General features: G+C 68.7%; 59 protein-coding genes and 1 other RNA gene (1 of these 60 running past the window's edge). 37 read left to right on the top strand and 23 right to left on the bottom strand.

Annotation, left to right across the window (positions count from 1 at the left end):
* On the bottom strand, positions 1-774 hold the 5' portion of the coding sequence (locus ACFPJ1_RS00925) for a carbohydrate kinase family protein (protein ID WP_132295151.1). Its footprint begins 276 nt before the window's first position; the window shows 774 of its 1050 coding nt (coding positions 1-774); its start codon is at positions 772-774; its stop codon lies off the left edge, out of view.
* Positions 775-902: 128 nt separating this feature from the next.
* Here ACFPJ1_RS00925 and ACFPJ1_RS00920 point away from each other — a divergent pair, with 128 nt between their 5' ends.
* From ACFPJ1_RS00920 to ssrA, 8 genes are all read left to right on the top strand, one after another.
* On the top strand, positions 903-1289 hold the full coding sequence (locus ACFPJ1_RS00920) for a hypothetical protein (protein ID WP_380100773.1): 387 nt from the start codon (positions 903-905) through the stop codon (positions 1287-1289).
* Positions 1282-1446, top strand: coding sequence for a hypothetical protein (locus ACFPJ1_RS00915; protein WP_380100771.1), 165 nt, complete (start codon positions 1282-1284; stop codon positions 1444-1446). Before ACFPJ1_RS00920 ends, ACFPJ1_RS00915 begins: the two co-directional genes overlap by 8 nt.
* A gap of 274 nt (positions 1447-1720) precedes the next feature.
* Positions 1721-2410, top strand: a complete 690-nt coding sequence (gene ftsE, locus ACFPJ1_RS00910; protein ID WP_132187239.1) for a cell division ATP-binding protein FtsE — start codon at positions 1721-1723, stop codon at positions 2408-2410.
* A gap of 29 nt (positions 2411-2439) precedes the next feature.
* Positions 2440-3351, top strand: a complete 912-nt coding sequence (ftsX, locus tag ACFPJ1_RS00905; protein WP_380100770.1) for a permease-like cell division protein FtsX — start codon at positions 2440-2442, stop codon at positions 3349-3351.
* A 222-nt stretch (positions 3352-3573) separates the two neighbouring features.
* Positions 3574-4851, top strand: a complete 1278-nt coding sequence (locus tag ACFPJ1_RS00900) for a peptidoglycan DD-metalloendopeptidase family protein (protein WP_380100768.1) — start codon at positions 3574-3576, stop codon at positions 4849-4851.
* Between the two features lie 21 nt (positions 4852-4872).
* On the top strand, positions 4873-5343 hold the full coding sequence (gene smpB / locus ACFPJ1_RS00895; protein WP_380100767.1) for an SsrA-binding protein SmpB: 471 nt from the start codon (positions 4873-4875) through the stop codon (positions 5341-5343).
* Positions 5344-5413: 70 nt separating this feature from the next.
* On the top strand, positions 5414-5974 hold the full coding sequence (locus tag ACFPJ1_RS00890; RefSeq protein WP_380100766.1) for a DUF1707 and DUF4870 domain-containing protein: 561 nt from the start codon (positions 5414-5416) through the stop codon (positions 5972-5974).
* A 109-nt stretch (positions 5975-6083) separates the two neighbouring features.
* Positions 6084-6460: a transfer-messenger RNA gene (ssrA, locus tag ACFPJ1_RS00885) on the top strand.
* 71 nt (positions 6461-6531) lie between these two features.
* Here the strand turns inward: ssrA and ACFPJ1_RS00880 are convergent.
* The 5 genes from ACFPJ1_RS00880 to ACFPJ1_RS00860 all read right to left on the bottom strand — a co-directional run bounded on the left by ACFPJ1_RS00880 (position 6532) and on the right by ACFPJ1_RS00860 (position 11013).
* Positions 6532-7773 carry an RNA polymerase sigma factor gene (locus ACFPJ1_RS00880; protein ID WP_380100765.1) on the bottom strand — a complete coding sequence of 414 codons (1242 nt, stop codon included), beginning with the start codon at positions 7771-7773 and terminating at the stop codon, positions 6532-6534.
* 2 nt (positions 7774-7775) lie between these two features.
* On the bottom strand, positions 7776-8192 hold the full coding sequence (locus ACFPJ1_RS00875; protein ID WP_380100763.1) for a YciI family protein: 417 nt from the start codon (positions 8190-8192) through the stop codon (positions 7776-7778).
* 188 nt (positions 8193-8380) lie between these two features.
* Positions 8381-9559, bottom strand: coding sequence for an SGNH/GDSL hydrolase family protein (locus ACFPJ1_RS00870; protein ID WP_380100762.1), 1179 nt, complete (start codon positions 9557-9559; stop codon positions 8381-8383).
* A gap of 165 nt (positions 9560-9724) precedes the next feature.
* On the bottom strand, positions 9725-10429 hold the full coding sequence (locus tag ACFPJ1_RS00865) for an SRPBCC family protein (protein WP_380100761.1): 705 nt from the start codon (positions 10427-10429) through the stop codon (positions 9725-9727).
* Positions 10426-11013: a helix-turn-helix domain-containing protein gene (locus ACFPJ1_RS00860; protein WP_380100760.1), complete on the bottom strand. Its 588-nt coding sequence runs from the start codon at positions 11011-11013 to the stop codon at positions 10426-10428. Before ACFPJ1_RS00860 ends, ACFPJ1_RS00865 begins: the two co-directional genes overlap by 4 nt.
* A 144-nt stretch (positions 11014-11157) precedes the next feature.
* Here ACFPJ1_RS00860 and ACFPJ1_RS00855 point away from each other — a divergent pair, with 144 nt between their 5' ends.
* The 7 genes from ACFPJ1_RS00855 (at position 11158) to ACFPJ1_RS00825 (ending at position 18682) form a co-directional block, all read left to right on the top strand.
* Positions 11158-12075 (top strand): nucleotidyltransferase domain-containing protein, encoded by a 918-nt coding sequence (locus ACFPJ1_RS00855; RefSeq protein ID WP_380100759.1) that lies wholly within the window; start codon positions 11158-11160, stop codon positions 12073-12075.
* Positions 12065-12835: a nucleotidyltransferase domain-containing protein gene (locus ACFPJ1_RS00850; RefSeq protein WP_380100758.1), complete on the top strand. Its 771-nt coding sequence runs from the start codon at positions 12065-12067 to the stop codon at positions 12833-12835. The genes ACFPJ1_RS00855 and ACFPJ1_RS00850 overlap by 11 nt, the downstream gene beginning before the upstream one ends.
* Before the next feature lie 233 nt (positions 12836-13068).
* Complete coding sequence (locus ACFPJ1_RS00845; protein WP_380100757.1) at positions 13069-15195, top strand: alpha-galactosidase; 2127 nt, start codon at positions 13069-13071, stop codon at positions 15193-15195.
* A gap of 276 nt (positions 15196-15471) precedes the next feature.
* Complete coding sequence (locus tag ACFPJ1_RS00840; protein WP_380100756.1) at positions 15472-15984, top strand: DUF1707 SHOCT-like domain-containing protein; 513 nt, start codon at positions 15472-15474, stop codon at positions 15982-15984.
* Positions 15981-16394, top strand: coding sequence for a hypothetical protein (locus tag ACFPJ1_RS00835; protein WP_380100755.1), 414 nt, complete (start codon positions 15981-15983; stop codon positions 16392-16394). The genes ACFPJ1_RS00840 and ACFPJ1_RS00835 overlap by 4 nt, the downstream gene beginning before the upstream one ends.
* The gene (locus tag ACFPJ1_RS00830; protein WP_380100754.1) at positions 16387-17847 is read left to right on the top strand and encodes a multicopper oxidase family protein; all 1461 of its coding nucleotides are present in this window, start codon (positions 16387-16389) and stop codon (positions 17845-17847) included. The genes ACFPJ1_RS00835 and ACFPJ1_RS00830 overlap by 8 nt, the downstream gene beginning before the upstream one ends.
* 298 nt (positions 17848-18145) lie before the next feature.
* Positions 18146-18682 carry a hypothetical protein gene (locus ACFPJ1_RS00825; protein ID WP_380100753.1) on the top strand — a complete coding sequence of 179 codons (537 nt, stop codon included), beginning with the start codon at positions 18146-18148 and terminating at the stop codon, positions 18680-18682.
* Between the two features lie 14 nt (positions 18683-18696).
* On the opposite strand, the gene ACFPJ1_RS00820 is transcribed toward ACFPJ1_RS00825, so the two are convergent.
* Entirely contained in the window at positions 18697-18933 is a 237-nt protein-coding gene (locus ACFPJ1_RS00820) for a hypothetical protein (protein ID WP_380100752.1), read from the bottom strand.
* Between the two features lie 119 nt (positions 18934-19052).
* Here ACFPJ1_RS00820 and ACFPJ1_RS00815 point away from each other — a divergent pair, with 119 nt between their 5' ends.
* Complete coding sequence (locus ACFPJ1_RS00815) at positions 19053-19556, top strand: RDD family protein (protein WP_380100750.1); 504 nt, start codon at positions 19053-19055, stop codon at positions 19554-19556.
* Here the strand turns inward: ACFPJ1_RS00815 and ACFPJ1_RS00810 are convergent.
* The 7 genes from ACFPJ1_RS00810 to ACFPJ1_RS00780 all read right to left on the bottom strand — a co-directional run bounded on the left by ACFPJ1_RS00810 (position 19537) and on the right by ACFPJ1_RS00780 (position 25899).
* Positions 19537-20631: a sulfite oxidase gene (locus ACFPJ1_RS00810; RefSeq protein ID WP_380100749.1), complete on the bottom strand. Its 1095-nt coding sequence runs from the start codon at positions 20629-20631 to the stop codon at positions 19537-19539. The genes ACFPJ1_RS00815 and ACFPJ1_RS00810 overlap by 20 nt on opposite strands.
* A 77-nt stretch (positions 20632-20708) precedes the next feature.
* Positions 20709-21317: a response regulator transcription factor gene (locus ACFPJ1_RS00805; protein WP_380100748.1), complete on the bottom strand. Its 609-nt coding sequence runs from the start codon at positions 21315-21317 to the stop codon at positions 20709-20711.
* Positions 21314-22459, bottom strand: a complete 1146-nt coding sequence (locus ACFPJ1_RS00800) for a sensor histidine kinase (protein ID WP_380100747.1) — start codon at positions 22457-22459, stop codon at positions 21314-21316. The genes ACFPJ1_RS00805 and ACFPJ1_RS00800 overlap by 4 nt, the downstream gene beginning before the upstream one ends.
* Before the next feature lie 36 nt (positions 22460-22495).
* Complete coding sequence (locus tag ACFPJ1_RS00795) at positions 22496-23230, bottom strand: ABC transporter permease (protein WP_380100746.1); 735 nt, start codon at positions 23228-23230, stop codon at positions 22496-22498.
* The gene (locus ACFPJ1_RS00790; RefSeq protein ID WP_380100745.1) at positions 23227-24126 is read right to left on the bottom strand and encodes an ABC transporter ATP-binding protein; all 900 of its coding nucleotides are present in this window, start codon (positions 24124-24126) and stop codon (positions 23227-23229) included. Before ACFPJ1_RS00790 ends, ACFPJ1_RS00795 begins: the two co-directional genes overlap by 4 nt.
* 115 nt (positions 24127-24241) lie before the next feature.
* The gene (locus tag ACFPJ1_RS00785; protein WP_380100743.1) at positions 24242-25096 is read right to left on the bottom strand and encodes an EamA family transporter; all 855 of its coding nucleotides are present in this window, start codon (positions 25094-25096) and stop codon (positions 24242-24244) included.
* 164 nt (positions 25097-25260) lie between these two features.
* Positions 25261-25899, bottom strand: coding sequence for a TetR/AcrR family transcriptional regulator (locus ACFPJ1_RS00780; RefSeq protein WP_380100742.1), 639 nt, complete (start codon positions 25897-25899; stop codon positions 25261-25263).
* Positions 25900-25965: 66 nt separating this feature from the next.
* On the opposite strand from ACFPJ1_RS00780, the gene ACFPJ1_RS00775 reads away from it, so the two are divergent.
* The 3 genes from ACFPJ1_RS00775 to ACFPJ1_RS00765 all read left to right on the top strand — a co-directional run bounded on the left by ACFPJ1_RS00775 (position 25966) and on the right by ACFPJ1_RS00765 (position 29027).
* Entirely contained in the window at positions 25966-27447 is a 1482-nt protein-coding gene (locus ACFPJ1_RS00775; protein ID WP_380100741.1) for a flavin-containing monooxygenase, read from the top strand.
* A gap of 276 nt (positions 27448-27723) precedes the next feature.
* Positions 27724-28833, top strand: coding sequence for a hypothetical protein (locus ACFPJ1_RS00770; protein ID WP_380100740.1), 1110 nt, complete (start codon positions 27724-27726; stop codon positions 28831-28833).
* Positions 28830-29027 (top strand): hypothetical protein, encoded by a 198-nt coding sequence (locus ACFPJ1_RS00765; protein ID WP_380100739.1) that lies wholly within the window; start codon positions 28830-28832, stop codon positions 29025-29027. The genes ACFPJ1_RS00770 and ACFPJ1_RS00765 overlap by 4 nt, the downstream gene beginning before the upstream one ends.
* Here the strand turns inward: ACFPJ1_RS00765 and ACFPJ1_RS00760 are convergent.
* The 3 genes from ACFPJ1_RS00760 to ACFPJ1_RS00750 form a co-directional block, all read right to left on the bottom strand.
* Positions 28978-30093 carry a dienelactone hydrolase family protein gene (locus tag ACFPJ1_RS00760; protein WP_380100737.1) on the bottom strand — a complete coding sequence of 372 codons (1116 nt, stop codon included), beginning with the start codon at positions 30091-30093 and terminating at the stop codon, positions 28978-28980. The two genes, ACFPJ1_RS00765 and ACFPJ1_RS00760, sit on opposite strands and share 50 nt — an antisense overlap.
* A gap of 19 nt (positions 30094-30112) precedes the next feature.
* Entirely contained in the window at positions 30113-31630 is a 1518-nt protein-coding gene (locus tag ACFPJ1_RS00755) for a WD40 repeat domain-containing protein (RefSeq protein ID WP_380100736.1), read from the bottom strand.
* A 99-nt stretch (positions 31631-31729) separates the two neighbouring features.
* Positions 31730-32485: a MerR family transcriptional regulator gene (locus tag ACFPJ1_RS00750; RefSeq protein WP_380100735.1), complete on the bottom strand. Its 756-nt coding sequence runs from the start codon at positions 32483-32485 to the stop codon at positions 31730-31732.
* Positions 32486-32588: 103 nt separating this feature from the next.
* Between ACFPJ1_RS00750 and ACFPJ1_RS00745 the strand changes: the two genes are divergently transcribed.
* Together ACFPJ1_RS00745 and ACFPJ1_RS00740 are read left to right on the top strand one after the other, a co-directional pair.
* Positions 32589-34394 carry a hypothetical protein gene (locus ACFPJ1_RS00745; protein ID WP_380100734.1) on the top strand — a complete coding sequence of 602 codons (1806 nt, stop codon included), beginning with the start codon at positions 32589-32591 and terminating at the stop codon, positions 34392-34394.
* A gap of 70 nt (positions 34395-34464) precedes the next feature.
* On the top strand, positions 34465-35427 hold the full coding sequence (locus ACFPJ1_RS00740) for an alpha/beta fold hydrolase (protein ID WP_380100733.1): 963 nt from the start codon (positions 34465-34467) through the stop codon (positions 35425-35427).
* A 52-nt stretch (positions 35428-35479) separates the two neighbouring features.
* Here ACFPJ1_RS00740 and ACFPJ1_RS00735 read toward each other — a convergent pair whose 3' ends face one another.
* Positions 35480-35890: a DUF6855 family protein gene (locus ACFPJ1_RS00735; RefSeq protein WP_380100732.1), complete on the bottom strand. Its 411-nt coding sequence runs from the start codon at positions 35888-35890 to the stop codon at positions 35480-35482.
* Positions 35891-35977: 87 nt separating this feature from the next.
* Between ACFPJ1_RS00735 and ACFPJ1_RS00730 the strand changes: the two genes are divergently transcribed.
* The 6 genes from ACFPJ1_RS00730 to ACFPJ1_RS00705 all read left to right on the top strand — a co-directional run bounded on the left by ACFPJ1_RS00730 (position 35978) and on the right by ACFPJ1_RS00705 (position 42090).
* Positions 35978-36424 (top strand): ArsR/SmtB family transcription factor, encoded by a 447-nt coding sequence (locus ACFPJ1_RS00730; protein ID WP_380100731.1) that lies wholly within the window; start codon positions 35978-35980, stop codon positions 36422-36424.
* A complete protein-coding gene (locus ACFPJ1_RS00725) occupies positions 36421-36870 on the top strand; it encodes an SRPBCC domain-containing protein (RefSeq protein ID WP_380100730.1) in 450 nt (149 codons plus the stop codon). The genes ACFPJ1_RS00730 and ACFPJ1_RS00725 overlap by 4 nt, the downstream gene beginning before the upstream one ends.
* Positions 36871-36917: 47 nt before the next feature.
* A complete protein-coding gene (locus ACFPJ1_RS00720; protein ID WP_380100729.1) occupies positions 36918-38096 on the top strand; it encodes a CaiB/BaiF CoA transferase family protein in 1179 nt (392 codons plus the stop codon).
* Between the two features lie 262 nt (positions 38097-38358).
* On the top strand, positions 38359-39933 hold the full coding sequence (locus tag ACFPJ1_RS00715; protein WP_380100728.1) for a sugar ABC transporter ATP-binding protein: 1575 nt from the start codon (positions 38359-38361) through the stop codon (positions 39931-39933).
* A gap of 95 nt (positions 39934-40028) precedes the next feature.
* Entirely contained in the window at positions 40029-41057 is a 1029-nt protein-coding gene (locus ACFPJ1_RS00710; protein WP_380100727.1) for an ABC transporter permease, read from the top strand.
* 25 nt (positions 41058-41082) lie between these two features.
* A complete protein-coding gene (locus tag ACFPJ1_RS00705; RefSeq protein WP_380100726.1) occupies positions 41083-42090 on the top strand; it encodes a substrate-binding domain-containing protein in 1008 nt (335 codons plus the stop codon).
* 83 nt (positions 42091-42173) lie between these two features.
* Here the strand turns inward: ACFPJ1_RS00705 and ACFPJ1_RS00700 are convergent, their stop codons facing one another.
* Positions 42174-43169: a LacI family DNA-binding transcriptional regulator gene (locus ACFPJ1_RS00700; protein WP_380100725.1), complete on the bottom strand. Its 996-nt coding sequence runs from the start codon at positions 43167-43169 to the stop codon at positions 42174-42176.
* A gap of 119 nt (positions 43170-43288) precedes the next feature.
* On the opposite strand from ACFPJ1_RS00700, the gene ACFPJ1_RS00695 reads away from it, so the two are divergent.
* The 3 genes from ACFPJ1_RS00695 to ACFPJ1_RS00685 are packed head-to-tail and all read left to right on the top strand — an operon-like array spanning position 43289 to position 45680.
* Positions 43289-44719 (top strand): NAD-dependent malic enzyme, encoded by a 1431-nt coding sequence (locus ACFPJ1_RS00695; RefSeq protein ID WP_380100724.1) that lies wholly within the window; start codon positions 43289-43291, stop codon positions 44717-44719.
* Positions 44716-45126, top strand: a complete 411-nt coding sequence (locus ACFPJ1_RS00690) for a VanZ family protein (protein ID WP_380100723.1) — start codon at positions 44716-44718, stop codon at positions 45124-45126. Before ACFPJ1_RS00695 ends, ACFPJ1_RS00690 begins: the two co-directional genes overlap by 4 nt.
* On the top strand, positions 45123-45680 hold the full coding sequence (locus ACFPJ1_RS00685; RefSeq protein WP_132187270.1) for a YqgE/AlgH family protein: 558 nt from the start codon (positions 45123-45125) through the stop codon (positions 45678-45680). The genes ACFPJ1_RS00690 and ACFPJ1_RS00685 overlap by 4 nt, the downstream gene beginning before the upstream one ends.
* 950 nt (positions 45681-46630) lie before the next feature.
* Here ACFPJ1_RS00685 and ACFPJ1_RS00680 read toward each other — a convergent pair.
* On the bottom strand, positions 46631-46894 hold the full coding sequence (locus ACFPJ1_RS00680; protein ID WP_380100722.1) for a DUF3039 domain-containing protein: 264 nt from the start codon (positions 46892-46894) through the stop codon (positions 46631-46633).
* A gap of 140 nt (positions 46895-47034) precedes the next feature.
* Here ACFPJ1_RS00680 and ACFPJ1_RS00675 point away from each other — a divergent pair, with 140 nt between their 5' ends.
* The 5 genes from ACFPJ1_RS00675 (at position 47035) to ACFPJ1_RS00655 (ending at position 50180) form a co-directional block, all read left to right on the top strand.
* Positions 47035-47607 carry a Uma2 family endonuclease gene (locus ACFPJ1_RS00675; RefSeq protein WP_380100720.1) on the top strand — a complete coding sequence of 191 codons (573 nt, stop codon included), beginning with the start codon at positions 47035-47037 and terminating at the stop codon, positions 47605-47607.
* 60 nt (positions 47608-47667) lie between these two features.
* Positions 47668-49461, top strand: a complete 1794-nt coding sequence (locus ACFPJ1_RS00670) for a DEAD/DEAH box helicase (protein WP_465261059.1) — start codon at positions 47668-47670, stop codon at positions 49459-49461.
* 79 nt (positions 49462-49540) lie between these two features.
* Positions 49541-49891, top strand: coding sequence for a hypothetical protein (locus ACFPJ1_RS00665; RefSeq protein WP_380100719.1), 351 nt, complete (start codon positions 49541-49543; stop codon positions 49889-49891).
* Between the two features lie 12 nt (positions 49892-49903).
* Positions 49904-50038 (top strand): SDR family NAD(P)-dependent oxidoreductase, encoded by a 135-nt coding sequence (locus ACFPJ1_RS00660; protein ID WP_380100940.1) that lies wholly within the window; start codon positions 49904-49906, stop codon positions 50036-50038.
* Positions 50010-50180, top strand: coding sequence for a hypothetical protein (locus tag ACFPJ1_RS00655; RefSeq protein ID WP_380100717.1), 171 nt, complete (start codon positions 50010-50012; stop codon positions 50178-50180). The genes ACFPJ1_RS00660 and ACFPJ1_RS00655 overlap by 29 nt, the downstream gene beginning before the upstream one ends.
* A gap of 41 nt (positions 50181-50221) precedes the next feature.
* On the opposite strand, the gene ACFPJ1_RS00650 is transcribed toward ACFPJ1_RS00655, so the two are convergent.
* Complete coding sequence (locus tag ACFPJ1_RS00650; protein WP_132187278.1) at positions 50222-50410, bottom strand: hypothetical protein; 189 nt, start codon at positions 50408-50410, stop codon at positions 50222-50224.
* Positions 50411-50524: 114 nt separating this feature from the next.
* Here ACFPJ1_RS00650 and ACFPJ1_RS00645 point away from each other — a divergent pair, with 114 nt between their 5' ends.
* A complete protein-coding gene (locus ACFPJ1_RS00645; protein WP_380100716.1) occupies positions 50525-51760 on the top strand; it encodes an MFS transporter in 1236 nt (411 codons plus the stop codon).
* On the opposite strand, the gene ACFPJ1_RS00640 is transcribed toward ACFPJ1_RS00645, so the two are convergent.
* Positions 51761-52504 carry a hypothetical protein gene (locus tag ACFPJ1_RS00640; protein ID WP_380100715.1) on the bottom strand — a complete coding sequence of 248 codons (744 nt, stop codon included), beginning with the start codon at positions 52502-52504 and terminating at the stop codon, positions 51761-51763.
* 55 nt (positions 52505-52559) lie between these two features.
* Between ACFPJ1_RS00640 and ACFPJ1_RS00635 the strand changes: the two genes are divergently transcribed.
* Positions 52560-53204: an IclR family transcriptional regulator gene (locus ACFPJ1_RS00635; protein WP_132187281.1), complete on the top strand. Its 645-nt coding sequence runs from the start codon at positions 52560-52562 to the stop codon at positions 53202-53204.
* Positions 53205-53227: 23 nt separating this feature from the next.
* Here the strand turns inward: ACFPJ1_RS00635 and ACFPJ1_RS00630 are convergent, their stop codons facing one another.
* Positions 53228-53701 (bottom strand): Lrp/AsnC family transcriptional regulator, encoded by a 474-nt coding sequence (locus ACFPJ1_RS00630; RefSeq protein WP_380100713.1) that lies wholly within the window; start codon positions 53699-53701, stop codon positions 53228-53230.
* Positions 53702-53743 lie beyond the last annotated feature (42 nt).

Raw genomic sequence — 53743 nt, 5'->3', positions numbered from 1 at the left:
GAGGGAGGCCAAGAACACGTCACCCGCACCGGTCGGGTCGTACGAGCGAACCGGCAGGGCAGGGATGTACTCCTCCTCACCCGTCTCGGAGTCGATCGCCAGGACACCGTCCGACCCGTTGGTGACGACGGCCAGCGGGACCCGCTCGGCCAGTTTGTGCAAGGCGGCCTTGGGGGAGTCGGTCCGGGTGTAGGCCATCGCCTCGCCCGCGTTCGGTGTGAAGGCGTGGAAGCCGTCGAGGACGTCGAGCACCGCGGGAGACCAGACGTCGGTAGGGTCCCAGCCGACATCGCCGAACAGCAGCGCGCCGGACTGGCGTGCCTCGGCGGTCCAGCTCGGCAGTTCCTCGGCCACCGGTACGATCGCGGATCTGGTCTTCAGCCCGGGCCCGACCAGCTTGCTCGGATCGCCCGGCGCCTCGTGCGCGTGGGTCACCATCGCGCGGTCCCGGTCGATCGACATCGAGACGGTGACCGGGGAGTGCCAGTGCCCGATCCGGCGCGAGTGGGACAGGTCGACCTTCTCCTGGTCGGCGAGCGTGCGCCAGCAGAAGTCGGCGTACACGTCGTCGCCGAACACGGCGGCCAGGCCGCTGCGCAGGCCGAGGCGGCTCGCGGCGATGGCGAAGTTGGCGACGCCGCCCGGGCAGGAGCCCATGCCTTCGGCGAAGATCTCGGTACCGGTGGTCGGGGCGGACTCCAGGCCGGTCAGCACGATGTCGAGGAACACGGTCCCCTGCACGAACACGTCGTAGCAGGGCTCGTCGTCCTTCACGGTGACACTGCTCCCTCTGGTCGGTGTCTCGACGATGACTTGTCGGTGGCTGGTGGTGTGCTGTCCTTCGTAGCATCATCGACCGGCCATCACCATGGATTTGGGAGGACCTTGATGAGTTCTGGGGCGTGTCCGTGATTCCCACCTGGATCTCGGTGATCGGAGTCATCGTCACCGTGCTGAGCCCGTTCCTCGCCCTCGGCGGCGTCGCGCTGGGCTCCTACCTGACCCGCAAGTCCGACCGTGAGCTGGACACCTGGCGGCACCGCGAGGAGACGATGCGGATGGTCCGCTGGGCCGTCGAGCAGATCCTGACCGGCGACGAGGCCGGTACCCACGCCGGTGTGGTGACACTGCGCTCACTGATGAGATCGGAGCTGTTACAGCCCGAGGACTACGATCTGGTCGCCGCGCTGACGGCCGCTGTAGCGATCGACCGGGTCGGTCCCGCCGCGTACGCTGATATCGCGGAAGAAGATGCCGATGTGGTCGAGGGAGACAGTGCCGATGGCTGAGAAGAAGACCGTCAAGGTCTCCCGCCAAGCGGTCGAGCTGGCCAGGTTGCACGTGGAAGCCGCCCGCAGGGCAGGCCGCAAGCCCGATGCCGGCGTCGCCCGCATCGCGAGCGCCCGCCCAGAGAACGGCAACGGCGCCGCACCGGCCCCAGCCTGATCCGCCCCGTACTGCGGGTCTGTGGCCGGGCGCCCGCCCAGCCACAGGTGCGAGCTTGCTCGCGTACGCAGCCAGTGACTGCCTGTGCTGTGCCCGCCTGCCTCAGCCCGCGCACCGTAGTACGGCTATAGGACAGTGACGGTAAGGGCGGGACGCCTGCTCGGACCACGCCCGGGAAACCCCTACACTGATCGACGGCCGCTCCGGTGGCGTACGGTGCCCTGGTGGCTACCTATGCGCTGCTCCCTGTTCCCGACCACGGCCGGAAGCTCCCGTGATCCGCTTCGAGAATGTTTCCAAGACCTTCGAGGGTCAGTCCAAGGCTGCCCTGCTGAATGTCAACGTCGAGATCGAGAAAGGCGAGTTCGTCTTCCTGGTCGGTACCTCCGGGTCCGGCAAGTCGACGTTCCTTCGTCTGGTCCTGCGGGAGCACCGGAGCTCCAAGGGCCACATCATGGTGGCCGGCAAGGACCTGAACCGGTTGGCCAGCTGGCGGATCCCGCAGATGCGCCGCCAGATCGGCACGGTCTTCCAGGACTTCCGGCTGCTGCCGAACAAGACCGTCGCGGAGAACGTCGCCTTCGCCCTGCAGGTGATCGGCAAGCCCCGCTCGCACATCCGCAAGACCGTGCCCGAGGTGCTCGAGCTGGTCGGCCTGGACGGCAAGGAGGACCGGCTGCCGGACGAGCTGTCCGGTGGTGAGCAGCAGCGGGTGGCGATCGCCCGCGCGTTCGTGAACCGGCCGATGATCCTGATCGCGGACGAGCCGACCGGAAACCTGGACCCCGGCACCTCGGTCGGCATCATGAAGCTGCTGGACCGGATCAACCGCACCGGGACGACCGTGGTGATGGCGACCCACGACGTCTCGATCGTGGACCAGATGCGCAAGCGCGTGATCGAGCTGGAGAACGGCCATGTCGTCCGCGACGAGTCGCGTGGCGTCTACGGCTACCAGCACTAGACCCACGACGATACGGAACTGACTGTCCTATGCGACTCAACTACATCCTCTCCGACCTGGGCATCGGCCTGAAGCGGAACCTCTCGATGACGATCGCGGTCGTCGTCACCATCTGGGTCTCGCTGTCGCTGTTCGGCAGCGCGCTGCTCGCCCGCGAGCAGGTGGACCTGATGAAGGGGAACTGGTACGACAAGATCCAGATCTCGATCTTCCTCTGCACCAAGGACTCCGGCGGCCGCGGCTGCTCGGGCGCCGAGGTGACCACGGAGCAGAAGAACCGGATCAAGCAGGTGATCGAGTCGAACCCGGACACCGCGCCGGAAGGCGTGTTCGGCGAGTCCAAGAAGGAAGCGTTCGACCAGTTCAAGAAGCTCTACAAGGACTCGCCGATCGTCAGCACGGTGACCGAGGACCAGATGCAGGAGTCCTTCCGGGTCAAGCTGAAGGATCCACAGCGCTACCAGAACCTGGTCAGTGCTGTGTCGGGTCTGCCCGGCGTCGACAACGTGCAGGACCTCAGACAGTTTCTGGATCCACTCTTCACCGCGCTGAACAAGCTCAGATGGGGAGCACTGATCGCGGCCGGCCTGCTGCTGGTCGCCGCCCTGATGCAGATCTCCAACACGATCCGGCTGGCGGCCTACGCTCGGAGACGGGAGATAGGCATCATGCGCCTGGTGGGCGCCTCGAACTTCTACATCCAGCTGCCGTTCTTGCTGGAGGCGATCCTGGCGGCACTGATCGGCGCGGTCCTTGCCTGCGGCACCTTGTGGCTCGGCGTCTACTTCCTGATCACCAAACAGGCGGAGGAGACGTTCCGGGCCTGGGAGCGGATCGGCGCGCCCGAAACCTTCCGGGCCACCCTGATCATGGTGGTGGTCGGACTGGTGCTGGCGGTCGTCCCGACATTCCTGACAACCCGGAAATACCTCAAAGTCTGACCTGGGTGACTTATCGTGCAGTAGCACGTCACTTTCACCCATAGCAAGGGGTCGACTGTGGTCCCGCACTTCCCCGGTGCGAACCCGCTCAGGCGGGGGAGCATCAAGCGAGACGACAGCATCGGCACCACCGAACTACCGAACCGACGGACACTCAGGCAACGCCTGGGCGGGCCTGCCGGTCGGCCGACGATGGTCGCCGCTTGCTGCGTTGTCCTGTCCATGTCCGCCGGAGTCCTGGCGGTGGTCCCGTCTGCCCAGGCGGAGCCACCGGATCCAGCCGCGAAGAAGAAACAGCTCGACTCGCAGATCCAGGAGTCGCGCGCCGACCTGCACGAGTCGTACGACCAGCTCGCCAAGTCCACCGCGTCGTACACCCGCGCCGAGACGCAGTACAAGGCCGTCCAGGTCCGGTACGCCGCGGCGCAGGGTCGGCTGGCGGCCGCGAAAGCCGCCGATGTGGTTGCCGCGAGCAAGCTGAAGGCCGCCGAGGAGGCGCTGCAGACCGCGCTGTCCGACGTGGACGCGGGCGAGCAGGTGATCCTGGAGCAGAAGCACGTGGCCGGCCGTGCGGCGCAGTCGGCGTACCAGCAACAGAACAGCCTGGTCGGGCTGTCGATCGTGCTGAACGGCGCGTCGCCCGCCGACGTCGCCACCGGGGTGCAGGTCCAGCGCAACGTGTTCGGCATCCAGGGCAACACGATCACCAAGCTCAACAACGCCCAGGCCCAGCTCGCGAACAAGCGCGCCAAGGTCTCCCAGGCGGAGAAGATCGTCGCCGCCCAGCGGGCCGAGGCCGCCCGGACGGTTCAGCAGGTCACCGCGCTCACGCTGCAGGTGGCCAGGGACAAGGCCGAGGCCGCGAAGCTGGCCCAGGCACGACTGGTCGCGTACAAGGCCGCCGAGAAGGACAAGAACAGCGAGTTGGCGCAGTACAACGCGCTGGTCGCCGAGCGGAACAGGGTGCAGGCGATCCTGGTCGCCCGGGCCAAGGCCGAGAAGGCCGCGGCCGCCCGGCGCAAGGCCGCGGCGGAGGCCAGGGAGCGCGCGAAGGCGAAGAAGGAGCACCGGCCGCCGCGCGACGTACCGGACGACCCGGGCAGCTCCTCGGGACTGAGCTACCCGATCAACACCTACATCACCTCGCCGTACGGGATGCGGTTCCACCCGGTGCTGCACTACTGGAAGCTGCACGACGGCACCGACTTCGGCGCCGGCTGCGGTACGCCGATCCACGCCGCCGCGAGCGGGGTCATCACGGACCGCTACTACAACGGCGGCTACGGCAACCGGCTGTTCCTGTCGAACGGGGTGATCAGGGGCTCGTCGATCACGACGGTCTACAACCACCTGTCGCGGTACAAGGTGCGCGTCGGCCAGCGGGTCAAGAAGGGCCAGGTGATCGGCTACGTCGGCACCACCGGCTACTCGACCGGCTGCCACCTGCACTTCATGGTCTACCAGGACGGACGGGTGGTTAACCCGATGAAGTGGTTGTGAGTTGTCTGGGATACTGGTCGGATGGTGAAACAGACCGGCCAGAAGCCGATCGCGCAGAATCGTAAGGCGCGACACGACTACCACATCGACGACGTGGTGGAGGCCGGACTCGTGCTGACCGGGACCGAGGTGAAGTCCCTGCGGCTGGGTCGGGCCTCCCTCGTCGACGCCTTCGCGTCCGTCCGGGGCAACGAGCTGTGGCTGCAGAACCTGCACATCCCGGAGTACACGCACGGCACCTGGACCAACCACGAGCCCCGGCGTACCCGCAAGCTGCTGCTGCACAAGGACGAGATGCAGAAGCTGATCAAGGCCGTCGAGCAGCAGGGCGTCAGCCTGATCCCGCTGTCGCTGTACTTCAAGGACGGCTACGTGAAGGTCGAGCTCGCCACCGGGCGCGGCAAGAAGGACTACGACAAGCGGCACGCCCTGGCCGAGCGCCAGGCGAACCGCGAGGCCCAGCGAGCACTGAGCGACCGCAGGAAGGGCTAGGGGTCTCCCCAGGGGTGGTTCCGGGCGTCACCCGATGGGTTGCGGGGTGGTCCGGCGTCAGGCTGGGGGCATGTCCACTTCAGAGCTGCTGGTGACGCCGGCCCAACGGGACCGAGCGGTCGAGATCCTGCAAGAGATGTACGCCGACGGCCGGGTCGAGCGTGTCGAGTTCGACACCCGGCTGGAACTGGCGCTCAAGGCCCGCACCCGGGCCGAGCTGAACGGCACCTTCGACGGACTGGTGGCGCGCCCCGTCCCGACGTACGTGCCGGCGGCCTTCACCCGGCCCGCCCCGGTCAAGCGGTACGACAGCCAGGGCCGCGGCCTCGGCACGATCGCCCACTGGCTCGGGTACCCCACCTTCTTCGTCGGCCCGGCGCTGATCGTCGCCACCGCGGGCAGGGAGAACCCAGCCGTCCGCAAGCACGCGGTGGAGGCGTTGAACTTCCAGTTGAGCGCGCTGGCCGTCTTCGCCATGCTGGGCGTGGTCACCGGCGTCACCGAAGGCTTCACCAGCTTCTTGTTCCCGTTGGTAGGCCTCGTCTGGTTCGTCCTCACCGGCATTGGCGGCCTGGCCACCCTTCTCGGCTCCAACTTCCGCTACCCCTTCACCCTCCGCCTGATCAAGTAACCCCGCGTGACGGGAATCTGGCGTGCGGCAGCCTTGTTGGACTTGATAGTGTGGACCTTCCGCGGTCAGTCAGAGCGCTACCGGACCACGGGAGATTGACAACTCAACAGGGGGTGAACGGTTTCGACTTTGGTTGTACGTTTCGAGGGAAGCGGGCCGAGGATCCAGGGTTATCTCGTAAACGATCTCTGGAAACCAATAACTGCCAATTCACAGCGCAGTAGCTTCGCTCTCGCCGCCTGACGGCCTGAGCTAAAAGAAGCGGTCAGCCCGGGAGTGCTTCCGACCCGGTCCCTGGCCTCAGCAAGGGAGCTAGCTTCGTTAACCCGGTCACGGGGTTAACGCGGGACATTTACAGTGACTGAGCCTGTCAGCAACTTGTCTGCGAGAGTGCTGAGGCTGAGAAAAGCGATTATGCAGACTGCGCCCGGAGAAGTCTCGAGTCGACACTGAAGGACGCGGGTTCGATTCCCGCCACCTCCACCCCTGAAAAGTTGGACGAGCCCCGACAGCCCCAAGCTGCCGGGGCTTCGTCATGTCCTGTACAGCAGTCTTGGTCAGGAGTTGCCGGCCCGGGCGAGCAGATGTGCGCGCTCGGCCTCGTTCGAGGTGAGCTCGGCGGCACGCTCGAACTCAGCTCGTGCCTCCACGGAGCGGCCGAGCTTGGCCAGTAGGTCGCCGCGTACGCTCGGCAGCAGGTGGTAGTTGCGCAGCGCGGCGACGTCGAGCAATCCGTCGGTCACCGCGAGCCCGGCGGCCGGTCCGTCGGCCATCGAGACGGCAACCGCGCGGTTCAGTTCGACGATCGGCGAGCGGGTCAACGCGACGAGGTCGCCGTACAGGGAGGCGATGCGCACCCAGTCGGTGTCCTCAGCACGCGGTGCTCTGGCGTGGCACGCCGCGACCTTCGCCTGGATCGCATAGGAGCCGGTGCCGCCGATATCCTCGGCCCGATCCAGCGCGGCGAGACCGTGCGTGATCAGAAACCGGTCCCAGCGAGCACGGTCCTGCTTGTCGAGCGTGACGATCTCGCCGGCCGGCCCGGTGCGGGCGCGAAGGCGGGACGCCTGGATCTCCATCAACGCCACCAGGGCATGCGTCTCGGACTCGCCGGCTGCCAACGCGGCGAGCATGCGGCCGAGGCGCATCGCCTCCTGGCACAGCTCGGCGCGTGCCCACTGCTCGCCGGCGGTGGCCGTGTAGCCCTCGTTGAAGACCAGGTAGACGGCCTCGAGCACGGAGCTCAGCCGGTCGGCGAGTTCCCCGCCGACCGGAACCTCGAAGGGCACGTTGGCCTCGGTGAGCGCCTTCTTCGCCCGGGTGATCCGTGCTGCCATCGTGGTCGTCTGCACCAGGAACGCGCGTGCGATCTCCTCGGTCGACAGCCCGGCGACCAGCTTCAGGGTGAGGGCCACGCGGGCTTCGACCGACAGCACCGGGTGGCACGCGGTGAACATCAGCCGCAGCACGTCGTCTTCGACGTGGGGGTCGAACTCGATCTCGTCCATCGGAGTCTCGTGATCACTGAGCTCGCGACCGAGCAGCTCGACCTTGCTCTGCAGTGTCAAGGCGCGACGAATCGTGTCGACGCCGCGGCGGCGCGCCACGGCCATGAGCCAGGCGCCCGGGTGGTCCGGGACACCTGACTCGGGCCACTGTTCGAGCGCTGCGACGAGTGCGTCCTGCGCAAGGTCTTCGGCCAGCCCGACATCGCGAACGACACGGGCCAGGCCCGCGATCAGCCTGGCGGATTCGATCCGCCAGACCGCGTCGATCGCCTGCTGGGTGGCTGAGGTCACTACTACTTGGCGGCGGGCTCTGCGCGCATCCGCTCCTCGGCCGCCGCGATCTCGGCCGGGAAGGAGTCGTCGAAGTCCTCAGCGTCGAGGATCTTTCGGAGTTCGACCTCGCTGTCGCGCAAGGGCGAGCGCTTGACCCACTCGACGGCCTCGTCCATTGAGGCGACCTCCCAGATCGAGAAGCCGGCGACCAGCTCCTTCGTCTCGGCGAACGGGCCGTCGATCACCCTGGTGTTGCCGTCGGCGTCGAAGGCGACCCGCTTGCCCTTGCTGGTCGGCTGGAGTCCGTCGCCGGACAGCACGACGCCAGCCTCGACGAGCTGCTCGTTGAACTTGTCCATCGCCACGAACTCCTCGGCGGAACCGAACTCGCCGGCCTCGGACCGCTCCGTCGCCTTGCCCAGAACCAGGACCTTCATCGCTGTACTCCTTCGCATCTGCCCGGGATCGGCCCCGTTGACCGACTCAACCCTGGCTTACCCATGCGTCGAATGGGAAGGGGCGAATTCGACATGACGCCGAAACTGATGCTCACCAAGCCGGCCGGCCAACCTGGTGTGGCCGACCTGCCCCGGCAGCCCGCACGGCCGCTGGGGCTGAGCCGAGACTAGTTGAGCGTCATCCGGGGCTCGCCGTTGGCTAGGCCGGTGCCCGAGATCGCGCACGCGCCGCCGCGGTTGCCGGTGTAGGACTGGCGGACGCAGGAGCGGAGGGCTAGTTGGGCCCAGTAGTTGGGGTGTAGGGATTCCTGGATGTAGTAGTTGGAGCCGATGGTGGTGACTGTGCGGATCTGGTTGATCCATTCGGTTTTGTCGACCGCGGTGGGGGCGGTCCAGGAGGAGAGGCCGACTTCTTCGTAGAGGCCTACTGTTTTCTCGCAGAGGCGGCGGCCGTTGAAGGTGGATTGGAGTTCCAGGAGGCGGGTGTTCGAGAGGCCTGATTGGGTGATGGCGGCTCGGACGGTGTTGTTGATCGTGGCCAGGGCAGTTGTGTTGGCCCAGTCGGCGTCTGCGTTCCAGAAGCCGCAGCCACCGATGTTCTGGCGGGTGTAGCCGGTCTGGCCGTAGCGGAAGCCGCTGGCCGGCGGGATCGGGGACGGGTAGGTCTGCACCAGCAGGTTCCACGCATTGTCCGCGTAGCCCGCGTTGCGCATCGCCGTCCGGATGTTCTGGAACGACGTAGCGATCCGCCCTCGTACTGCGGTGACGTTGGCCGAGGTGAAGTTCGCGACCACCGACGAGTCGTCCTTGCAGTAGTCCGGGAACCACGAGGGCGAGAGCAGGAAGTCGGTCACGCACGACGTCACGATCGAGGCGAAGTTGAAGTCGTTGCCGCCGATCGAGGCGACCACCAGGTTCACGTTGTGGGTCGAGGCGAACTGCTGCAGCATCTTCGCCTGGCCGAGGTGGCCCGCGCCGTCGTCGTAGAAGTCGAGGCCGGGTTTGAAGTTGTCCCCGGTCGTGGTGTTCGTGCGGGCGCCGGAGCACGCGAGGTTCAGCCCGCCGACGCCGCTGCCGATGAACGCTTCGGCGGACCTGCTGCGGTGACACTTGGCGATCGTCTCCGCGGTGCCGGCCGCGTTGTCGTGGTACGCGTGGGCGCCGAGCGCGTCTGCCGGTGCCTCGGAGTTGTTCGAGCTGCCCGCCCAGCGGCCGGCCTCACCCGAAATGTAGGAGTCCCCGACAGTCACGACGTACGGCGTACCGGAGCCTGGGCCGTCCGCGTGGGCGGCGGGGGTGGTGACGACCAGGCTGCCGGCCGTCAGGACGAGAGTGGTGATGGTCAAGGACAAACGACGACTTCGCGGACTGAGCACCGGAAGGCCTCCTCGCCGAAGGTCGGTAACCACTTGGACCCCGTGGTGGTCACCGTGCAGCGAGAATGTACTCCTGGGTAACGTCGATTGGATAGACCGAGAGTGCTGGCACGTATGCGCCCTGTCACCACCGTGTCACTCGGTCGACGGATACCGCGGCGACCACCAGTCGGTCCAGCGCTTGTCGGTCCCGGCAAGCGCGGCCTCATCCGCGCCGTACAGCGTGAGCACGGCCATCGCCGCACCGTTCGGCTTCTTCTCGCCGGCGCCGACGTGGCTCAGCACGAGCAGCCCGTCGCCCCACTGGTCGACCGTCAGTCCCACCTGGTTGTCCGACCGGAACCACGCCGGCCCGGTCGCGCGTTCGCCGACCAGATCCACCTCGTACTCCGAGCCGACCGCCGCGGTGATGCCCAGTTGCTCGGCCGGACCCGTACTGCGATCGCCCGCGCCCGAGTAGAACAACGTCCGGCGAGGTTCGCCGGGATGCCGTTCGAGGGCGAAGCGGAGTTGCTGGACGAAGGTGATCCAGCCCTCGGTGATGTCGTCGTAGTACGCGTCCCACTCGGGGTCGTCGCCGTGCGGCGCCCGCGTCAGGGTGATCCTCGAACCACCTTCAACCGGCTCGACCACGAACCGGTCGCCGCCGTGGAGGCCCAGCGTCCGGGTCTCGGCGTCCTCGGTGAACGCGGTGAAGAAGATCAGGTCGATCTCGGCGTCCAGCCCGTCGTACTCCCAGCCGTGCCAGTGCCGGATCTTCTCCTTGTTGCGGAGCGCGTCCCAGACCTCCTCGACCGGCGCGGCCACCGTCGCCACGATCACCGGGGTCTCGTCGCTCATGACTTTCCTCCTTCTGTACTGCGGGGTGCCGGGTGGCCGCCGGCGATCACCCGGTAAGGGCGGCCGCCTTCGGCGTCGAAGGCCTCGATGGTCTGCCGGACGGCTTCGGTCAGCGCGTCCGAGAAGCGGTGCACGTCGCCGGGCTCGGTGAATCGGACCTCAGCCTCGAGCGTGAAAGTCAGCAGCCGTTTGCCTGCGGCATCGGCTTTGTTCTGCATCCGGGCCACGTCGCGAACGGTGCCGGCGGCAACTTCCACCAGGTGTTCAGCCGCGTACTGGTCGCCGATCCGGCTGAAGGTGCGCCCCATCACGGAAGGATCCACGACGAACGAGCCGGAGGTCGCGCGGAGGATCCGCTCGACACAACCCCGGCGCTGGCGCTCCTCGACCAACTCCACCAGCCCGGCCTTCTCGAGCTCGCGCAGGTGGTAGTTCACCCGCTGCCGCGGCAATTCCAGCGCGGCCGCCAGTTGAGTCCCGGAAGCCGGCTCCTGCAGCAGCCGCAGCAACTCCCGCCGCAACGGCGACAACGCCGCCCGCACCTTCTCAGGCTCCTCCAGCAGCTTCATGTCCACCAGACTCATATTGACAGTCTCATTTGTCATTAAGCCGGACCGGAGCTGCAGCACTCACCAACACGCTCCCGAACCGGCGCTCACGCTCGGGCGCGGGCGCTGGCGGGAGGTTGGTGAGTGGTGGCGGTCCGGGAGTGCGAGAGCATGGGCGGCATGTCTGTCGAGGGGCCGCAGTTGCCGGTGGGGACTCAGGTTGTACTGCGGGTGGCGCGGCCGGATTCCGCGGGTGGGACCGCGCAGCGCGGGGCCACCGGGCGGGTCAGTGGAGTCACCCCGGACGGCCGGTACGCTGTGAGGTTGGTCGACGGGCGGGATGCCACGGCTCAGCGGGACCAGCTCAGCCTGCGTACGGCGTACCAGGACGAGGCCGTCGCCGTGGAGCAGCCCGACGGCGACGAACTCGTCCGGCACCACACGATCCACGCGGCGGTGGTCGGGTCGCGCGCGTTCGGGTTGGACACGGATGACTCGGACACGGACACGCGCGGGGTGTTCGTCGCGCCGACTGAGGCGTTCTGGTCGCTCGCCAAGCCGCCGAGCCACGTGGACGGGCCGGAGGACGAGTGGTTCTCCTGGGAGGTCGAGCGGTTCTGCGAGCTCGCGCTCAAGGCGAACCCGAACCTGCTCGAGGTGCTCCACTCGCCGCTGGTCGTCCGCCAGACCTCGCTCGGCGAGGAGCTGGTCGGACTCCGCGAGGCGTTCCTGTCGCAGCTCGCGTACCAGACGTACTCCGGCTACGTGCTGAGCCAGTTCAAGAAGCTCGAGGCGGACTTCCGACGGGATGGGGCGCCGAAGTGGAAGCACGTCATGCACCTGATCCGGTTGTTGCTGGCGGCCCGTACTTTGCTGCGCGATGGCCGGCTGGTCGTTGACGTCGGCCCCGATCGCGACAGATTGCTCGCGGTCAAGGCCGGTGCCGTCGAATGGGACGAGGTCGAACGCTGGCGGCTCGGCCTGCACGAGGAGCTCGACGAGGCGTTGCGGAAAACCGTGCTGCCGGCCACGCCCGATGTCGGTAGGGTCGACGCCTGGCTCAGATCGGTCCGGCGGAGGAGTATCGGTGACGCGTGACATGCGGCTGCTCGATTACGACGAGCTGCGCGGCATCATCGCCGACCAGCCCTACCAGTTGCTCTTCGCAACGGTCTCCGGTGCTCACCTGTACGGCTTCCCGAGCCGGGACTCCGACGTTGACCTGCGCGGGGTGCACGTGTTGCCCGCCGAGGAGGTGGTCGGGTTGACCACTGGGCCGGAGACGCTCGACCGCACCTGGTTCCAGAACGAGGCCGAGGTCGATCTCGTCACCCACGACCTGGCCAAGCTCGCCCGGTTGATGCTGCGGCGCAACGGCTACGTGCTGGAGCAGGTGTTGTCGCCGCTCGTCGTCGCCACGACCCCGGAGCACGAGGAACTCGTCGCTCTGGCACCGGACTGCCTGACGAAGTGGCACGCGCATCACTATCGCGGGTTCGCGAGTACTCAGTGGACGCTGGTCGGGAAGTCGGGCGAGCTGAAGCCCCTGCTCTACACGTTCCGGGTGCTGCTTACCGGCATCCACCTGATGCGGGCGGGTGAAGTACAGGCCGATCTTCGGCAGCTCACACACCTAGTTGGCGAGGCGCCGGGGTATCTGGGGGAGTTGATGGCGGCCAAGGCGGAGGCTGAGCATGGGCCGCTGACCGGGCCGTCCAGGGACCTGCTCGAGCGGGATGTCGTCGCGCTCCAGGCAGTACTCGACGAGGCCGAGACCGACTCGAAGCTGGCCGATCGGCCGACGGCCGACGCCGCCCTTCACGACCTTCTCGTGCGGACGCGCCTGCGCTCAGCCTGAGCATTCCCGCGAGGACGCGGCTGCGCTCAGCCTGAGCCGTCCCGCGAGGTGACCGGATAGCGGTCGATCGGTGGCCGGCTCTGCGCCTGAGCGTGGCCGCATCAGGCGCGCCCTGTGCAGCGGGGGAGGCGCCGTCTAAGGTATTTACTTAACTGCGTGAAGCTATTGACACCTGTCGTGATTGAGTAAATAGTTCCGTCCTGAAAGCAATCAGAAAGCAGAGTGAATCAACAGTGTCGAACATCAAGGTGCTGCAGCTCCGCTCGGCGGGTGTCAGCCTGGTCCTGGACTGCTCCGGTCCTGCCCTGCCGTCCGTCCTGCACTGGGGTGCCGACCTGGGGGCCCTGGACGAGGCCGCACTGGCTGAGCTCCGGCGTGGCGCCGGTGCGGTCCAGGCCGGCAACGGGCTCGACGACAACCTGCCGGTCGCGATCATCCCCGAGTACTCCGCCGGCTGGTTCGGCCTGCCCGGGCTCAACGGACACCGCGACGGCCACGACTTCTCCGCGTCGTTCCAGCTCACCGCTGTGGAGCAGACGGGGAACACGGTCCAGGCCCAGGCGTCGGACCCACAGGCCGGCCTCAAGGTCGACCTCACCATCGAGCTCACGGACTCCGGCCTGGTCCGGGCGAAGGCCGAGCTCACGAACACCGGCGACTCGGCGTACACGGTCGACGGGCTGGTGCTCGCGCTTCCGGTGCCGACCGAGGCGACCGAGCTGCTCGACATGACCGGCCGTCACATCGGCGAGCGCGTCCCGCAGCGGCACGCGTTCACCCAGGGCGCGCACATCCGCGACAACCGGCGCGGCCGCACCGGCGCCGACGCCACTCTGCTGCTGATCGCCGGCACCCGCGGCTTCGACTTCGGCACCGGCGAGATCTGGGCCGTGCACACCGCCTGGAGTGGCAACCACCGCTCGTACGCCGAACGCGGCATGAGCGGGTACGCCGTGATCGGCGGCGGCGAGCTCCTCCTCCCCGGCGAGGGCCGCCTCGTAGGGCAAGGCTCCTACAGCACCCCCTGGATCTACGGCTCGTACGGCGTTGGCCTCGACCAGGTGTCGACACGATTCCACCAGTATCTGCGGGCGCGGGAGACGCACCCGAAGACCGACCGCCCGGTGGTGCTGAACACCTGGGAGGCCGTGTACTTCGACCTGGACCTAGACAAGCTGAAGGCACTCGCCGACGCGGCCGCCGAGGTGGGAGCCGAGCGTTTCGTGCTCGACGACGGCTGGTTCCGCGGCCGCCGCGACGACCACGCCGGGCTCGGCGACTGGTACGTCGACGAGGGGATCTGGCCGAAGGGGCTGCACCCGCTGGTCGACCACGTCACCGGGCTGGGGCTGCAGTTCGGCCTCTGGGTCGAGCCGGAGATGGTCAACCCCGACTCCGACCTGGCTCGTGAGCACCCGGACTGGATCCTTGCCGCCGGCAACCGGATGCCGCCGACCGCACGACACCAGCAGGGTCTCAACCTGGGTATCCCCGAGGCCTACGACTACCTGCTCGAGCGGCTCGACTCGCTGCTGAACGAGTACGACATCTCCTATCTCAAGTGGGACCACAACCGCGACTTCGTTGACGCGGGCAACCAGCAGACCGGCACCGCCGGGATCCACGCGCAGACGCTGGGGGTGTACCGGCTGCTGGACGAGCTCAAGCGCCGCCACCCCGGCCTGGAGATCGAGTCCTGCTCGTCCGGCGGCGCTCGCGTCGACCTCGGCGTCCTGGAGCGGACCGACCGGGTCTGGGGCAGCGACAGCAACGACGCGCTGGAGCGGCAGAAGATCCAGCGCTGGACCCAGCTGCTGCTGCCGCCGGAGCTGATCGGCTGCCACGTCGGCCCGCCGAAGGCGCACACCACCGGCCGGACCCAGAGCCTGGCGTTCCGGGCGACGACCGCGCTGTTCGGCCACTTCGGCATCGAGTGGGACATCAGCGCCGCGACTCCTGAGGAGCGCGCCGAGCTGGCAGGGTGGGTCGCGCTGCACAAGGAACTCCGGCCGCTGCTGCACACCGGCCGGGTGGTCCGGGCCGACCGTGGCTCGGACGACTTCCTGCTGCACGGTGTCGTCGCGCAGGACGGATCCCGTGCCGTCTACTCCGCCGTCCAGCTGGCCCAGTCGGTCACCTCCGACGTCGGCCGCGTCCGGCTGCCCGGTCTCGACCCGAACCGCACGTACCTGGTGAGCAAGGTCGCCACTCCCGGCCCGGAGCCGCGCAACTCGGCGCCGTGGTGGGTCGACGGCGGCCGGGTGGAGCTCAACGGGGCCGCCCTCGCCGCGGTCGGCGTACAGGTGCCGGCGCAGTGGCCCGAGAGCGCGATCCTGCTGGAAGTTCAGGCCATCGCCTGAGGAGGAGGCGTTCGCCGCCGACGGCTGGGACATCCAGCCGCAGGACCTGGTCAAAGCCAACAACGACGTCAACCAGATCCTGTCGGCCGGCTCCTGAGGGTTCGACCCTGGCCCGGCCCTGGTACGGCGTACTCCAGCGGGAGTACGCCGTACTGCGTCCAGGGGCGCAGGGTGCGTCGGGTGGAGTAGCCGAGGTGTAGCCGCGGAGGCGACGCGGTGAGGGGGTCCCGGAGGACACGATCGGTGCATCGGAAATCGCGAGCATCGAGGAGTGTCATGAACGAGGAGAGTCCGGGCGGACGCATCCGCATTGGCGACCAGGAGAGGGAGGACGCGGTCAAGCGGCTCGGCGCTCACTACGAGGCCGGGCGGTTGAGCGCGGACGAGCACCAGGAACGTGTCGGCGAGGCGCTGCAGGCGAAGACCCAGGAGGACCTCGCGGGGTTGTTCGCGGATCTTCCCGGCGAGCGGCCGGCCGCTGAGGATCAGGCGGAGCAAGGTGCGCCGTGGGGTTGGACGCGGCCGCCGTGGACCGCGCCGCAGGACGCGAACGCCGCTCGCCAGGGTGGTCCCGGTCAGGGGCAGTGGAGTGGCACGAGGCCGCCGTGGGCCGCGAAGGGGCCGTTCGGGAAGATCCCGTTCCCGCTGCTGATCGCGCTGGCCGTGGTCGGACTACTGGCGTCGATCGGTTGCGTGGTCGGCGGTGGGCACCCGCCGGTGCTGCCGCTGCTGCTGATCGTGGCCGGCGTCGTGATCTACAAGAAGCGCAAGCAGGAGCGTCGGGCATGAGGGCGACCTACCGCGTCCTCGCGGCCCTGATCGCGGTGGCGGTGGTCCTCCAGGTCGCGTCGATCGCGCTGGCCGGGTTCACCATCGCGAGCGACGCCGAGGACGGGACCACCATCGGCGCGGACTACACCAACTTCGGGCAGAGCTACCACAGCATCGCCGGCACAGCGATCGGGCTGCTCGCGCTGGTGTTCCTGATCGTGTCGTTCCTGACCGACGTACCGCGCGGCCGCACGCTGGCCGGCATCGTCCTCGGTCTGGTGGTCCTGCAGTTCCTGCTGGCGATCGTGTCGTTCGGGGTCCCGGCGCTCGGCATCCTGCACGGCATCAACGGGCTCGCGATCGCCGGTGTGGCCGGCGCCGCGTCCCGAAGAGCCTCCACCGTGGCCGAGCCCGCGACTAGTGGCTAGGTGGAAGGGGCGGCTGATCGCCCTCGGGGTAGCGCTGGCGGTACTCGTACCGCTGGCCTACCTCTGGGCGACCAGCCTCGTCCCCGGCAACTACTCGGCGATGGACATGGGGTACGCCGACTACGGTGGCGGGCCGTCGTCCGCGGAGCACCAGCACCACGGCGGTCGTAGCGTGGCGGACCTGGTGGGTCCGACCACCGGTACGCCGGATGTCGCGGTGACGCTGACCGCCCGGAAGCAGAAGTTCACCCTCGCCAGCGGGGAATCCGTCGACGGGTTCACCCTGAACGGCAGTTCGCCAGGCCCGCTGATCCAGGCGCGCCAAGGTGACCTCGTCGAGGTGACCCTGGTGAACGAGTCCGTGCCGGACGGAGCCACCTTGCACTGGCACGGCATCGACGTACCGAACGCGGAGGACGGGGTCGCCGGGGTCACGCAGGACGCAGTACCGGTTGGGGGGAAGCACGTGTACCGGTTCCAGGCGGAGCAGGTGGGGACGTACTGGTACCACTCGCACCAGGTGTCTAGCGAGGAGGTCCGGGGTGGTCTGTTCGGCACGATCGTGATCTCGCCGCGCGGTACTGCGGCCGGTGCTCGTGAGGTGATTGCCGCGATCCACACCTACGACGGGAAGCGGACCATCAACGGTCGGACCGGGGCGCAGCGAGTGGATGCGCCTGCTGGGACGTCGGTCCGGGTCCGCGTGATCAACACGGACAACACGATCGTCCGGACGGGGTTGGTCGGCGCGCCGTACAAGGTGATCGCGGTCGACGGGCGTGATCTGCACGGGCCGACGCCTGTGACTGCTGCGTTTCCGTTGGCCGCGGGGGCTCGGGTGGATCTCGAGGCGGTCGTTCCTGCGCGTGGTTCCCTGCGGTTGGATGCTGGTTCTGCTGCTGTGTCTTTGGCGATCGGGCCGGCCGACGCTGACGTTCCCGGGGAAGCGTTGTCGTCGGAAACCGTTGATTTGTTGAGCTATGGGACTCCGGCGCCGCTGGGGTTGGACCCGGCGAAGGCGGACCGGTCCTTCGAGTACCGGATCGGCCGACGGCCCGGGTTCCTGGACGGCGTACCGGGGTTGTGGTGGACGATCAACGGCCACAAGTTCCCCGACGTACCGATGTTCATGGTCGCCGAGGGGGACGTGGTGCGGATGAAGATCAGCAACACCAGCGGCCAGGCCCACCCCATGCACCTCCACGGCCACCACGCCGTCGTCCTCTCCCGCAACGGGGTGGCCGCCACCGGCTCGCCCTGGTGGATCGACACTCTCGAGGTAGGCGACGACGAGACCTACGAGATCGCCTTCGTCGCCGACAACCCAGGCATCTGGATGGACCACTGCCACAACCTCCCCCACGCCTCCCAAGGCCTGATGACGCATCTGGCCTACGAAGGCGTCAGCACCCCGTACCAGATCGGCGGTGCCGTAGGCAACAAACCGGAGTGACCTGTACTCCGGCCCGAGCCTCCTCCGTCGCCCGCTCGACCCAGCCACCCCGACACAGCCAGCCAAGTCCGTACGGCGACCAGACGTCGGGGTGGTTGCCTGTGGGTGGGGCACCTTGTGCACCGGCTGAGGGCCTGGACGGGCTCGGAACTGGTCAGGCTGTGCACAAAGTGGCGGGCGTCGCGGGGGAGGCTGCGGGGGTCGGGAGGTTAGCGGCGGCGTGGGTGGACGGAGGGGCGGTCAACGGAAGGAGGGCGATGGGGGACGGAGTACGGCTCATACTTCAGTGGTGGGAAGCATGAGCGAGTTGCCGGTCAAGCGGGTTCGGGTGGTGGTTTGGCGGGATCGGTGGTTGATCGCCAGCGGGACCTTGCTGATGGTGTTGTTCCTGTCAGTGCTGGTGCTCGGGGTGATCGAGGGGCCTCGGCAGGATGGGTGGAAGTGGTGGCACTACCTGATGGTGATCGGGGTTCAGGTGGTGTTGGCGCTGGGGTTCGGGCTGGTGACCTTCGGCAGTGTTCGGTTTCCGGGTGCCGTACGTCGGTCGCTGCTAGCGGCTCGTACTGCGGACGCCGAGGTGACGGTGGTATCGATCGACCGGCCGCCTCGACCCGAGCCGGGAGAGGACGCACCTGATCCGGACATCACCCTGGAGATCCGGGATGCGGCAGGCACCCGTTGGCGGTGGATCCTCGAGTGGTTCCCGCCGGAGCGCGTCCAACTCGGCGAGTCCGTCCACGTGATCGGTGAGCCGGCTCTCGGCGCCTACCTGGTTGGCGTGACCGGTGGCAGCCTGCTGCTGCCAAAGCACCCGCTGATGAAGTCGACGCGCTGAACCGGGTGCCGCCCTCACCCGATACTTGCCAATGACAACAACTGTTGGCTGATGCGTTCGGCTCGGGCTCGGTTGAAGGCGGCTATGCGTTCGCAGGCGGCGTCGATCGCGGCTCGCTGGGTGTCGTAGTAGCCGTACCAGAAGGGGTCGTCCGGCTGGGGGTCCAGGTGGTCGTCGATGTCGGCGTACCAGTCGCAGCCTGCGCGGAAGACTCTTGCGTGCAGGTGGATCTCCGTGCCCAGTGTGTTCATCGCCCGCATCCCCGTGAGGTGAGAAATCGTGCGTTGCCCACTTACCATCATGAAACTGCCGGACGCCGATTTCGCGACCCGACACGCGGCTGGTCGCGAAGATGCGAAAGGGTGGGCGCATGCGTACCCGACAGTTGGCCTGGCGCCGTCTGACCGCCTGGCTGGTCGACTGGCTCTGCATCCTGATCCTGCCGGGTGTCCTGGTACCGATCGGCCTGCTCGTGCGCAGCACAGGCGTCGACGTCCCTGGGTGGGTGCTCAACCTCGGCGCGTTCCTCATCCTGATCGTGCCGGTGACCTGCTGGCTCGCCTGGTGTGAATCGGGCCCACACCAGGCCACTCCCGGCAAGCGCCTCCGCGGCCTCAAGGTGGTCGGCCGTTCAGGCGGACGAGCCACCTTTCGTCGCACGCTATTGCGGAACACCTTCAAGGTCGCGCTGCCCTGGGAGCTCGGGCACACGGTTGCCTACGGGTTCGCGGCCGGCTCCGAGGGCGCGTGGCTGACCGTCCTCACGATCCTCACGTACGCCGTACTGCTCGCCTGGCTCTGGTCGATCCTCCTGCCAAGAACTCCGTACGACGTATTGAGTGGGACTCAGGTGATCAGCGCACCAGCACGGTGATCCGCTGGGCCGAGTTGTTCGCGAAGCCGCCGCGGTTCCACGGCGCCTCGATCGGCTGCACCCGGCCGCTCTCGTCGTATGCGCGGACCGTCAGCACGTGCTCGCCCGGACGCGCGTCCCAGTCGTACTCGAAGCCGCGCCACGCGAGGTCGTTGCTCGCGGCATCGAGCTTCGCGTCCTGCCAGCTGACGCCGGCGTCGACGCTGACCTCGACCCGCTCGATCGGCGCCCACCCCGACCAGGCCCGGCCCTGCAGCGTGACGGGGCCCGCGGCAACGAACCGGTGGCGGCTCATGAAGTCCGGGTGACCGGGCGGGATCAGCAGCGCGCGCGGCTCGATCCGGGTCACCGCGACGCCGGCCTCGTCCGACTCCTGGCGGAACCGGTAGGCGGTCGCGTTCTGGTACCCGGCGAACTCGTGGTCGATCACCTCGATCGACCGCAACCACTTCACACTCGCCATGCCGTACCAGCCGGGCACGATCAGCCGCAGCGGATACCCGTGCTGCGGCGGCAGCGGCATCCCGTTCATCTCCCAGGCGATCAGTGCGCCGGCATCGAGTGCCTCGGCGACGGTCAGCCCGCGCTGGTAGTCCTGCTCGATCCCGCGCTCGAACCCGTGGTCCGCGCCGGTGAAAACGACGTCCACCGCGTCCTCCCGCAGCCCGGCCGCGCGGAGCAGGTTGGCCAGCGGTGCGCCGGTCCATTCGGCCGTGCCGACGGCCTCCATCAGCCAGGGCTGGCTGATCGGCCGCGGATGCAGCCCGGCGCGTCCGTTGCCCGCGCACTCCAGCGTGACCCGGACGGTCTCCCGCCCCATCGCCCGCAACGCGGTCAGCCCGAACGACAGTGGTTGCTCAACGCAACCATCGACGGTCAGTTGCCAGGTCGACGCGTTGGTCGCCGGGATGTCGTAGTGCACCAGCACGTAGTGCAACCCGGGCGGCGTCAGTTCGTACCGCAGTGCCTCCAGCGGGATCCCGTGATTCCGGGCCGCCAACTGCAACTCGTCACCGGTGATCCCCTCACCCGTGTCCGCCAGCCGCCCCTTGGCACTGAAATGCTCGATCGACATCAGATACCCCTTTCCCCCACGCGCCAGCCTAATTCAAACCCCACCATCAGTCATCGCCCGGACCAGCCGACGTCCGATCAGAGCCAGCCGTTGTCGTTTGCTATCCGGACGGCCTCGGCGCGCGTCCGGGCGCCGGTCTTGCCGATAGCGGCGGAGAGGTGATTGCGGACCGTGCCTTCGGAGAGGTGGAGCTCGCGGGCGATGTCGGCGACAGTGCCGCCTTCGCGGGCGGTCCGCAGTACGTCGGACTCACGGGCAGTCAGCGGACTCGTGCCGGCCACGAGGGTCTCAGCGGCCAGCGACGGGTCGACCACCCGGAGCCCTTGGCTGACCCGCCGCACAGCGTCAGCCAACTGCGCAGCAGGAGTGTCCTTGACGACGAATCCCACGGCGCCGGCCTCCATCGCGCGGCGCAGATACCCCGGCCGGCCGAACGTGGTCACCATCAGCACCCGAACCCCCGGTACCGCGGACCGTAGCGCGGCGGCTGCCTCGATCCCGTCCAGCCCGGGCATCTCCACATCCAGCAGAGCCACGTCCGGCTTCGCAGTACGAGCGGCTTCGACGACCTCGTCGCCCCGGCCGATCTGGGCCACCACCTCGAGATCGGGTTCCAGGTCCAGCAGCGCGGCCAGGGCTCCCCGGACGAGTGCCTGATCGTCCGCGATCAGCAGTCGGATGCTCACGGGTCAACTCTGACAGCCAGCCGGAACCCACCGTTCGGCGCAGTCCCGACGGTGACGGTCGCGCCGATCTGGTTCGCCCGCTCGCGCAGTCCGATCAGCCCGTGACCGGACATCTCACCGCTGGGTGTCGGCCCCTTGCCGTCGTCGATGACCTCGATCGACGACTTGGCGAGCTCGATCCGGCACCGCTTGGCGCCCGAGTGCCGGATCACGTTCGTGACTCCCTCGCGTACCACCCAGGCGAACAGCTCGCGGTTCTCCTCCGGCACCTCGTCGACCGTGTTCGGGAGGTCCGCCTTGATCTCGGCCGCCTGCAGCGCCGCCCGCGCGGCCACCAGCTCACCCGCCAGACTCAGCTCGCGATACCCGGCAACAGCAGCCCGTACGTCGGCCAGCGCCGCCCGTGCGAGTTGTTCCACATCGGCGACCTCGGCGGCCGCACGGTCCGGATTGGCTGGGATCAGCCGCCCAGCCAGCTCGGCCTTCACCGTGATCACCGTGAGCGAGTGCCCGAGGATGTCGTGCAGGTCCCGCGCGAACCGGTTCCGCTCCTCCTGTACGGCCAATTCGGCGAAGTCCTTCCGGGCCTCGGCGAGTTCGACGCTGCGCAGGATCGCCCGGCGCAGGCCGAACACCGCGAGCCCGCCGAGAACGATCGAGAATCCGTACGTGCCGTCGTCGTGCCAGCCTGGGACCAGCCGCAGGGAGACCTCGACGAGCGCCAGCAGCGACAGCCCGAGGAACACCCCGGCTCGCAGGGGGAGCAACATCATGCCCAGCGCCTCGACGTACACGAGGGTGGTCAGACTGCTCTCGCCCGCGGCCGGAATCATCAGCGCGGTCATGGCGAGCAGGGCGACGAGGAAGCCGATCCGCACGACAGCCGGCAGTTGCGTGCCCTGACGGTTCTGGTAGCGGGCCCAGCCGAAGAATCCGAGGTAGCCGAGCGCGAAGAGCACCAGCGCGGCGATCCCGAGCACCCGCTCGGCCATCTCCCGGTGCTTGAGGATCTCGCCGAGCGGCTTGCTCAGGAAGACCAGCCAGACCCCCGTGAACAGCCAGCCGATCCCGGCGCGCCGGCGGAGTTCCCCGAAGGGTCCTGACATCGGCCCGTCCGGGATCGGCTGGTTGATGAACGTCACGCTGTCACGCTATCCGTCGGGGTCGAAGGACCGGAGTCAGGCGCGGGCGGTGTCGGCGCGGAAGCGGCGTAAGCCGATGGCGCCGAGCACCACGGTCCAGCCGAGCACCACAAGCAGGGCGTGCATGTCGAGGCCGCTCTGCGACAGCGCGCTGCGGGAGCTCAGCCCGGTCCAATACGCCGGGGTGAACTCGGCGATGTGCTTCATCAGCGACGGCATCGACTCGACCGGCAGCCACAGTCCACCGAAGGCGGCGATCAACATGGTGGTCAGACCGGTGATCGGCTGGACGCTGTCGGGCTTCGCGACGTATCCGATGACCAGGCCGAGCCCGGCGAACGGCAGCGCGCCCAGCCAGGAGACGAGCGCCACCGAGGCCCACTGGCCGGCGCTCAGGTGCACGTGGCCGAAGATCATCCCGGCCGCGAACACGACCACCAGCGGCGGGATCGCCAGCAGCAGCGACAGGACCACCTTGGTGACCACGTAGGCCTGCGGCTTCAGCGGGGTGAGCCGCAGGGTGCGGTTCCAGCCGCCGTCGCGTTCCATCGCGATCACGCCGCCGCTGCTCATTGCGGCGGACAGCGAGCCGAACATCGCCATACTGACCATCACGTAGGCGATCGCGGAGATGCCGGCCTCGGTGTCGGTCTGCTTCAGGCTCATCCCGAAGATGACGAAGAGGATCAGTGGCATCAGGATCGAGAAGATCAGCACCCGGCGGTTGCGCAGCGTGCGCTTGATGTCGAAGAGCAGGTAGTCGAGGTTCATGCGAGGGTCTCCTGTTCGGCGCTGATCGCCAGTACGGCGTCCTCGAGGTCGGCCGAGGTCACCTCGATGTCGTGCGCGGAAGTGTTCGTCAGCAGGTAGCGCAGGGTGTCGTCGGAGTCGGCGCACTGCAGCAGTACTACGTCGCCACGCGTCTCCACCGTCCGTACTCCGGGGAGCGCGGCGAGGGCGGCCAGGTCAGCGCCGGGCACGGTGGCCCGGATGGTCCGGCCGGACACGCTGGCCTTGATCTGCGCGGCGGTGCCGTCGGCGGTGATCTTGCCGTCCCGCATCAGCACCACGCGGTCGGCGTACGCGTCGGCCTCTTCGAGGTAGTGGGTGGCGAACAGTACGGTCCGGCCGCGCGCGGTCTCGGCGTGCATCGAGGCCCAGAAGTCCCGGCGCGACTCGACGTCCATGCCGGTGGTCGGCTCGTCCAGCACGATCAGGTCGGGCTGCGGGATGATCGCCATCGCGAACCGCACCCGCTGCTTCTGACCGCCGGACAGGCCCTTCATCTTGCGGTCGGCCAGGTCCGCGATCCCCGCGCGGTCGAGCGCCTCGTTCACCGGCAGCGGCTTGCGGTGCAGCCCGGCGACCAGGTTCAGCAGTTCGCCCACCTTGGCGTCCTCGATGATCCCGCCGCTCTGCAGCATCACGCCGACCTGGCCCGCGGCGATCGCGTCGACGGCCGAGGTGCCGAAGACCTGCACGCTGCCCTGGTCGGGCCGGACCAGGCCGAGCAGCATCTCGATCGTGGTCGACTTGCCGGCGCCGTTCGGGCCCAGCAGCGCCACCACTTCGCCCGACCGGATGGTGAGGTCCACCCCGGCCACGGCCTGGACTGTGCCGTATTTCTTGGTCACGCCGCTCAGGGTGACCGCCGTCGTTGTCGTCATACCCAGAAGCTTGCTGGCGGACGCCGTACCGGCCCTGGTTCGGCCGTCACGACGTACCCATGACATCCGTCAGCCGCACCTCAGGGTCGCTCCTCAGGGCTGACCTCAGGGGCCGTCAAATGTCGGGGGCTTCGGAGCGTGGGGTGCGGGTGATGGCGATGGAGGCGCCGACTACGCAGGCCATGCCGACCAGCTGGATGATCGTGAGGCGCTGGCCCAGGATCAGGTAGCCGGCGATGGCGCCGACGGCCGGCTCGAGGCTCATCAGGATGCCGAACACGGCCGGCTTCATCCGGCGCAGGGCGAGGGTCTCCAGGGAGTAGGGGAGAACCGAGGAGAGCAGGGCGATCGCGAGTCCGAGGGTGAGGGAGTGCCAGTGCAGGAGTTCGGCGCCTGCGCTGCTGATGCCGATGGGCACGGTGATGAGCGCGCTGACCACCATCGCGAGCGCCAGACCGTCGAGCTGGGCGAACCGGCGGCCGGTTTCGGCGCTGAGCAGGATGTAGCAGGCCCAGAGGACGCCGGCCAGCGCCGCGAAGCCGATACCTACCCAGTCGACGGCCTCGAGTTCGTGCCCGTTCACCAGTACTACGCCCAGCGCCGCCGCCGCGACGGCGATCAGGTCACGGCGCTTCCGGGACATCGCGGCGGCGAGTCCGAGCGGCCCGATGAACTCGATGGTGACAGCGACGCCGAGCGGGAGGCGTTCGAGCGAGAGGTAGAAGGACAGGTTCATCAGGCCGAGCACGATGCCGAAGGCAACCACCGCGAGCAGGTCGCGTTTCGTCCGGTGCCGCAGCGACGGGCGGGCGATCAGCAGCAGGATCGGGACAGCCATCGCGAGCCGGAGCGCAACGGTGCCCGGGGCCCCCAAGGTCTCGATCAGCTTCGCCGCCAACGCCCCGCCGAACTGGACGGAGACGACCCCACCCAGCACCATCGCCGTCGGCGGCACCCGCAATGTACGCACAAATCGATCAGATCACGCCGTTCCGGTGCCGCCGCGCCAGGCCCGGTGGGTGGACCGCGGACGCCCAGCCCATCAATCGCCAGGGATCGGCGGGAGGAGACCTCCGTGTCGAGCGCGGACGGTGCCGGCTGGACGCCGATTGATGGGGTGGGGGTCCGGGCGGGTCAGCCGCGGAGGGCGTCGAGGCCTCGCCAGAGGAGTTCCTGGAGGGTGGTGGCCAGCTTTTCCGGGGTGGGGGTGCCGCCGTTCTGGGTTCGCCAGATGGCCAGGCGTTCGGTGGCGCCGGAGATGGACTGGGCGACGATCTGGATCTGCTCCTCGTCGATCGCCCGGTCCGCCGGCAGGTTGAGCCGGACCATCGTCGCGATCAGTTCGACGAAGTCGGCCCGGACCTCGTCCGCGGCCTGCGCGGCGGGACCTGCCGAGAGCATCCCCTCGTCGACGATCACCGACCACGCCCGCGGATGCTCGTCGAGGAACGTGAACCAGGCGACGAACCCGGAGTACATGGCGTCCTCGGGGTCACTCGCCCCGAGCACCGCGTCGGAGACGGCGTCCAGGAGTTGCGCCCGGAGGCGGGACAGGCAGGCGAGGAACAGGCCGTCCTTGGAGCCGTAGTACTGGTAGACGAGCGGTTTGGAGACGCCGACGGCGGCCGCGATCTGGTCCATCGAGGTGCCCTGGTAGCCGCGCTCGCCGAAGATCCGCTCGGCCTCGTCGAGGATCTCCCGCTCGCGGGCCGCGCGGTCGCGGCGCCGCTTGACCGGTACTGCGCTGTCAGCGGCCGGGGTGGTCGAGGTCACTTGCGCAGTCTAACTGACTCCGAGTAACTTACTGGGAGTAAGTTCACTCTCGCCCCGGAGGTTCCGATGGCAGCCGCGCAGGATCACCAGCCGCACACCGAAGCCAAGAAGCACCGGATCGTGGTGATCGGGACCGGGTTCGCCGGGATCGGGATGGCGGTCCGCCTGAAGCAGTCCGGGTACCACGACTTCGTCGTACTGGAGCGGGCTCAGGATGTCGGCGGCACCTGGCGCGACAACACCTACCCGGGTTGCCGGTGTGACGTGCCGTCGCACCTCTACTCGTTCTCTTTCGCGCCGAATCCGGACTGGTCGAGCACGTTCTCCCCGCAGCCCGAGATCGAGACGTACCTGGGGCACGTGACGGACGGGTTCCGCGTCCGGCCGCACATCCGCTTCGGCCATGCCGTCGAGTCCGCCCACTGGCAGGGCGACCACTGGCTGATCCACACGAACCAGGGCGACTTCACCGCGGACCTGCTGCTCTCCGGGATGGGCCCGCTCGCCGAGCCGTCGTACCCGAAGCTTGCGGGGATCGAGTCGTTCGAGGGTGAGGTCTTCCACTCGGCGCAGTGGAACCACGACCTGGACCTGAGCGGCCGCAAGGTGGCCGTGATCGGGACGGGCGCGTCGGCGATCCAGTTCGTGCCGGCGATCCAGCCGGATGTCGAGGAGCTCCACCTGTTCCAGCGCACGCCGCCGTGGGTGATGCCGCGTCCGGACCGCACGATCAGCGGCGTCGAGAAGGCCGTCTATCGACGGTTTCCCCTTGTGCAGAAGGCCGTCCGCGCGGGCATCTACTGGGGACGCGAGTCGCTGGTGCTCGGGTTCGCCAAGCTGCCGGCGATCATGAAGCAGGGGCAGAAGATCGCCGAGCGGCACCTCCAGCAGCAGATCCGTGACCCCGAACTGCGCGCCAAGCTGACGCCTGACTTCACGCTCGGCTGCAAGCGGGTGCTGATCTCCGACGACTACTACCCGGCGGTTGCGCAGCCGAACGTCGAGGTAGTCACCGACCCGATCCTCGAGGTCACCCCGACCGGCATCGTCACCGAAGACGGCGTGAAGCACGAGGTCGACACGATCATCTTCGGCACCGGTTTCCGGGTCACCGACCTGCCGGTGATGGACATGCTGCACGGCCGCGATGGCCGGACCCTGCGTGACGCATGGGCGCACGGCATGGAGGCGCACCTCGGCACGGCGATCGCCGGCTTCCCGAACTTCTTCCTGCTGATCGGCCCGAACACCGGCCTCGGTCACAGTTCGATGGTGTTCATGATCGAGTCCCAGATCGCCTACATCCTCGACGCGATCAAGTCGATGGACGCGAACGGCCTGCGCGAGGTGGAGGTCCGCCCCGAGGTGCAGCGCGAGTTCGTCGACGGGGTCCGCTCGTCGATGCGCAACACGGTCTGGGCCCGCGGCGGCTGCACCAGTTGGTACCTCGACTCCGAGGGGCGCAACACTACTCTCTGGCCGTCCTTCACGTTCCGCTTCCGCCAGTTGACCAGGCATTTCGACCGGAGCCAGTACGTGACCCGCTGACCGACACTGGCTATGTGACATCGCGCGTGTTACATTCGATCGGTCATATAGCCAGAGCTGATCGGAGGGCGCCGTGGCGCTGCTGATTCCGTTGCACGGTATCGGCGGGCGTGGGGACCTCCCGGTGCCGTTGTGGCTGGCGGTCTACTCAGCGGCCGCGGCGGTCGCGGTGTCCTTCTTCGCGCTGGCAGCATTCTGGTCCCGGCCGCGCTTCGAATTCACCGCCGGTACGCCGCTCGCCTGGCTGACGCGGATCGTCGACGCTCGCGCGACCCGGTGTTCCTCAAGGCCATCGGGCTGGCTGCTCTCGCGCTGCTGCTCGGCGCTGCGTGGTTCGGCAGCAGTTCGCCAAGCCTCAACCCCGCGCCGACCTGGCTGTACGTCTGGATCTGGGTCGGCATCATCCCGCTCTCGCTGCTCTTCGGCCCGATCTGGCGGCTCGCCAACCCTCTGCGCACTCTTGCGGCCCTCATCCCGCGCAAGACCTACCGCGACCTCCCTGACAGCATCGCCTACTGGCCGGCGGTCGCGGGACTGGCCGGCTTCCTCTGGCTGGAACTCGCCTACCCGGACGGCTCCGAGCCGCTGGTGGTCGCGATCTTCGGGACGACCTACGCGCTCGTGAACGTTGCCGCCGGCTTCATCTACGGCCCCCGCTGGTTCGCGCTCGGCGACAGCTTCGAGGTGTACGCCGAGGTGCTCGCCAAGCTGAGCCCGTTCGGCCGTGACGACCATCGCCGGCTCGTACTGCGGAACCCGCTCGCCGGGCTGGCCACGATCCCGCAGGAGCCGGGCATCGTCGGACTGCTCTGCCTGTTGCTCGGATCGACCGCCTTCGACGGCATCAGCAGGTGGTCCGCCTGGACGAACCTGACCGGCGAACTCGGCCGCACGGCGCACATCGCAGTACACACGGCTGGTCTGCTCGCGGCGGTCGCCGTGGTGTCAGGGTTGTTTGTGCTCGCGGCGCGGGCGACCGGCACCGCGCGGGTCCGGCCCGGGGCCGTGGGCAACGCCGGACTGCCCGGGGCGTTCGCGCACTCGCTGGTGCCGATCGCGATCGGGTATGCGGTCGCGCACTACTTCTCGTTCGCGATGTTTCAGGGCCAGGAAGGGGTGCTGCTGGCAACGGATCCGTTCGGCCGTGGCTGGGACCTGCTCGGCACCGGCGACGGGCGCATCGACTACGCCTTCCTGGGTACCGGCCTGATCGCGGGGGTCCAGGTCGGCGCGATCGTGCTCGGACACATCACCGGGGTGGTGTCCGCCCACGATCGCGCCGCCGGGCTCTTCCGGCGGCGGCAGATGCGGCGCGCGCAGTACCCGATGCTGGCCGCGATGGTTGCGTTCACGGCAGGGGGGATCGCGCTGGTGACGGCCTCATGATCGTCCTGCACATGGGTGGCATTCCCGAGACCGCGATGTTCCTCGGTCCGATCCTGCTGATCATCGCGTTCCTGAAGATCGCCCGGCGCAACGAAGCTGACGCGGTCGACGACGAGGACGACTGGGACGCCGACGTCGGCGATCTCACCCCGCCGGACGAGAACAGCCCGACAGAGCATCGCGCAACCAGGTGAAGGCCGCGAACTGCATCTCCCGGTCGAGCTTGTGCGGCCCGTCGAAGAACTGCCCCGTGTACGCCGCCTCGGCGCCGGCGTAGTGGGCGCCGATTCGTTCGTGGGCGGCCGTGGCTCCCTCGAGCGTGAACAGTTGGTCGTGCCGGTTGTACTGGACCAGAAGCGGAGCTGGACTCTGGCAGGCGGCCAGATCAGGCCAGTCCACCTGTGCGGGAAGCATCCTGGGGAGAAACATCCAGGTGTGGTCGACGACGTTGTGGTCAAGCAATCCGTCGTACGTGCTCATCATGCCGACGACGACGGCCGCGGTCAGCTCCTCGCTCGTTGCCCGCAGCAACGCTGAGCGGCAGCCGCCTCCGGACAGGCCGATACACGCCGTCTGGTCATTGGTGTCGCTGCGGCCGCGAAGATAGGCGAGCGCGATCCGGTCCTCCCGCGCGACGACGGCCGCCATCGTCGTACCGAGTACGGTGCAGTACTTCTCGACGAGATGTTCGTGCCGCCGCGCGGCCGGGTTGTACGTCGCGGGCTCGTCTACCTGTCCCGCACTGAGCCCATGGATGGACGGAGGCATCTCTGCCAGCGGGAACCGCCGACTTCCCCACGTGAACACGTCGGGCACCAGTACGACGTACCCTTCCGCGGCCAGGTCGTTGGCCACTGCGCGCCCTTCGTACAGGTCTGCTCGCAGGGCTTCCACGGCTGCCGAGGGCGGCTCGGGTCCGTCGGCGATCTTCTCCTTGCCGTAGTACTTGAAGCCGTCATGCCCATGCAGGGCGAGGACGCCGGGGAGCGGTTCGGTGGCGTCCGCGGGCTTGAGCAACCAGGCGCGGGTGCGGGGACCGAAGCCGACGGAGTACGAGAGTTCTTCGCCGTGCAATCCGCCGGCGGTCCACTGCCGCTCGAGCCGCACGTCCGTGGGTGCTCCGTCAGCCCCGGCGGACGAGACCATCCGCCGAACCGCCTCGCGAACCTCGTCCGCCGCCGGTACTGCGGCTCGGGCGCGCGGCGCGGCGGCCTGTTCCACCCAGTCGCTGTAGACACCTAGATGCAGGTAATCGGCCATGGCACAGCGTAGACAGAGGTCAGCGGACCTTGACGGCGACGGCCGCACCCTTGCTGACATTGCGACCATCGCTCACCTCGACGTGATAGCCGACCGACTGGCCGCTCTTCACGCCGGTGTCGGTGAACGTCGTCACGGTGGGTTTCGCCCACGAGTACGAGTAGAGGGACCAGCGACCGACGTTCGTGGTACCTCGGAACAGGGTGTAGGTCAGCGAGATGTTGTCCGCGTCGACCACGGTGGGGAAACTGACCGTCGTCTGGTTGGCGCGATTGCTGGACGCCTTCGGCGCGACCGGGACGCCCGGCCGCGCACCACCCGGGGTGTTCGTGAACCGAGTGAGGCCCTGCTGCACCACGCCGTTCACGCGAGTGAAGTCGCCGCCGACCCACAGGTCGTTGCCGCCGGAGGCGAACGCCAGCGGGCCGACCTTGGTGCTGCCGCCCGCGTCGGTGTTCGGGTACCACGGGCCGAGCTTGCCGTCGATGGCGCTCTCCACCAGCAGGTGGTGCATACCTGTCCTGTCGGGGAAGCCGCCGTCCTCGCTGCAGTCGTGCGCGTGCGACCCCTTGTAGAGCCAGTTGCCCATCGCCTTGATCGCCTCGGTCGCGCCCAGGCAGTTGCTCTGCCACACCAGTCTGCCGTCTGTCGCGTTGGCGGCCAGCACACCGTCGTAGCAGCCGATGCCGCTGCCGGCGTTGGCGACGAAGACCTTGTCGCCGAACGTGTCGATGTCCTTGACCCGGCTGGTGCAGTCGGGCGTCGGCTCCGGGATCGCCTCGGAGGCCGGCATCGAGTAGGCGTTGCCGGTCGTGGTGCTCACCATCGCCAGCGCGTTGTGGTCGTTGCCCTTGAGTGTGGTGAATCCACCGCCGAGGAAGACGCGAGTGCCGTCGTCGGACACGTCGATCGCGTAGACCTCGTCGTCGGCGTCCGGGTTCCACGCCAGCAGGTCGCCCTGGATCAGCCGGACCGCGGCCAGCCGGTTGCGGACCTGGTTGTCCACCCGGCCGAAGGAGCCGCCCAGGAAGACCCGGTTGCCGGAGATCGCCAAGGCCTTGACGCGGTAGCTGACTGCCGGATCCCAGGTGGAGACGATCCGGCCGGTCGCGACGCTGAACATCGCGATGTGTTGCCGGGGCAGGCCGTTGACGGTGGTGAAGTCGCCGCCGATTACGACCCACTTGCCGTCCGGGCTGGTCGCGATGCTCCAGACTGCGCCGTCAAGCCTCGGCGCGAAGGTCGTCGGCGCGCCGGTGGTGCGGTTGAACGCGGCGAGGTAGGTCCGGGCCGACTCACCCTGTCCGGCCGGCTTACCTGGCTGCCGGATCCGGGTGAACAGGCCGCCCGCGAAGACGGTGTTACCGGCGACGGCGAGCGCGTTCACGCTGGCGTTGGTCTGCCACGACGTCTGCGTGATCGCGGACACGGCCGAGCCGAAGCCCGAGGTGGCAGCCGCCACCGGTGGCCCGGAGGGGATCAGCGCCGCGGCGAGCACGGCGGCAACGGTCACGACTGCAAGAACTAGTTTCTTCATCAACGTCCTCAGGGCTGGGCCGACAAGCCCTCGTGATCAAGCGTGGTAACTGAATGCTGTCACACGATAACTGTCCGCTCACCACGCTGAGGCGTCAGGTCAGCCGGTGGAGGAGACGCTGTCCGGAGGGAGGCCGAGCTCCTGGTAGGCGGCGATCTCGATCTCGCGGCCCATGGCCTCGCGGAAAGCGGCGACGAGGGCCTGGCCGGCCAGCGGGATGATGTTCTCGAGGGTGCGCTGGATCTCGGGCCAGCCGTCGGCCGGGAGCCCGGCGTCGGCGAACTGGCGCCAGACCGTGCTGCGGAACAGCTCGACGTAGATCTTGGCGACCTCGTCGGCCTGGTGGAACAGCTTCGGCAGCATCTCGAAGATCGCGTCCAGCGGGACGCCGAGCTTGATCACCTCGAGGCCGGTGCGGAGGAGGTCCGGGTTCGGGATCCGCAGCCGGCCGTCGTCCTGCCGCTCGGCGATGCCCAGCTCGACCAGCTTGGCGATGGTGGCGTCGTTGTGCGGGATGCCCGCGCGCTCGGCCAGTTGGAGCTCGGTGATCACCTCGGGCTCGGTCGGCGTCCACGGACTGACCAGCGTCTCGAAGACCCCCAGCGCCAGTGCGCCGTCGGGGAGCTCGCTCATCATCCGCTCGACCGCGGACAGCGTGTAGCCCTTGTCGAGCAGCTCGCGGACGAGAGTGAGCCTGGCTACGTGGTCGGCGCCGTAGTACCCGGTGCGGCCGGCCAGGCGGGGCGGCGGGATCAGCCCGCGGCCGGCGTACGCGCGCACGTTGCGGACCGTCATGCCCACCTTGGCGGCGAGCTGGTCGACCGTGAACTCCTCGCTGGCCGACTCCGCCGGCATCTGTCCTCCCACCCTTGACAGTGTTGCAGACTCCACGTTACATATCCTATGTAACATCATTCATGGCGCATGCCGACTGCAAGGCCTAGCGAGGGGGGTGCCGATGTCCGTCCCGCTGGCGGCTTCGACCGGAACCGCGACGTTCGACCAGATCGCGATCGTCACCGGGTTCGTCTCGCTGCTGTACCTCGCACTCGCCGTGTTGCTGTGGCGCGAACGGACCGGACGGCCCACGCTGGTAGGGAAACTTGCGGACACCATCGGGAGACTGGACGGAGTCCCCCGATGGGCCGCGATCACCCCGTACCTGCATGCGGTCTCTCTGCTGGCCTGCGCCTTCGGGGTCTGGTGGGACATCGCGGTCCACATCGACAAGGGCCGCGACACCGGCCCGTTCGGCACCCCGGCGCACTACCCGATCTTCTTCGGCATCCTCGGCGTGATCGTGTCCGGCGTGCTGCCGATCGCGTTCGCCCGCAAGCCGCTGCCGGCCCGGACGATCAAGCTGACCAAGGGCTGGCGGATCCCGTGCAGTGCCGCGCTGGTGACGTTCTGCGGCACGTTCGCGCTGGCCGGGTTCCCGATGGACGACGCGTGGCACCGGCTGTTCGGCGAGGACGTCACCCTCTGGGGTCCGACGCATCTGCTGATGATCGGCGGCGTGGTGCTGTCGATCTTCGCCCGGCTGCTGGCGTCCGCCGAGGTCGAGCAACTGGTCGGCATCAACCTGCGCCGCCGGTTCCAGGAGATCGTTGCCGTCGGCGCCTTGCTGATCGCGTGGGACCTGTTCAGCACCGAGTTCAACTACGGCGTACCGCAGTTCCCGTTGATCCTGCAGCCGATCCTGATCGTGTTCGGCGCCGCGTTGGCGTTCACGCTGCTACGCGCCCGGCGTGGTCCCGGTACGACGTTCGGCGCGCTGGCCGTCTACCTGATCATCCGCGGCGGGATCGCCTGGGCAGTGAACCAGCCGCTGGGGGAGATCCTCGGCCACTTCCCGCTGCTCATCGTCGAGGCCGTCATCGTCGAGGGCGCCGCGCTTGCCCTGGGCAACAAGAACCGCTTCCGCCTGGGTCTGGTCTCCGGCGCGCTGATCGGTTCCGTCGGCGTGCTCGCGGAGTACTGGTGGAGCGCCGTCTGGATGCCGATCCCGTGGCCCTCGTCGATGATCCCGTCCGCCCTGGGCTTCGGGGTGGTCGCCGGGATCGGCGCGGGTCTGGTCGGCGCCTGGCTGGCCACCCGGTACGCCGAGGTCGCGGGCGAGGTCCGAGCCACCCCGTCGGTACGCCGTACTCACCAGCTCGGCGCGATCGGGCTGGTCGCGGTACTGGCGGCTCTCTTCTTCTGTGTACCGCGGTCGGCTGATCCCGGGGTGAGCGGGACGGTCACCCTGGACCGGGTGGCCACCGGTGCCGAGCCGACGGCGTACGTGACGGTGAAGCTGCAGCCGGCAGATGCCGCCGTGGATGCGCGCTGGTTCGAGGCGATGTCGTGGCAGGGCGGCGGGTTCATGACGCACCGGATGGTGAAGGTTGCCGACGGCATCTACCGGTCGGCCAAGCCGTTGCCGATGTACGGCAAGTGGAAGTCGATGGTCCGGCTGCACCGGGGACAGCGGGACATGGTCGCGCTGTGGGTCTACGCACCTGAGGACCTGGCGATCCAGAAGCCGGCCGTGCAGGTGTCGGACGGGCAGACGGTCGAGTTCATCGGCGAGCAGCAGGTGCTGCGTCGCGAGGAGCGGACCGACGTACCGCGCTGGATGTGGAGCGGCGGCTACGCGTTGCTCGCGGTGGTCGGGTCGCTGGAGGTCCTCGGCATCGCCTGGCTCGTCGGCCGAGGTGCTCGCGGTGGACGGCTGCGTGCCGCGCACCTGGAATCGCAGGAACGGGCAAGGGAGATCGCGTGACCGGCTTGCGGACCAAGCAGCAGCGGCGCGAGGGTGGACCGGCCGAGTGGACTGGCAAACTGGGGACGATATGACGATTCAGGCGGACCGTACCGGCGTGGTGACTCCGGACGGCGTGCGGTTGCACGTGGAGACCAGTGGGTCGGCGGATGCGCCGGTGACTGTGGTCCTCGCGCACGGCTGGACGTGCTCGACCCGGAGCTGGCACAACCAGCTCGAAGGGTTGCCGCGAGTGCTCGGCTCGTCCGCAGTGCGCGTCGTCGCGTACGACCACCGCGGGCACGGGCGGTCCGATGCCGCACCGGCCGGGACCACCCGGATCGAGCAGCTGGCCGATGATCTCGTCACCGTGCTCGACGAGGTCGTCGGGGACGGGCCGGTCGTCTATGCCGGGCACTCGATGGGCGGGATGACCTTGATGGCGCTGGCGGACCAGCATCCGGAGTTGTTCGGCTCGCGGATCACCGGTGCGGCGCTGGTAAGTACGTCGTGCGGGCAGATCTCATCGCGGGCGTTCGGGCTGCCCGCGCGGTTCGACGGTGCCGCGGCGGTGGTCGCGCCGCGCGCGATGAACCTTGCCGGCGAGCGTATCGAGCGCCGGGCGCTGCGTCGGGCCACCCGGGAGTCCGAAGCTGCGTCACGGGCTGCATGGGTGGGGTTGGCCTCGACGCGGATGCGGCGGCCCGCAATACGGCAACTGGTGTTCGGCAAGAAGGCGGATCCGGCCGAGGTGGACATCCTGATGGCGGATCTGGCGCACACGCCCGGGCGATCCTTCAGCGGGTTCTTCGAGGCGATCACCCGGCACGAGCTCGGGCATGCGATGAAGGCGCTCGACGGGATCCCGGTGGAGATCATGCACGGCACGCGGGACCGGCTGCTGCCACCGCGACACGGCAACCGGATGGCGCACGAACTGCCGTCCGCGCGGCTGTGGATGTACCCCGGCGCCGGGCACATGCTCATGCAGGAGCGGCCCCGCGACGTGACGCAGCGCCTCGCCTCCCTCGTACGCCGTACCGCCGCGGCCTAGGGACGCCGTACCGGCCCCTCCCAGGTACGCCGTACCGCGGTCGCGGGGTGGCCTAGATCGCGCGCATGCGGTTGTTGCGGGCGTTGTGCTCGACCTCGGCGAGACCGAGTGCCTCGAGCACCGGCGGCACGTAGTTGGCGAACCGGCCGCGGAAGCCCTTCTTCAGCCCGTACCAGCCGCCGACCGGGTTGTCCTCGGTGCGAGCCCACGCCTCGACGGTCCCCGGCGCGGCGGGCTTCTGCTCGTCCGCGTTCCCCAGCGGCATCCAGTCGCCGTACCCCTTGAGCATCTCGTGCAGGTCGTCGATGCACCGCAACTGGTAGCTCAGCTTGGTGCTCCCCACCTGGCACATCAACGCCGGCGGATCAGCCGTCTCGTCCCGATACACCTGGTACTGCGAGCCGCCCGGCGGCGTACTCAGTGTCCAGGGGTCCTCTTTCGTCCCCGACCCGGTGAAGGCCATCGCCGTTCCCTCCCTTGGTTGTCCGTCAACCTTCGGTTACCGTAACACCGAAGTTACCGAGTTCGGCAAGATCGGAAAGGAGCGCGGATGTCGGAGCCAGCCGGTCGATCGTCGGCCGCCCGCGCGGAGGGCGCCGCTGTACCGGCCGATGGTGCGGGAGGCGCCGTCGTACCGGCCGATGGTGGGCGTGCGCTGGAGGCGCTCGGGGACGCGAATCGGCGGGCGATCGTGGAGATTCTGGGGAGCGGTGCGTTGTCGGTGCAGCAGATCGCCGAGCGGTTGCCGATCAGCCGGCCCGCGGTCTCGCGGCATCTCCGGCTGCTCAAGGAAGCCGGCCTGGTCGACGACGAGCCGGACGGCACCCGTCGCGTATACCAACTCAGGGCGGTCGGGGTGGAAGCGATCCGCGACTACTTCGCCGAGGTCTGGGGTGCCGCGGCCACCCGCTTCCGCATCGTCGCCGAGAACACCGAGCCTCGCGATCCGCACGGCTCGGGGGTCGATCCGCGCGGGTCCGTGGGAGGGGACGCATGATCGAGCCGTTGGTGGTCGAGTTCGAGGTCGCGGCGCCGGTGACGCACGCGTTCGACGTCTGGACCGGGCGGTGCGCGGCCTGGTGGCCGCCGAGCCACACGGTCAGCGGCAACCCCGACGCGATCACCTTCGAACCACGTCCCGGCGGCCGGATCTTCGAGACCTCACCCGCGGGCGACGAACACCTCTGGGGCGAGATCCTCGACTGGGAACCACCTGGACGCCTTCGCTTCCGCTGGCACCTGTTCTTCGACCCAAGCGAAGCGACCGAAGTGGAACTCACGTTCACGCCGCACCCGGACGGCACCGTCGTACGGCTGGAACAGACCGGCTGGGACAAGCTCGGCGAACCGGCCGCGTCCACCCGTCGCGAACGCACGGGCCACGCGTGGTCCGCCATCACCGCTCGCTTCGCCACTGCTGCCCGCGATTCTGCGGCTGGGTGAGGAACGCGTCACGGTGCCGCAGCGTACCGCTCGCCTAGTGTGGCGGCGTGCAGAATCTGCTTTCGGATGTCGTGGTGGTGGATCTGACCCGGGCGCTCGCGGGACCGCAGGCGGCCATGATGCTTGGGGACCTCGGGGCGCGGGTGATCAAGGTCGAGTCGCCAGACGGTGGCGACGACAGCCGGGGCTGGGGGCCGCCGTTCGTCGGGCCTGAAGGCGAGCAGGAGTCGACGTACTTCCTCTCCGCCAACCGGAACAAGGAATCCGTGACCGCAGACCTGAAATCGGCCGAGGGCAAGGAATTCCTGACCGCACTGGTCCACAAGGCGGATGTGCTGGTCGAGAACTTCCGGCCCGGGGTGCTCGACCGGCTCGGGTTCTCCGTCGAGCGGCTGCACGAGCTCAACCCCGGGCTGGTGATCCTGTCGATCACCGGTTTCGGGCACGACGGGCCCGAGGGTGGGCGCGCGGGGTACGACCAGATCGCCCAGGGCGAGGGCGGGCTGATGAGCGTCACCGGCGCGGTCGAGCCCACCAAGACCGGAGTACCGATCGCTGACCTGCTGGCCGGCATGTACGGCGCGTACGGGGCGCTCGCCGCACTCCATGAGCGGAGCATCACCGGCAAGGGGCGCGTGGTGCGTACGAGTCTGCTGGCATCGGTGGTCGGGGTGCACGCGTTCCACGGCACGAAGTGGACGGTGGCGGGTGAACTGCCCGAACGCGTGGGGAATCACCATGCGCAGATCGCGCCGTACGGGATGTACCACACGGCCGACGACATCATCCAGGTCGCCGTCGGCAGCGAGGGCCAGTGGCGTACCTTCGCCCCGATCGTCGGGCTGGATCCCATGGACGAGCGCTTCGCCACGAACTCCTCGCGCGTAGTCCACCGCGACGCCCTGACCGCTGCCATCGAGTCCGCCTTCGCCGAGGCGCCCGCCGACGTCTGGCTCGCCCGCCTGTCCGAGGCAGGCATCCCCTCGGGCAAGGTCCGCGACTTCCAGCAGGTCTACGAGTGGGACCAGACCCTCTCCCAAGGCCTCCTCATCGAAGTCGACCACCCCACCCTCGGCCGCATCAACCTCCCCGGCCCACCCCTCCGCTTCGACAACAACCCCCACGCCGGCGCCCGCCCCACCAACCTCCCCCCACCCCGCCTCGGCGAGCACAACGCCGCCGTCAGAGCCTGGCTCGACGAAGGCCGGACCGCCAGCACTCAGTAAGCGGTGCTGGCGGGCTCGGCTCACGCGTGGCGGCCCGGTCCTGGGGCGGCAGTTCGGCGGTTGGTGAGTGGTGGCGGTCCGCGACCCTCAGAGGCGACGTCGATGGGCTGCGGCGACCCAGCCTCGCGAGGGTTCTTTCGACGGGGGAGAGGGTGGTGAAGGGGTCACGGTTGGGGGTGGGGTGGGGGTAAGGGGTTGACGGGCCGAGGAGCTCGGGTCTAGCGTCCGGGAAATCGATTACTCACCCGATCGCGGAGGTGCCATGGCCGAGGTCGCCGACCTGGTCCGGATGTCCCGGATCGGCAAGCGGTACGGCGGCGTACTGGCTTGCCGGGAGGTCGACTTCACCCTGGGCGCGGGTGAGGTGCACGCATTGCTGGGCGAGAACGGCGCCGGCAAGAGCACGCTGATGAAGATCCTGTCCGGCGACGTCACGGAGTACGACGGGCAGATCGAGATCAACGGCCGGAACGTCAGCTTCGCCGGCCCGACGGACGCGCAGGCGGCCGGGATCGCGATGATCCACCAGGAGCTCGACCTGGTCCCAGGGCTGTCGGTCGCGGACAACATCTTCCTCGGCCGCGAGCTCCGCACCCGCTGGAAGACGGTCGACCGCCGCCGGATGGACCGCGAGGCGCGCACCCTGCTCGAACGCAGCGGCGTCAACCTCGACCCCCGCCGCCCGGTCGGCGAGCTCCGCGTCGGCGAGCAGCAACTCGTCACCATCGCGAAGGCGATCTCGCTCGACGCGCGGGTGCTGATCATGGACGAGCCGACCTCCGCGCTCACCACCTCCGAGGTCGAACGCCTCTTCGTGGTGATCCGCGAACTGCGCCGCGGCGGCGTCGGCATCGTCTACATCTCGCACCGGATGGAGGAGATCGCGCAGGTCGCCGACCGCGCGACGGTGCTGCGCAACGGGCAGTTCGTGACCAGCTTCGACCCGCGCAAGCTCAGTACCGCGGAGGTCGTCGAGGCGATGGTCGGACGCCCCGTGCAGACAATGTTCACCACGCCGGACGCCGCCACCGGCGACGAACTCCTCCGCGTCGACAACCTCGCCCTCAAACCACGCCGTCCCCGCCCCGGCCGACGCGACCCCGACGGCATCTCCCTGACGGTCCGCTCCGGTGAGATCGTCGGCCTCGCCGGACTGCTCGGCGCGGGTCGCACGGAGTTGCTCGAGACCCTGTACGGCGTTGCGCCGGGTGGCTCGCGGTCAGGCCGGATCGTCCTGCAGGGCAAGGAGATCCAGCCTCGCAGTCCGCGGCACGCGTTGAGCCAGGGGATCGGGTTCGTCCCGGAGGACCGGCGCGCGTCCGGGCTGGTCCTGTTCCACTCCATCCTGGCGAACACCGTCGTCTCCAGCCTCCCGTCGTACGGGCGGCTCGGGGTGATCGCGCGGCGGATGGAGCGGGCGGCCTCGGTCCGGATGGCGGATCGGTTGCGGCTGAAGTTCGGGCGGCTGCAGGACGACGTGGGGACGCTGTCGGGCGGGAACCAGCAGAAGGTCGTGTTCGGGCGGATGTTGCTGACCGAGCCGCGGTTGCTGCTGCTCGACGAGCCCACCCGCGGCGTCGACATCGGCGCCAAGTCCGAGATCTACCGCCTGCTCGGCGAACTGGCCGGGCACGGCATCGGAGTACTGCTGGCTTCGTCAGAGCTGCCGGAGCTGGTCGGTGTCTGCGACCGCGTGGTCGTACTGCGGGACGGGCGCGACGTGGCGTCGTTCAGTACCGCTGATTCGGCCGAAGGCGATCTGCTCGCCGCCGCGATGGGAGACAGCGCCGTATTTGAAGGCAGGGCTGTGTTCGAAGACGTCGGAGGACCGCAGTGACCAACGCTCAGGACAAACCAGCAACGGCAGCGCCAACGGCGCCGGCGGAAGCCGACCGGCCGACGGACGCTGTTCCTTCGACGGAAGCACGGACGATGACGGCCGTGAGCACGGCGAAGGCGCCGACGGCCATCGCCGAAAGCTCGGGCGGTGTGGTCGCGACGCTGTTCCGGTTCCAGAGTGTGTTCGGGCTGCTCGCGGTGTTCATCGCGGCGATCATCTTCTCGCCGCGGCGCGACGGCGAGATCCTGTTCCTCAGCGCGGACAACCTGGCCAACGTGGTCCGCGCGGTCTCCGAGATCGGCATCATCGCCGTCGGGATGACGTTCGTGATCCTGATCGGCGGCATCGACCTCTCGGTCGGCGCGGTGCTCGGTCTGGCCGCGGTCGGCTCCGCGGTACTGATGGTTGAGAACGACTGGGGTTTCCTGCCATCCATCGTCGTCGTGCTCGCGATCGGCCTGGTCTTCGGCGCGCTGCAGGGCATGGCGACGGCGATGATCGGGATCCAGTCCTTCATCGTGACCTTGGCAGGCCTGCAGATAGCCAGAGGACTAGCCCGGATCTGGTCCGACGGCCAGGGCGTGGCGATTGCCTATGGCAACGGTCCGAACGAGGCGCCGGACTCGTTCGCGATCCTGGGCGAACGCACCTTCGGCGGCCTGGTCCCGATCCCGGTACTGATCTTCGCGGTGGTCGCGATCGCCGCCATCGTGTTCCTCCGCGTCAGCGCCTTCTCGCGGCACCTGTACGCCGTGGGCGGCAACGAGAAGGCGGCTCGCCTGTCGGGTGTGCCGGTGATCCGGGTCAAGATCGCGGTGTTCGCGATCTGCGGGCTGCTCGCCTCGCTGGCCGGCATCGTGCACGCGGTCCAGCTGAACCAGGGCAGCCCGAACGACGGCATCGGCTACGAGCTCGACGCGATCGCCGCGGTGGTGATCGGCGGGACCAGCCTGGCCGGCGGCCGGGGATCTGTCGCGGGCACGGTGGCCGGCGCGCTGCTGCTCGGAGTACTGAACAACATCCTCGCCCTCAACAACATCGACTCCAACATCCAGCTCCTGATCAAGGGACTCGTGATCGTCGCCGCGGCCGCGCTGCAACGGCTCCGTCCCGCTTCGTGAGGCTCCGCCCAGAGAAAGGCTTGACATGCGAAACCTGAAAGCCCCGCTAGCCGCCGCGGCCGTTGCCGCCCTGGTACTCGCCGGCTGTGGAACCACCAGTGAACGAACCTCGGCCGAGCCGCAGGCCGGCAGTTCCAAGGCATGCAAGGGTGCCGACGGCAAGTACACGATCGGCATGAGCCAGGCGAACGTCGCCGAGCCCTACAGGCAGCGGATGGACGACGACATCAAGGCGGCGGCCAAGGAGGTGCCGCAGTTCGATGTGAAGTTCGCCGACGCGGCGCAGGACAACGCCAAGCAGGTCGCCGACGTGGAGAACTACCTCACCCAGCAGATCGACCTGCTGATCATCAGCCCGAACGAGGCCAAGCCGCTCACCGCGGTGGTGAAAAAGGCCTTCGACAAGGGCATCCCGGTGATCGTGCTGGACCGCAAGGTCGAGGGTGACGCGTACACCGGCTTCATCGGCGGCGACAACGTCGAGATCGGTACCGCGGCCGGCAAGTTCGTGGCCGAGAAGCTGCTGCCGAGCGGCGGCAATGTGGTCGAGATCAAGGGCCTGGCCGGCGCCACCCCGCAGGCCGAGCGCAACCAGGGCTTCGCGGCCGGGATCAAGCCGAACCCGAAGATCAAGATCATCGCCACCGCCAGCGGCGACTGGCTGCGGGAGAAGGGCCAGGCGCAGATGGACGCGCTGCTGAAGGCCAACCCGAAGATCGACGTGGTCTACGCGCACAACGACCCGATGGCCGAGGGCGCGTACCTGGCGGCGAAGGCGGTCGGCCGGGAGAAGGAGATGAAGTTCATCGGCATCGACGCGCTGCCGATCCCGTCCGGCGGCATCAAGGCGGTCGAGCAGGGCCGGCTGAGCGCCACCTTCACCTACCCGACCAACGGCAAGGAAGCGATCGCCGCGGCGAAGAAGATCCTGGTCGACTGCGGCACGATCGAGAAGACCCAGACCCTCCAGACCCGCCTGATCGACAAGTCCAACGCCGCCTCCATCTACGCCGAAGAGAACCCCACCGGCTGACCCATCCGCCGACCCACCCGCGACGCCCTTGCGTCCGAAGAAGTGCGGATCCCGCTCCGCACTTCTTCGGACGCAAGCTGTCGTCAGCCGCGGTGGGAGGAGCCGCGCTCGATCAGGCGGGCGCCGAGGGTGGTGGTGGTCGCAGGCCGCGAGTTGTCGGCGATTCTTGCCAGCAGCAACCTCGCGGCCACGGTGCCGATCTCGTACGCCGGTTGCGCCACCACCGAAAGCGGCGGATCCACCAGTTCCGCCCAGGGCGCGTCGTCGAAGGCAACCATCCCGACATCCTTGCCCGGCCGGATCCCGTGCGCCTGCAGCGCCTGCAGAACACCGACCGCCATCGCGCTGTTCGCGACAAGCAACGCGTCCGGCGGCTCCGCCTGGTCGAGAAGATCCTGCGCCGCGCGCCGAGCCCCCGCCGCCTTGTACTCCGTACGCCGTACCAGCTTGGTCGTACTGCGGAGCCGGGCGGCCTTGAGCGCATCGCGATACCCCGCGAGCCGGTCGTCCGCAGTACGGACGCCGAGTGGTCCGGTGATGCAGCCGATCCGGTCGTAGCCCTGGGCAATCAGGTGGGCGGTGGCCTGCTTCGCGGCGAGCCTGGTGTCGACCAGTACGACGTCGCTCTCCTGCTCCGGCAGGGGACGGTCCACCGCCACAAACGCAGTACCGCGGCTGGTCAGCTTCTCGACACTGGTCGTCGTACCGCTGGGCGACAGGATGACGCCCGCGACGCGTTCCTGGATCGCAATGTCGATGTAGCGGTTCTCCTTGTCGGCGCTCTCGTCGGAGTTGCACAGCACGACGGAGTAGCCCACCTCGTGCGCGACGTCCTCGACGCCGCGGGCGATCGCGGTGAAGAACGGGTTCTCGACGTCGGAGATGATCAGCGCGACGACCGCGGCCTCCTGACGGCGCAGGTTCCGCGCCGGGCCGTTCGGCTGGTAGCCGAGCTCCTCGGCGGCCTGGCGGACCCGGGCGGCCAGGTCGCGATCGACGGTCGACTTGCCGTTCAGCGCCCGCGAGACAGTGGCCGTGGAGACCCCGGCCCGGGCCGCGACATCACTGATGGTGGCCACGTCCGCCCTCCCTTCGACGCCTCAGGGTAGCTTGCGAGTAAAGGATTACCCAGCCGATCCGGATGGACGCGATGTACGGAACCTGCGGGCGGTCCGGGCCTCGTGAGAAGATCGCGGGCGTGACTGCCTTGCCGAGCGTTTCCTACTCCATCACCGTCCGCCTCGAGGTCCCCGCAGGCGGCTCGACGGTGAGCAAACTGACGACCGCCGTCGAGCAGGCCGGTGGCCTCGTCACCGCCCTCGACGTGACGGCCTCCGGCCACGAGCGGCTGCGCATCGACGTGACCTGCGCGGCCGCCGACACCGAGCACGCCGGCCGCCTGGTCGAGGCGATGCGCGCGGTACCGGGCGTCGAGATCGGCCGGGTCTCCGACCGGACCTTCCTGATGCACCTCGGCGGCAAGATCTCGATGGAGGCCAAGCACCCGATCCGCAACCGCGACGACCTGTCGATGATCTACACCCCGGGGGTGGCGCGGGTCTGCCTGGCGATCGCGGCCAACCCCGACGACGCCCGCCGGCTGACGATCAAGCGCAACAGCGTTGCCGTGGTCACGGACGGCTCCGCGGTACTCGGGCTCGGCAACATCGGTCCGAAGGCCGCGCTGCCGGTGATGGAGGGCAAGGCAGCCCTGTTCAAGCGGTTCGCCGGGATCGACGCGTGGCCGTTGTGCCTGGACACCCAGGACACCGAGGCGATCATCCAGGTGGTCAAGGCGATCGCGCCCGGGTTCGCCGGCATCAACCTGGAGGACATCTCCGCGCCGCGCTGCTTCGAGATCGAGGCCCGGCTGCGCGAGGAACTGGACATCCCGGTCTTCCACGACGACCAGCACGGTACGGCGGTCGTCGTACTGGCCGCGCTCTTCAACGCTCTGCGGGTGGTGAACAAGGACATCAGCAACGTGCGGGTGGTGCTGTCCGGCGCGGGTGCGGCCGGTACGGCGATCCTCAAGCTGCTGATCGTCGCGGGCGTCAAGGACGCGATCGTCGCCGACATCGCCGGGGTCATCCACCTGGAGCGCGACGGGCTGTCGCCGGAGCTGCGCTGGATCGCGGAGAACACCAACGCCGCGAAGTACAGCGGCGACCTGAAGGGCGCGCTGGCCGGGGCCGACGTGTTCATCGGCGTCTCGGCGCCGAACATCCTGAACGGCGACGACATCGCCACCATGAACGAGGACGCCATCGTCTTCGCGCTGGCGAACCCGGATCCCGAGGTCGACCCGGCGGCGGCGCACGAGCACGCGGCCGTGGTCGCGACCGGCCGGAGCGACTTCCCGAACCAGATCAACAACGTGCTGGTCTTCCCGGGGGTTTTCCGCGGTCTGCTGGACGCGCAGTCCTCCTCGGTGTCGATCGAGATGGAACTGGCCGCCGCCAAGGCGCTGGCCGGCGTGGTCACCGACGACGAGCTGAACGCGGACTACATCGTGCCCAGCGTCTTCCACCCGGAGGTGCACACGATGGTCGCGCACGCCGTTCGCGACGCCTGCGGAGGCAAGGCGCCGGCGGCGGAAGTGTTCCCGGACGACTCCCCGTCACTTTGAGCACGACCGCTGTGAAGTCGTCCGGCCCACGCGCGGTCTGGCGGGTCCGGTTGTGGCGGGCCGCCTTCGTGCTGGCCTGCCTGATCCACTTGTACGGGCTGTACTCGCCGCGCCAGGCCGGCCCCGAGGCGAGCTTCCCGCTCGAGGACAAGCTGGCCCACCTGCTGCTGTTCGGCTCGGTCGCCTACCTCGGCCTGCGCGTCGGCGTACCGGCTCGGTGGTTGCTTCCGGTGCTGGCCGCGAACACGATCGTCAGTGAGCTGGTCCAGCACTTCCTGCTGCCGCAGCGCAGCGGGGATCCGCTGGACACGGTCGCGGATCTCTGCGGGCTGGCGCTGGGTGCCTGGCTGGGCTTTCGGGCTCTGCGGGCCCAAAAGGTTGCCGGGCACGACATGATGGGTGCATGACGGCCTCGACCCTGACCGGTTCGCTGCTGGTGGCGACCCCGTTGCTCGACGAGCCGCCCTTCCGCCGCTCGGTGATCCTGCTGCTGGACCACGACGAGGACGGCGCACTCGGGGTGGTCGTCAACCGTGCCGCCGACCTGGAGGTCGACCGGGTGCTGTCCGACTGGTCGACCACCGTGAGCGAGCCGGGCGTGCTCTTCATGGGCGGCCCGGTCGGCACCGACAGCGCCCTCGCGGTCGCCGAGGTGATCGAGTCCGCCGACCCACCGGGCTGGCGCGGCTGCTTCGGCCGCATCGGCCTGATCGACCTGGACGTCCCACCCGCCCTGCTCGAAGGCGCGATCCAGCGGATGCGCATCTTCGCCGGCTACGCGGGCTGGAGCAGCGGCCAACTCGAAGGCGAGATCACCGAAGGCGCCTGGTACGTCGTCCCCTCCGAACCCGACGACGTCTTCAGCCTCCACCCCGACAGCCTCTGGCGCCGAGTCCTCCGCCGCCAAGGCGACCAAATGGCCTACCTCGCCACCTATCCAGACGACCCGACCCAGAACTAAGTCCTCCCACGCAACTCCTCCGCCGCCGCCCCCACCCCGGGTCGCCGCTCCTCCGCAGCGCAACGAATGGCAGGTGGTCGCGGGTGGAGTGAGGTGGTCCCCGGGCGGGCCTGGGTGGTTACCAGGCCGCCGTGAGGTGATCAGGCTGCAGGCTCGGGGGTTGAGAATCACCTCGAGCTGCTGCACCGATCCGGCTGTACCGAGCGACAGGTAGATGTCGCTCGCGACCTCACCCTCCACGCTCACCGCGGCGGTTGAGGCGCAGAGAGAGGGCAGTATTTCCTGTCGTTCCGTATACGCCGCGCAGCCGTTCTCAGCGATTGCCGCGCCGCGCCTCCAACAGCCACTCCACCCACCGAGGGTGGGCCTACACCTACGGCTGGGCCAGTCATTGACCGTCCTCCATCGCCAGCCCACCTACCCTGTTCCGCGACTCCGCGGATGGGCACGCGAATTGCTCGACAGGTGTTATCAGCCGGCCCATGCGCGATACGGCGGAGCGGTGGGGAGCGCGCAGTACGAGCGGGCGATTTGGGGCGGTTCGGCGCCCGACAACAGCTGGCGAGCTACCCGCGTACCTGGCCAGTCACGCGGCTGGCTCAGCAGTTGTCCTCAGCCCTGGCAGGCGGAGTACGGCGGAGTGTGTGGCGGGAAGCGCAGTACGAGCGGCGGTTGGGCGCGTGAGGTGTGAGCTGGCGATTGCGGGGAATCGGCGCCCAACAACAGCTGGCGAGCTTGCTCGCGTGCTCGGCCAGGCACGCGAGTAACTCGACAGGTGTCCTCAGCCAGGGCGAGCGCGTACCGCGGCGCGTGTAGTACGCGCTGGCGGTGCGGCACGGGTCGTGCGAGCTGGCGGGTTGGGCCAGCGGCGCTAACGACAGCTGCGAGCTTGCTCGCGTGTCCGGCAGGCACGCGAGTAACCCGGCGGGCGACCTCGGGCTGGCGCGGGGCTAGTCGTCGTTGTCGTCGTCGCCGGGGTTCAGCGAGTCCCAGATCTCCTTGCACTCCGGGCAGACCGGGAACTTCTGCGGGTCCCGGCTCGGCACCCAGACCTTGCCGCAGAGGGCGACGACCGGCGTGCCCATCACCATCGCCTCGGTCAGCTTGTCCTTCGGCACGTAGTGCGAGAACCGCTCGTGATCGCCCTCGTCCAGCGACGGCTTGGTGCGCTCGTCGATGACCGTCTCTGCGCCGGGGCTCAGCTGAGTACTCATGCCCAAGAGTGTAGGTCGCCCCGTCCACCAACACCCGCACTTTGTCCACAACCCCGCACCAGAAACATCCCTGTGGACAACCGGGGCAGCCGGGGGCAGACGACGGCACGTTGTAGGCATGGACTACCGAAGGAGGCACCATGGGTCTCGTGGATCCCGTGCAGGACGACTACACCGTTCCCTGGCCGCCCAACCGGCCGCTGACCAGGGACGATCTCGATCGGATACCCGATGACGGGCACCGGTACGAGCTCATCGACGGTGCGCTGATCATGACGCCGGCGCCCTCGCCCCTGCATCAGACGGTCGTGGTCAACCTCCTGCTCAGGCTGGCTGCCGCGTGTCCACCGGACCTGAAGGTCCTGGTCGCGCCGCTGGACGTGGCGCTCTCGGCCGACAGCGTCATCCAACCTGACGTCCTCGTCGCACGCCGGGAGGACTTCACCGAGCGGGACCTGCCGAAGCCTCCGCTGCTTGCTGTCGAAGTGCTTTCGCCGAGTACCAAGCGGGTCGACCTAATGTTGAAGTGGTCGCGCCTGGAGGCGGCCGGCTGTCCGGCGTACTGGGTGGTGGATCCCGACACGCCGAGCCTGATCGCGTGGGAGATGCGGGATGGGGCATATGCGCAGGTCGCGAAGGTCACCGGCGATGAAGTGGCGCGTCTGGAGGTGCCGTTCGCGGTGACGGTGGTGCCGGCCGATCTGACCTCGTAGGCGTTGTCGGGTAACGTTCCTGCACGGCCGACAGTCGACTATCGGGGGAGTATGCCGTCCGTGGATTCGCACGCGCCCGCACCACCAGCCGTGCTTCCTCCGGCCTATCCGGACCGCGCTGCTTGGGGTACTGCGAGCAAGCTGCGTGCCTGGCAGGCGGAGGCGCTCCAGCTCTACCTTGACCAGCAGCCGAAGGACTTCCTGGCGGTCGCGACGCCGGGTGCGGGGAAGACGACCTTCGCGCTGACGGTCGCCGCCGAGTTGCTGCATCGCCGGCTGATCGAGCGGATCACGGTGGTGACGCCGACCGAGCACCTGAAGGTCCAGTGGGCTGACGCGGCTGACAAGGCCGGGATCGCGATCGACCCGGCCTTCGCGGGTCGCCGGGGCCGGACGAACAAGGACTTCCAGGGCGTCGCCGTCACCTACGCGGGCGTCGCGGTGAACCCGCTCGCCTTCCGGGTCCGGACCGAGAAGTTTCGCACCCTGGTGATCCTCGACGAGGTGCACCACGGTGGCGACGCGCTGAGCTGGGGCGAAGGCGTACGGGAGGCCTTCGAGCCTGCCACCCGGCGCCTGGCACTGACCGGTACTCCGTTCCGCAGCGACGACAACCCGATCCCGTTCGTCACCTACGAGCACGGCCACGACGGCGCCGCCCGGAGCAAGGCGGACTACACGTACGGCTACGGCCACGCGCTGCGCGACCACGTCGTACGGCCGGTCATCTTCATGTCGTACTCGGGTGAGATGCGCTGGCGCACCAAGGCCGGCGACGAGGTCGCGGCGCGGCTCGGCGAACCGTTGACGAAGGACCTGACCGCCCAAGCCCTCCGTACGGCGCTCGACCCGACCGGCGAGTGGATGCCCGCGGTGCTGGCCGCCGCGGACAAGCGGCTGACCGAGGTACGGCGGCACATGCCGGACGCGGGTGGGCTCGTCATCTCGGGCGACCAGAACACGGCCCGGGCGTACGCGAAGGTGCTCCGCGAGCTGACCGGCGAGGCGCCGACCGTCGTGCTGTCCGACGAGAAGGCGGCGAGCAAGAAGATCGCCGCGTTCTCCGAGGGCGAGCAGCGGTGGATGGTCGCGGTCCGGATGGTGAGCGAGGGCGTCGACGTACCGCGGCTCGCGGTCGGGGTGTACGCCACGCCCACCTCGACCCCGTTGTTCTTCGCGCAGGCGGTCGGGCGGTTCGTGCGGGCGCGCAAGCGGGGTGAGACGGCGTCGGTGTTCGTGCCGTCGGTGACCCGGCTGCTGAGCTTCGCCGCCGAGATGGAGGTCGAACGCGACCACGTCCTCGGCCGGAGGAACTCGAACGAGGACGGCGACATCTTCGCGCTCGAGGACGATCTGCTGAAGAAGGCGAACCAGGCCGAGGGTGCCAGCGATGACCTCGAGGCGAAGTTCGAGGCGCTCGGGTCGGACGCGACCTTCGACCGGGTGGTCTTCGACGGCGGCGACTACGGCACCGGTGGAGACATCGGGTCCGACGAGGAGCTCGACTTCCTCGGTCTGCCGGGGTTGCTCGAGCCCGACCAGGTCCGCGAGTTGCTCCGCAAGCGCCAGGCGAAGTCGCTGGCGGCGCAGAAGCGCTCGCGGCGCGCGGATGGGTCCGACCACAGGGACCCGACGCCGAGGGAACTCGCCACCCACGAGCAGGTCTCCCTGCTCCGGCGCGAGCTCAACGGCCTGGTCGCCGCCTGGCACCACCGCACCGGCCAGCCGCACGGAGTCATCCACAACGACCTCCGCCGCAAACTGGGCGGCCCCGCCGCAGCCCACGCCTCGTCAACCGAACTCCGCGACCGCATCGAACTCATCCGAGACTGGGCCACCCAACGCCGAGCCTGACCCGCGCCAACCCCCGTACGCCGAGCCCGGGGGTGGGGCGGTGCTCGGGGGTGGGTGGTTGAGGTGGCAGGATCCGGTGATGAGTTATGACTTGGTGGTTTGGGTGGGGAAGCGGCCGGCGGATGCTGCCGAGGCTGATGAGCGGTACGAGGAAGTCATGGACCTGCTCGAGTCGAACGCCGACAACACCCCACCCAACGCGCGCCTGGTGGCCTACGGCGCCGCCCTCGTCCGCCGCTGGCCCGAGCTCGACGATGCCTTCGACAGTCCCTGGGTCGTCTCCCCGCTGATCGCCGATGCGGTCGGCGACGTCTTCCCGTTCAGCATCGACTCCAGCCGCGCCGACGAGGTGGCCCCGTACGCCGCCCGCCTGGCCGCCGAGCAGGGCCTGATCTGCTACGACCCCCAGGAAGGCGCTCTCCGCCCCTGACCACAAAAGAAGATCGCGCTGGTCACCGGCGCCAACAAGGGAATCGGCAGGGAGATCGCCCGGCAGTTGGGCGAACTCGGCCAAACGGTCCTGGTGGGCTCGCGGGACCTGGCCCGCGGTGGCCACCGCCAAGGAACTCGTTGCTGACGGCATCGACGCTCGCGGTCCAGCTCAAGGTCATGGACGAACGATCCACGGGGGCGCGACCGTCGCCGTCCGCCTCGCCACGCTCACGCCGGACGGCCCCACCGGCGAGCTCCACGCCGAACCCGGCCGCCTGCCCTGGTGAGAGCACGCTGCGGCCGAGGTGCAGTCAGGCAGGTATGAGTGTCAGTCGAAGTCGAAGATCGAGTTCTTGTCGTAGAAGTGCAGGACGTAGCGGCAGTTCTGGCAGATCAGCAGGGTCATCCGGTGGGAGGTGAAGCCCCAGCGCGAGTCGCTGCGGGCCTCCTCCTGCTGGAACTGCGGGCAGCTGCAGAGTGGGCAGGTGAGCGTCGGTGCTTGCGGCTGGTTCGTCATAACGAGTACTGACGCACGCCGCCCGTCCCCGGTGCCCCCCGAAACGATCGGTCCGCCGAGCGGTGCCACCCAGCCGCTATAACGAGCGAGTTGGTCGTGACATAGGTTCTGACCGTGGCCCGCCTGCTGACTGATATCCGTCCGCTCAAGGAGTCAGCCGATTTCCGGCGGTTGTGGATCGGGTCCACCGTCTCGCAGCTCGGCCAGCAGATGACCGCGGTGACCGTCTCGATCCAGGTCTACGCCCTGACCCACTCGACGTTCTCGGTCGGCCTGGTCGGACTCTGCTCGCTGGTTCCCCTGGTTGTCTTCGGCCTGTACGGCGGGGCGATGGCTGACGCGATCGACCGGCGACTCCTCGCGCTGGTGTCCTCGGGCGGCCTCTGGTTGCTCTCGATGCTGCTGGTCGCCCAGTCCGAGCTGCAGTGGAACAAGGTCTGGGTCCTGTACGCCGTGGTCGCCGTGCAGTCGGCGTGCTTCGCGGTGAACGGCCCGGCGCGCTCCGCGATCATCCCGCGACTGATCCGCCCGGAACTGCTGCCGGCCGCGAACACCCTCAGCCAGGCGGCCTTCAACCTCGGCTTCACCGCCGGGCCACTGCTCGGGGCCGCGGTGATCGCCTGGCAGGGGTTCGGCGCGGCGTACCTGGTCGATGTCATCACCTTCACGGCCGCCCTGTATGCGCTGTTCCGGCTGCCTCCGGTCCCACCGACCGGCACGGTCCGGCGCGCGGGACTCCGCTCGGTGCTGGAGGGGTTCACTTTCCTCAGGGCGGCCCCGGTCCTGCTCGCCACCTTCGTCGCGGACATCCTGGCCATGGTCTTCGCGCAACCCCGTGCGCTCTTCCCGGCGGTGGCGGGCTCCTTCTTCGCGGGCGGCGTACGGACCGTCGGCCTCCTGCAGGCGGCTCCCGCGATCGGGGCGCTGGTGGGAGTGCTGTTCTCGGGCTGGGTCAGCCGGGTACGCCGCCAGGGCGTGGCGATCGTTGCCGCGATCACCGTGTACGCCGCCGCGGTCGGCCTGTTCGGGTTGTCCCGCACGATCTGGCTGGGAGTCGCCCTGCTCGCGCTGTCCGGAGCCGCCGACATGGTGAGTTCGGCGTACCGGAACACCGTCCTGCAGTCGGCGGCGCCGGACGCGATGCGCGGGCGTCTTCAGGGCGTGTTCATCGTCGTGGTCGCGGGTGGCCCGAGGCTCGGGGACTTCGTCGCCGGCACGACCGCGTCACTCACCACGCCCACGATCGCGCTGCTCGGCGGAGCGTGCGTGTGCATCGTCGGCCTGTTCATCCTGCTCGCCTGGAACAAACCCTTCCGCCGCTACGACTCGCAGGTTCGCGCCCTGCGCTGATCAGCCGCCGGTGGCGAGCTTCTTGAGCACGGTCGGCCAGGAGTCCAGGTCGGGGTTGATCTGGGTCATCGGCTTGTCGCCGACGGTGACGATCTTGCGATCTCCGAGCGGCTTCTTCAGCTTGACCGGGGCAAGCGAGATCGCGTCGTCCGGCGGGCACGGCGCGGTGGAGTCGAACAGCACCGCGATCTTCTCGTCGGTCTGCTGGATCTTCAGGTCGATCGCGCAGTCCGCGCCCACCCCGACCAGCAGGTCCGCCTCGTCGTAGTCAGGCCGGTTCTGGATCCACTTCAGGTACTTGGGCTTCTTGCCGTCGACCAGCTGGTACGACGGGACCGGCTGCTGGGTGTTCGCCAGCACCTCGCCGCTGCCGCTGTTGAAGAACTCGCCGAAGATCATGTTGATGCACGGATCGGCCATCGTCTTCTCGTTGTCCACCGCGCCCCACGCCTTGGCCGCCTGGTAGCAGCCGTTCGCCTCCCGGTTCAGCGAGACGTTGAACCCGATCAGCGCCAGCGCGGCGATCACCAGGGTGCCGGCGAGCATCCGCCGCGATCGGATCTGCTTGTCGCCGAGCCGATCGGCGTCCTCGACCTCCTCGGCCGTCGCGTCCGTCGGCTGTTGCCGGAACAGCCCCAGAACGTTGCTCGTCCAGCGCGGATTGATCAACGTCGGGACCGCGTAGACGAGGATCAGCACGACGCAGACGGCGATGGCGGGGAGGAGCGCCCAGTAATTTCGCACGGCAGCAAGATACGGGGCCATCGGGCCGCGGCCGAAAAACGGTTACGCTTCGCCTGTGCCCGCAGAGACGTCCCAGACGCTCGACCGGGGACTCACCGTCCTCGAGTTGCTGGCGGACGCCCCGGACGGCCTGTCCATCACCGAACTGGCCGCCGCTCTGAGCGTCAGCCGGACCGTCGTCTATCGCTTGGTGAACACGCTCGAGCTGCACCGGCTGGTCCGGCGCGACAGTGAGGGCAGAGCCCGGCTCGGGCTGGCCGTGCTGCACTACAGCCGGCGCGTCCAGCCCACCCTTCGCGACGCGGCCCTGCCGGTACTGCGCTCGCTGGCCGAGGACACCGGTGCGACGGCACACCTGACCGTGGCGGACGGTGATGAGGCGCTCGCGATCGCGGTGATCGAGCCGAGCTGGACCGATTTCCACGTGTCGTACCGGATGGGATCGCGGCACGCGCTCGACCAGGGCGCCGCCGGCAAGGCCATCCTCGCGGGCCGCCGCAAACCGGATCCGGCCGGCCGCCCGTTCGTCATCACGGCCGGCGAACTCCAGGCCGGCGCGCAGGGCGTGTCCTCTCCGGTGCTCGGCGTTCCGGGCGTCGAGGCCTCCATCGGCGTCGTTGTCCTCGGCAAGCTCGACCGCGACTTCGTGGGCCCCCGAGTAGCCCGCGCCGCAGTCGAAGTAGCCAAACGCCTCGCCTGACCACCTGCGACACGCCCGGGGTGTCAGGGCTGTGTTGCGGCGTGGAGGAGCGGTAGGACTCGGTGGGGGATTTGTTCGGCCAGGGCGATGACCGTTGAGGCGCGTTGGATGCCTTGGACGATGACCACCTGGTCGATGACGCGTTGAAGGTCGGCGTTGGAGCGGGCGACGATGCGGCACCACAGGTCCTCGGCGCCGGTGATCGTGTGCACCTCCAGGACCTCGGGGATCGCGGCCAGGGCGGCCGCGACCGTGGTGTGACCTGAACCCTGCTCGATCTGCAGGGTCGCGAACGCGGTCACCGGGTAGCCGATCGCGGTCGTGTCGACGTCCGGGCCCCAGCCGCGGACCACGCCGTCGCGCTGCAGGCGGTCCAGCCGGGCCTGCACGGTCCCGCGGGCCACCCCCAGCCGACGCGAGGCCTCCAGTACGCCGACCCGCGGTTCGGCGGCGAACAGGTCGAGGATGCGCGCGTCCAGCGCGTCCACTCCAGTCACTGGCTTCCTCCTAGTCATGGTGACCAAATAGCCCAATAGAAC

It is taken from the genome of Kribbella qitaiheensis, from assembly GCF_042657745.1.
Lineage (GTDB): Bacteria > Actinomycetota > Actinomycetes > Propionibacteriales > Kribbellaceae > Kribbella > Kribbella qitaiheensis.
This window is presented reverse-complemented; position numbering and strand designations above follow the sequence as displayed.

Excerpts from the sequence above, each read along its gene's own strand:
- ACFPJ1_RS00915 (WP_380100771.1), top strand. The coding sequence starts at position 1,282 with ATGGCTGAGAAGAAGACCGTCAAGGTCTCCCGCCAAGCGGTCGAGCTG.
- ftsX (WP_380100770.1), top strand. The coding sequence starts at position 2,440 with ATGCGACTCAACTACATCCTCTCCGACCTGGGCATCGGCCTGAAGCGG.
- ACFPJ1_RS00900 (WP_380100768.1), top strand. The coding sequence starts at position 3,574 with ATGTCCGCCGGAGTCCTGGCGGTGGTCCCGTCTGCCCAGGCGGAGCCA.
- smpB (WP_380100767.1), top strand. The coding sequence starts at position 4,873 with ATGGTGAAACAGACCGGCCAGAAGCCGATCGCGCAGAATCGTAAGGCG.
- ACFPJ1_RS00890 (WP_380100766.1), top strand. The coding sequence starts at position 5,414 with ATGTCCACTTCAGAGCTGCTGGTGACGCCGGCCCAACGGGACCGAGCG.
- ACFPJ1_RS00875 (WP_380100763.1), bottom strand. The coding sequence starts at position 8,192 with ATGAAGGTCCTGGTTCTGGGCAAGGCGACGGAGCGGTCCGAGGCCGGC.
- ACFPJ1_RS00865 (WP_380100761.1), bottom strand. The coding sequence starts at position 10,429 with ATGAGCGACGAGACCCCGGTGATCGTGGCGACGGTGGCCGCGCCGGTC.
- ACFPJ1_RS00860 (WP_380100760.1), bottom strand. The coding sequence starts at position 11,013 with ATGAGTCTGGTGGACATGAAGCTGCTGGAGGAGCCTGAGAAGGTGCGG.
- ACFPJ1_RS00855 (WP_380100759.1), top strand. The coding sequence starts at position 11,158 with ATGTCTGTCGAGGGGCCGCAGTTGCCGGTGGGGACTCAGGTTGTACTG.
- ACFPJ1_RS00840 (WP_380100756.1), top strand. The coding sequence starts at position 15,472 with ATGAACGAGGAGAGTCCGGGCGGACGCATCCGCATTGGCGACCAGGAG.
- ACFPJ1_RS00835 (WP_380100755.1), top strand. The coding sequence starts at position 15,981 with ATGAGGGCGACCTACCGCGTCCTCGCGGCCCTGATCGCGGTGGCGGTG.
- ACFPJ1_RS00825 (WP_380100753.1), top strand. The coding sequence starts at position 18,146 with ATGAGCGAGTTGCCGGTCAAGCGGGTTCGGGTGGTGGTTTGGCGGGAT.
- ACFPJ1_RS00820 (WP_380100752.1), bottom strand. The coding sequence starts at position 18,933 with ATGAACACACTGGGCACGGAGATCCACCTGCACGCAAGAGTCTTCCGC.
- ACFPJ1_RS00815 (WP_380100750.1), top strand. The coding sequence starts at position 19,053 with ATGCGTACCCGACAGTTGGCCTGGCGCCGTCTGACCGCCTGGCTGGTC.
- ACFPJ1_RS00810 (WP_380100749.1), bottom strand. The coding sequence starts at position 20,631 with ATGTCGATCGAGCATTTCAGTGCCAAGGGGCGGCTGGCGGACACGGGT.
- ACFPJ1_RS00795 (WP_380100746.1), bottom strand. The coding sequence starts at position 23,230 with ATGAACCTCGACTACCTGCTCTTCGACATCAAGCGCACGCTGCGCAAC.
- ACFPJ1_RS00790 (WP_380100745.1), bottom strand. The coding sequence starts at position 24,126 with ATGACGACAACGACGGCGGTCACCCTGAGCGGCGTGACCAAGAAATAC.
- ACFPJ1_RS00775 (WP_380100741.1), top strand. The coding sequence starts at position 25,966 with ATGGCAGCCGCGCAGGATCACCAGCCGCACACCGAAGCCAAGAAGCAC.
- ACFPJ1_RS00765 (WP_380100739.1), top strand. The coding sequence starts at position 28,830 with ATGATCGTCCTGCACATGGGTGGCATTCCCGAGACCGCGATGTTCCTC.
- ACFPJ1_RS00760 (WP_380100737.1), bottom strand. The coding sequence starts at position 30,093 with ATGGCCGATTACCTGCATCTAGGTGTCTACAGCGACTGGGTGGAACAG.
- ACFPJ1_RS00755 (WP_380100736.1), bottom strand. The coding sequence starts at position 31,630 with ATGAAGAAACTAGTTCTTGCAGTCGTGACCGTTGCCGCCGTGCTCGCC.
- ACFPJ1_RS00750 (WP_380100735.1), bottom strand. The coding sequence starts at position 32,485 with ATGCCGGCGGAGTCGGCCAGCGAGGAGTTCACGGTCGACCAGCTCGCC.
- ACFPJ1_RS00745 (WP_380100734.1), top strand. The coding sequence starts at position 32,589 with ATGTCCGTCCCGCTGGCGGCTTCGACCGGAACCGCGACGTTCGACCAG.
- ACFPJ1_RS00740 (WP_380100733.1), top strand. The coding sequence starts at position 34,465 with ATGACGATTCAGGCGGACCGTACCGGCGTGGTGACTCCGGACGGCGTG.
- ACFPJ1_RS00735 (WP_380100732.1), bottom strand. The coding sequence starts at position 35,890 with ATGGCCTTCACCGGGTCGGGGACGAAAGAGGACCCCTGGACACTGAGT.
- ACFPJ1_RS00730 (WP_380100731.1), top strand. The coding sequence starts at position 35,978 with ATGTCGGAGCCAGCCGGTCGATCGTCGGCCGCCCGCGCGGAGGGCGCC.
- ACFPJ1_RS00725 (WP_380100730.1), top strand. The coding sequence starts at position 36,421 with ATGATCGAGCCGTTGGTGGTCGAGTTCGAGGTCGCGGCGCCGGTGACG.
- ACFPJ1_RS00715 (WP_380100728.1), top strand. The coding sequence starts at position 38,359 with ATGGCCGAGGTCGCCGACCTGGTCCGGATGTCCCGGATCGGCAAGCGG.
- ACFPJ1_RS00710 (WP_380100727.1), top strand. The coding sequence starts at position 40,029 with ATGACGGCCGTGAGCACGGCGAAGGCGCCGACGGCCATCGCCGAAAGC.
- ACFPJ1_RS00705 (WP_380100726.1), top strand. The coding sequence starts at position 41,083 with ATGCGAAACCTGAAAGCCCCGCTAGCCGCCGCGGCCGTTGCCGCCCTG.
- ACFPJ1_RS00685 (WP_132187270.1), top strand. The coding sequence starts at position 45,123 with ATGACGGCCTCGACCCTGACCGGTTCGCTGCTGGTGGCGACCCCGTTG.
- ACFPJ1_RS00680 (WP_380100722.1), bottom strand. The coding sequence starts at position 46,894 with ATGAGTACTCAGCTGAGCCCCGGCGCAGAGACGGTCATCGACGAGCGC.
- ACFPJ1_RS00675 (WP_380100720.1), top strand. The coding sequence starts at position 47,035 with ATGGGTCTCGTGGATCCCGTGCAGGACGACTACACCGTTCCCTGGCCG.
- ACFPJ1_RS00665 (WP_380100719.1), top strand. The coding sequence starts at position 49,541 with ATGAGTTATGACTTGGTGGTTTGGGTGGGGAAGCGGCCGGCGGATGCT.
- ACFPJ1_RS00650 (WP_132187278.1), bottom strand. The coding sequence starts at position 50,410 with ATGACGAACCAGCCGCAAGCACCGACGCTCACCTGCCCACTCTGCAGC.